The organism is Nonomuraea sp. NPDC051941, from assembly GCF_044593615.1.
The window spans coordinates 56,614-99,293 of the sequence record NZ_JBIUCF010000052.1; the positions used below are offsets into that span (position 1 = coordinate 56,614).

Here is a 42,680-nt window from a genome sequence, read left to right on the forward strand (position 1 = left end):
CAGGGGTTGAGCATGACCTCGTCGATCCTCATCCAGGCGCTGAACACCCCTGAGGCGGTCGCCAAGGTCGGCGCGCCGATCGGCGGCGACGTCACGCTCAAGATCACCAGCGGTGGCACCAACCCCGAGATGATGCCGGCGACCCCCTTCATCGTCATCACCTGCGAGGCGCCGAGCGCCGAGCTGGCCCACGGCATCGTCGTGAAGGTCACCGAGCTGGCCCAGCAGGAGCTGCGCGCCCGGCAGCAGCAGGTCAAGGCGCCGCCCACCACCTACGTGAGCGCCACCGTCGTGGTGCCGCCCACCCAGCCCGACGAGAAGAAGGGCAGCCGGATGCGCAGCGCGGTGGTCACCGGGGCGCTGGCGTTCTTCATGAGCCTGTTCGCCGCCTTCGCGGCCGAGAGCTTCGCCCGCCATCGCCGGGCGCGCCGCCGCCCGACGCCGCCCGAGCTCGGACTCTACGAGCCCGTCGCGAGCAACGGAACGCGGTCGCTGGCTGGACGCGAAGGATGACCGGGGCCAACCTGGCCCAGCGGCCGCTCCGGCGCGCCGACGGCGCCACGCTGGTCTGCTTCTTCGTCGTGGTCCTGCTGATGCTGCCGGCCCGCCTGGCGGTGGCCGGGCTTCCGCTGTCGCTCACGCCCGCCGAGATCATGGCTCTGGTGCTGGGCGTGGTCTGGGTGTGCGCGCAGATGATCAGTACGACCGGCGTGGCCAAGGGCGGCAACCCGGTCCGCACCTCGATCTTCGTGTACGGCATGCTCCTGCTGGCGATCTACGGGTACACGACCTACCTGTACCTGCCGTCCGACGAGCTCAATCTCTCCGACCACACGTTCGTGCTCTACGCGGGCTACGTGAGCCTGCTGCTGATGGTCTGCGACGGCATCGACAGCCGCGAGCGCCTCGACTTCGTGCTCAAGGCGGTCGTGATCGGCGGCACGTTCGCGGCGATCGTCGCCCTGCTGCAGTTCAGGCTCGACTTCGACCTCACCAAGTACATGCAGATCCCCGGGCTGCGCCACTCCTCCGTCGAGGAGGTGCCGACCGTGATCTCCCGGTCGGACCTGCGCCGCGTCGCCGGCACGCTCGGGCACCCGATCGAATTCGGCGCGGTGTCGGCGATGCTGCTGCCGCTGGCCGCGCATCTCGGCTTCCAGGCGCGCAGCCGCGGCGAGGCCGCGACCCGCTGGTGGATCTGCGCCGTCATCATCGCGGCCGGCCTGATGTTCTCGGTCTCCAGGACCGCCGTGCTCGGCCTGGCGGGGGCGGGGCTGATCCTCCTGCTCGGCTGGTCCAACCGGCGCCGGATCGTCACCATCGGCGCGTTCGTGGTGTTCCTGGGCTTCATGAAGGTCCTGGCGCCGGGCCTGATCGGAACGTTCTACAACCTGTTCGCCGGCGCGGGCGAGGACAGCAGCATCATCTACCGCACCCACGACTACCCGTTCGCGATGCGGGAGTTCGACAAGAGCCCGGTCTTCGGCCGCGGGCTCGGCACCTGGTACCCGTTCAAGCATCAGGTGTTCGACAACCAGTACCTGCTGTCACTGGTCGAGACCGGGGTGCTCGGCGTGCTGGGGTTCGTCGGCGTGATCGGGTGCGGGATCGTCGTGGCCCTCTGGGTCCGCCGGTTGAGCTCCGATCCGAACGTACGCAACCTGGGCCTGACCATCGCCGCCTGCCTGGTGATCCCGCTGCTGGGGGCGGCCACCTTCGACCTGCTCTCCTTCCCCGGCATCACCAGCGTGATGTTCCTGCTGGTCGGCGCGGCGGGGGCGTTGCTGCGGTTCGAGCGGCGGGATCAGGCGGACAAGATGGTCCTGAGCTCCTTCCAGGAGCCCGCCGACCTGTCGCGCTCGCTGATCGCGGTGACCGGCAACGGCCAGGGCAGCGCGAGGTCGGGGTCGTCGTAGCGGACGGCCAGGTCCTCGGCGGGGTCGTGCTCCCTGTCGATGCGGTAGCAGACGTCGGCGTGCTCGGTCAGCGCCTGGTAGCCGTGCAGGATGCCCGGCGGCACGTAGAGGTGCGCGAACGACACGTCGTCGAGCCGGACGGTGATGTGGGAGCCGAACGTCGGCGACGCCGGCCGCGCGTCCACCAGGATGTCGAGCACCGCGCCGTGCGCGGCCCGTACCAGCTTGGCCTCGCCCCGGCCCGAGCGGCCGTGCATCCCTCTGATCGTGCCCAGGCGCGAGCGCGACTGGCTGTCCTGGACGAACGCGGTGTGGTCCAGCCCGTGCTCGGCGGCGATCACGGCGTCGAAGGTCCTGGTGAAGAAGCCCCGATCGTCGTGGCTGGGCGCCGGCACGAACAGCAGCACGCCTTCGAGCTCCAGGTGCTCGACTCTCATGGTTTTCCTCTCATCCAGGTAGGGTCCGCAACCGGCGGGAGGGCCGCAGGAGGGCCACGACCGACGCTCTGGCCGTGCGGCGGCCCGCTGCGGCCCGCATGGCCTCGCCGAGCAGGACCGCGAGATAGAAGCCCGTGCTCGCGACCCTGCCCCGGCGCTGCCGGAACAGCCGCACGCGGTTGACCGTGAGCAGCGCGGCCAGCATCGGGCTTGTCTTCGCCTCGCCGCCGATGTGCTCGACCACGGCGGCGGGCTCGTACCAGAGGCTCCAGCCTCCGTCCGCGGCCCGCAGCGCGTACTCGGTCTCCTCGCTGTACAGCAGGAAGGATTCGTCCCACGGGCCGACCTCGGTGAGCGCCGCGACGGAGATGAGCATGGCGGCCCCGGTGGCCCAGTCGGCAGGGCCCGGTCGCTCGTAGCGGCCGGGGTCGACGATCATCTCGCCCAGCGCGCCGACGCGGCCCGCCAGGTGCCCGCCGAGCACCGCCTCGGCCAGCGCGCGGCGTACGGCCGGCGTGCGGCGGAGCGAGTGGTGGAGCACGCCCTCGGTGCTGATCAGCCGGGGGACGGCGATGCCGGTGCCCGGACGCCCGAGGGCCTCGCTCAGCACGGCCAGCGCACCGGGGCGAAGGCGGCAGTCGGGGTTCATCACGAAGATCGCGTCGAGCTCGTGGAGGTCGAGCGCTGCGATTCCGGCGTTGATCGCCGCCGCGTACCCGGCGTTCCTGCCCACTGGCAGAGGACACATGGGCAGGCCGACGGCCTGTTCGGCGATGCGGAGCGAGTCGTCCTTGGAGGCGTTGTCCGCCACGACGACGGCGGCGAGATCCACCCCATCGGTGCCCTCGGGCAGAGAGGCCAGGCAACCGCCGAGGACCGGAGCGCTGTTGTAGGTCACGATCACGATCGCGACTCGGGGGCAGCCGGGCTTCACATGTCCCCATCGCACCCCAGCAATGGAGCGTTACAGGTAACAGATGACACGGCTGAGGCGATGACGAGGTAGGGGCCGCGGTGTCGTAGAGACGGAGACACATTTCATGCAGGATCTGCAGGCTTTCACCTTCCGCCGGGATGACCTCTTCCCGCTGGCGGACAAGTATTCCGAGCAGTTCCGTACGGCCTCGCCGTTCCGCCACGTGGTCATCGACGACTTCCTGCCGCCCGAGGTGCTGGAGCCCGTCCTCGACGAGTTCCCCGAGCCGCGGGACGCCACCTGGCAGCGGTTCGACACCGCGCGCGAGGTGAAGCTGGCGCTGGCCGACACCGAGCGCATGGGGCCGGCCACCCGGCACCTGCTGGCGGAGTTCAACAGTGGGGTGTTCGTCCAGTTCCTCGAGCGGCTGACCGGCATCACGCAACTCGTCTCCGACCCGCACTTCGAGGGCGGCGGCCTGCACCAGATCCGGCCGGGCGGCTTCCTCAAGGTGCACGCCGACTTCAACAAGAGCCGGAAGCTCAACCTCGACCGCCGGCTCAACGGCCTGCTCTACCTCAACAAGGACTGGGAGGAGAGCTACGGCGGGCACCTGCAGCTGTGGAACAAGGACATGACCGAGTGCGAAGGCAAGATCCTCCCGCTCTTCAACCGGTTCGTGGTGTTCGCCACGACCGACGACGCCAACCACGGGCACCCGGACCCGCTGACCTGTCCGCCGGACCGGGCGCGGCGTTCGATGGCGCTGTACTACTACTCCAACGGCCGGCCCGAGGAAGAGGCCACCGACGAGCACACCACGCTGTTCAAGCAGCGGCCCGGAGAGGCGTGGAAGAGCAACCTGCGCCAGGTCGCCAAGCGCTGGACGCCACCGGCGCTGGCCGACCTCGTCGGCGGCCGGAAGCCCAACGCCTAGTGAGGTCGTCCGCCATAGGCTGGTGTCTCGGCCTGGGCCTGGTCGTGCTGCTGAGCGGGTGCCAGAACGGCGGCGCCCAGGACAAGCCGCTCGCCACCCAGTCGCTCGCCACGACCCCGACCACGTCGGCCCCGCCGCTGAACCCGGCCGAGCGGAGCTGGCCGGGACCGGACAACACGGGTGTGCCCAGCGGCGTGCCGCTGCGCGAATCCGGGTCCATCCGGGTGACCAAGAACGGCACGGTCATCGACGGCGTCGAGGTGACCGGCTACATCACGGTCGAGGCCGACGACGTGACCATCCGCAACACGCGCGTCCGCGGCACCAAGGGCTGGTGGGGGATCCTCCAGCGCGAGGGGCGCACCGGGCTGAAGGTCGAGGACAGCGAGATCTTCGGCAACGGCAAGGAGCGGACCCAGTTCGGCATCCTCAACCAGGGCAAGATGATCACGGTGCGCCGCGTGGACATCCACACGATCTCCAACGGCATCCTGACCCAGCAGGGCCTGGTCGAGGACTCGTACGTGCACGACCCGAAGTACTACTCCGGCGACCACACCGACATGATCATGTCGACCGGGCCGCCCGCCGCCGGGACCGAGCTGATCATCCGGCGCAACACCGTGATCAACACGCTGGACCAGACGGGCGCGATCGCGCTGTTCCAGGACTTCGGCGTGGTCAAGAACGTGACGGTGGAGGGCAACCTGCTGGCCGGGGGCGGCTGGTCGCTGTACGCGGGCGCCGGGGCCAAGGGCACCTCGTCGAACATCAAGGTGATCGGCAACGTCTTCAGCCGCAGGGTGTGGCCGAAGGGCGGGTCTGCCGGGCCGGTTTCTTATTGGGATAAGGACGGGCCCGGAAATACGTGGCACAGTAACACCTGGGAAAACGGTGGGGCGGTAAGTCCGGGATAACGTGCTTTTTGATCATCATTGAGAAAGCTGAGCTTTCTGGGAATTGAGGGGTAAAGGAGTCCTTTTTCGGCAAAAAGCCCCTCTTAGTGCTTCCGGCATGGCTACTCTCTCCCCTTGGGGACTCGATATGGCCGTGATCGGAAGGAGTCACCTGTGTCAAGGCATCGGCGGAGTACGCGAAGTAAGAGGCGGACCGGGTGGTTATCCCTGGCCGGTGTCTCCGCCGTGGCGGTGCTGGCGGGCGGATACGGCGTCATCGCCTCTGATGTGCTGAAGCCTCAGGCGGCCCTGACGGACGCGAGCGGGGGAGCACGGGCTTCGGTCTCACCGCGGGCTGCCGCCGGTCAGAAGTCCCGGCCGCGACCCACCACGGAGAGCCCGCGGCCACGGAAGACCAAGGGTCATTGGTGGTGGCCCCGGTGGCCTACCAAGAAGCCGACCTCGCGGCCGACGCGCAGGCCGACGGAGACGCCGGAGCCCGGCGATTCCGCGACTCCGACCAAGACGCCCATCAAGACGCCGACCCTGATCTCCTCGCCGACGCCTCAGCCGACGAGGACGCCTACTCCTCCTCCTGTGACGCCCACGCCGACCTCGACGCCGACCTCGACGCCGACCTCGACGCCGACGGTGACGTCGACCCGGACGCCGACCCCAACTCCGACGGTGACGCCGACCCCGACCCGGACCCCCACCCCGACCCGGACCCCGACTCCCACCAGGACGCCGACGCCGACGCCGACAGCGACTCCCACCAGGACGCTTCCCGGCACTCCCACGCAGACGCCCCCTAGTACTCCCACTCCCACTCCGACGAAGACGCCGACGACCGCACCGCCGCCGAGCGGTGGCTGGCCCGGGCCCGGGAACACGGGCGTCCCCGAGGGCACCGAGCTGGTCCGCAAGACCGGCTCGATCGTCATCAGGGAGGACGGCAAGGTCATCGACGGCTGGGACATCACCGGTGACATCACGGTCGAGGCCGACAACGTGACCATCCGCAACACCCGGGTGCGCGGGCAGACCGACTACTGGGGCATCCTCCAGCGCGAGGGCTTCTCGGGCCTCAAGGTCGAGGACAGCGAGATCTTCGGCAACGGCAAGCAGCGCACCCAGTTCGGCATCCTCAACCAGGGCAAGATGATCACTGTGCGCCGGGTGGACATCCACACGATCTCCAACGGCATCCTCACCGACCAGGGCCTGGTCGAGGACTCGTACGTGCACGACCCGAAGTACTACTCCGGCGACCACACCGACATGATCATGTCAACGGGCACCGCCGCCGCCGGCACCGAGCTGATCATCCGGCGCAACACCGTGATCAACACGCTCGACCAGACGGGCGCGATCGCGCTCTTCCAGGACTTCGGCGTGACCCGCAACGTCACCGTGCAGGGCAACCTGCTGGCCGGGGGCGGCTGGTCGCTCTACGCGGGCGCCGGCCGGAAGGGCCTGTCCTCGAACATCAAGGTGATCGACAACGTCTTCAGCCGCAAGGTGTGGCCGAAGGGCGGCTCCGCCGGCCCGGTGTCGTACTGGGACTCCAACGGGCCGGGCAACGTCTGGAAGGGCAACACCTGGGAGAGCGGCGGCGCGAGCGTGCTGGCCGCGGACTAGGCGCGGATCGCGATGACCGACTTCACCAGCCCGGCCAGCCGCTCGAAGCGGATCTGGGACTTGGGGAAGTAGTGCCGCATCTCGGTCACGCTGAGCAGCTCGACCTCCATGGCGATCATCCGGGCGGCGTCGCGGTCGGAGGTCGGGGTGTGGACGAGCGGCCAGCGGCGCAGGATCGTCGTCCGCGCGGCGAGCGGCAGGAACTGGAACCCCGGGAACAGGAAGTGCGGCTCGACCGGGAAATAGCGGTAGGGCGTCTGCACCCAGTGCCGGTCGGCCATCTCGTGCACGGTGTCGGCGAACCGCTGCCGGCGCTGGTGCCCGCCGACGTGTTCGATGACCGCGTTGGAGAAGACGAGGTCGTAGCGCGTGCCACGGATCGCGGCCGGTAGGTCGCAGGCGTCGGCGACATCGGCCCGCAGCCATCCCGGCAGGTCGGCGGGCGGCTGCTCGAGGTTGACGATGTGGACGTGGGCCGGCCTGACCGGGGCGCGCATCCAGGCCCCGGCCGTGCCGCCGAGGTCGAGCACGTTCATCTGGTCGAGGTCGGGGAACCGGTCGGCGAACCACTGCCACCTGCGCGCCCGTGCCTTGGCCCCCAGCGAGTCCGGAGCGTCCACGAAACGGCTGCGCAGGGCATTAAGACGGCTCATAAAGGCGCTCCTCCGGCCAGACAAGTACCTCTATGCTCCCAGAATTATCCCGGGCCCGGCTGAGCGTGTGATTCTTTGTGACATTCTTGCGACGCATACCAATCGACAGTTCGGCGCAACCCTTCGTCCAATTCCGTGACAGGACGCCAGCCGAGCCGGTCCGCGGCCGGTGCTATGTCACCGACCTGCATAATATCGTGCGGGCGATCGGGAGTGGCGCCGAATTCGGGTCGCGTGCTCGTGCCGGTGATCCGATAAATCCGTTCGACGACCTCGTGAGCCGGGGTCTTGACGCCGGTGCCGATATCCAGCGTGTGTCCGATGGCTTTGTCTGATTCGCCCGCCAGGACGAACGCGTCGACGACATCGTCGACATAGATCCAGTCGGCGAGCTTGGTGGCCTTGGTGAGCCGGGGGTGCTGGCCCCGCAGGAGGCAGAGCGTTACGTACGGCACGAGCTTGGTGGTGTCGGGCTGGGCGGGCCCGTAGACCATGCTGGGGCGCAGGACGGTGACGGGCAGGTCCCAGAGCCGGTGGTAGAGCTGCGCGTAGCCGGTGGCGGCCCATTTGGACATCGCGTACGCCGACGACGGCGGCGCCTGGTCGTTGCCCGGGCGCGGCTCCTCGATGGAGCCGGTGAAGACGGTCCTGATGCCGCGTTCGTGCGCGGCGGCCAGCACGTTGACCCCGCCGATGACGTTGCTCTCCAGGGTGGCGCGCAGGACCTCGTCACCTCTCGATCCGGTGACCTCACCGGCGAGGTGGAACAGGAGCGTAGGCCGTACCGACCGGAAGAGCCGCGTCGTCGCGTCGGCGTCGCTCAGGCTCGCCACGTGCCAGGTCTCGCCATGGCGAGCCTGCTGGGGGCGGCGGCTGACGGCGTGCACCTGAGCGCCGAGCGCTCGTAAGCGCGTCACCAGATGTGAGCCGATGAATCCGGCCGCCCCTGTCACCAGCACCACGGTCTCCGGCCAATACGACATCGTGGATTGACCTCCGTGGAAGATGGAGCCGTTCGGGCCGACGGCTCCATCTAATCATCAACTAGCCGATGCGCCAGGTGTCTCCACCAAGGAGCAGGTCGCTCAGGTCGCCGGGGCCCTTCTGCGCCACGGCCTCCTCGAGCTGCTCGGCCATCAGCACGTCGTACGCCGGCCGGTCGATCTGCCGGAAGATGCCGATCGGCACGTGCTCGAACGCCGGCTCGTCCAGCCTGCTGAGCGCGAAGGCCACCGACGGGTCGGGAGCGTGCGCGTCGTGCACGAGGATCTGGTCCTCGCTCACGCCATCGCGCGCCACCACCTCGATGCCGCCGTTGGCCGCCCGCACGACGGCCTTGGAGGAGCTCACGATCGGCTGACCGTGCTCCAGGCGCAGCGTGATGTCGTCGCGGACCTCGGGGTCCTTGAGCTGCTCGAAGGCGTTGTCGTTGAAGATGTTGCAGTTCTGGTAGATCTCCACCAGCGACGTGCCGCGGTGTGCGGTGGCCTCGCGCAGCACCGACTGCAGGTGCTTGCGGTCGGAGTCGATGGTGCGGGCCACGAACGACGCCTCGGCGCCGAGGGCCAGCGAGATCGGGTTGAACGGCTTGTCCAGCGAGCCCATCGGCGTCGACTTGGTGATCTTGCCGACCTCGGAGGTGGGCGAGTACTGGCCCTTGGTCAGCCCGTAGATCCGGTTGTTGAACAGCAGGATGTTCAGGTTGACGTTGCGGCGCAGCGCGTGGATCAGGTGGTTGCCGCCGATCGACAGCGCGTCACCGTCACCGGTGATCACCCACACCGACAGGTCGGGCCGGGAGGCGGCCAGCCCTGTCGCGATGGCGGGCGCGCGACCGTGGATCGAGTGGAAACCGTACGTGTTGAGATAGTACGGGAACCGCGACGAGCAGCCGATGCCCGACACGAACACGATGTTCTCGCGCTTGAGCCCCAGTTCCGGCAGGAAGCTCTGCACCGCGGCCAGGATGGCGTAGTCGCCGCAGCCGGGGCACCAGCGGACCTCCTGGTCGGACTTGAAGTCCTTCAGGGTCTGCTTGACGTCGGTCTTGGGGATGAGCGACAGGCCCTTCCCGTTAACGAGCTCAGTCACTGTCGATCACGTCCTGGATGACTCCGGCCAGCTCCTCGGCCTTGAACGGGAGCCCGCGCACACGGTTGTAGCTGATCACGTCGACGAGGTAGCGAGCCCGCAGCAGCAGCGCGAGCTGGCCGAGGTTGATCTCGGGCAGCAGCACCTTGTCGTAGCTCTTGAGCACCTCGCCGGTGTTGGCCGGCAGCGGGTTGAGGTGGCGCAGGTGGGCCTGGGCGACCTTGCCGCCGTTCCTCCTGATCCGGCGGACGGCCGCGGCGATCGGCCCGTACGTCGAGCCCCAGCCGATGACCAGCACCTTCGCGTCGCCGTCGGGGTCGTCGACCGCCAGCTCCGGCACGTCGATGCCGGCGATCTTCGCGGCACGCGTGCGGACCATCAGGTCGTGGTTGTTCGGGTCGTACGAGATGTTGCCGGTGCCGTCGGCCTTCTCGATGCCGCCGATGCGGTGCTCGAGGCCGGCCGTGCCGGGGATGGCCCACGGGCGGGCCAGCGTCTCGGTGTCACGCTTGTACGGCAGGAACTCGCCGTCGGCGCCGTTGGGGGCCTCGGTGAAGGGCTGCGAAATGTCCGGCAAGTCGGAAACTTCGGGCAGTCGCCAGGGCTCCGAGCCGTTGGCCAGGTAGCCGTCCGAGAGCAGCATGACCGGGGTGCGGTACTTGACCGCGATCCTGGTGGCCTCGATGGCGGCGTCGAAGCAGTCGCTCGGCGACATCGGCGCCACGATCGGCACCGGGGACTCGCCGTTGCGGCCGAACATGGCCATGAGCAGGTCGGTCTGCTCGGTCTTGGTCGGCATGCCGGTGCTCGGCCCCGCGCGCTGCACGTCCACGATGATCAGCGGCAGCTCCGTGGTGACCGCCAGGCCGACGGTCTCGGCCTTCAGCGCCACACCCGGACCGGACGTGGTGGTCACGCCGAGCGCCCCGCCGAACGCGGCCCCGAGCGCCGCGCCGACGCCCGCGATCTCGTCCTCCGCCTGGAAGGTGCGGATGCCGAACCGCTTGTGCTTGCTCAGCTCGTGCAGGATGTCGCTGGCCGGGGTGATCGGGTAGGAGCCCAGGAACAGCGGGAGCTTGGACTGCACGCTGGCGGCGATCAGGCCGTACGCGAGGGCCTGGTTGCCGGAGATGTTGCGATAGACACCGGGAGCGAGCTGGGCGGGCTTGACCTCGTACGAGACGGAGAAGGACTCGGTGGTCTCGCCGTAGTTCCAGCCCGCCTGGAAGGCGGCGATGTTGGCCTTGGCGATGTCCGGCTTCTTCGCGAACTTCTGCTCGAGGAACTTGATGGTGTGCTCGGTCGGCCGGTGGTAGAGCCAGCTGAGCAGGCCCAGCGCGAACATGTTCTTCGACCGCTCGGCGTCCTTCTTGGACAGCTCGAAGCCTTCGAGGGCCTTGACGGTGAGCGAGGTCAGCGGCACCGCGTGCACGCGCCACTCGCTGAGCGAGTCGTCCTCCAGCGGGTTGGCGTCGTAGCCGACCTTCTGCAGGTTGCGCTTGGTGAACTCGTCGATGTTGGCGATGATGTCCGCGCCTCTGGGCAGGTCGCCCAGGTTGGCCTTGAGAGCGGCCGGGTTCATGGCCACGAGCACGTTCGGCGCGTCGCCGGGCGTGAGAATGTCGTGGTCGGCGAAGTGGAGCTGGAAGCTCGACACACCCGGCAAGGTGCCTGCGGGTGCACGGATCTCGGCGGGGAAGTTGGGGAGCGTCGACAGGTCGTTGCCGAACTCCGCCGTGCCCGCGGTGAAGCGGTCGCCGGTGAGCTGCATGCCGTCGCCGGAGTCTCCGGCGAATCTGATGATCACGCGGTCGAGTTGCTGGACCTGCTTGTTCACAGCGCCTCCCTCGTCAGTGCTGTGAACGAAACTCGACTGTGCTCATCGTTTGTGCCCTCGCTGCGCTGGGTCACGGCTCAGTCCTCCTCGACGCCCGAGGCGCGGTTGCCCGGGGCGCGTTCTCTGTATCCATGCTAGATCCTCGGAAGGTCACGCGTTTGCATCCCGCGCATAGCGGGTAAACGTGGTCGAAGTCAGGGTGAGGTGGGAGAACGACGACACAGCCCGGACGCGAGCCTGCAGAGGTCCACATGCAGGCGGGCGTACAGAACGGTTCGGGTCACGAGCGCCAACTATACGTCCCCCCAATACGTGTCCTACGTCAGGGGGCGCTTACCCGGCAGCTCGCTCCCCGACCGGTACAGGTGTCCGGCCTGCATCCCTGCCGAGCCGTACAACTCAGGAACGGTGACGAAGCTGTAACCCTTCCCGCGCAGCCGTTTGAGGATGTCCGGAACCGCGTCAACCGTTTCCCGGTGGATGTCGTGCATGAGAATGATCGCACCTGGATGCGCCTTGCGCACGGCAAGGTCCGCGATGTCGCCCGCTTTATCTGCGAACAGATCCTTGACGTCGATGTCCCAGTCGACCAGGGCCAGCCCCAGTTCAGCCGCGACGTCGCGCACGGCCTGGCTCGCGGTCCCGTACGGCGTGCGCGCGAGCGCCGGCCGCTGCCCGATGGCGGTCGAGACGGCATCTTCAGTGCGCGCGAGCGAGTCGGTGATCCGGCTCGTCGCCTGTTTCGAGAGGTCCTTGTGGTCCCACGTGTGGTTGCCGACGAGGTGCCCTTCGGCGCTCATCCTCTTGACGAGCGCGGGCTGGGCGGCGGCGTTGGAGCCGACCACGAAGAACGTCGCCCTCGCCTGGCCTTTCCGCAAGATGTCCAGCAATTTGGCGGTATAGGGCCCGGGGCCGTCGTCGAACGTCAGCGCCACGCACTTGGCCTTGGCGCAGTCCACGGTTCCCGCCCGGTTGCTGGCGGCCCGCGGGCTCTCCGTGGGCGCCGTTTCGGGCCGCCGGATCGGAGCCCTCCTGGCCGCCTCCCGCACGCTGTCCTGCGCCCGCCGCCCGAACTCGGACAGCAGCGGACGTACCCGCTCCGCCGGGATCGCCACGGCGAGCCGCCCCAGCGAGCACGGCCCGATCTGGCAGTCGTCGAACTCGACCACCAGGTCCCCGCCCCGGTTGAACGCCATCGAGTCGAACCGGTCGCCTCCGGCGCTGACCTCTTCCCGCTCGACCTGTGACCCGCGCCCCTTGAACTGCTCCCGCACCAGCTGGGCGAGCTGCCGCAGGGCGTGCTCGCCGTCGAGTAGCCCGGCCGACTCCGCCACCTTGCCGCTGCGCCGGTCGAACCAGTACGTACGCGTGGAGTAGGCCCAGCCCGCGCCCTGGAACTCGCCCGTCCGCAGCCGTACGGCGATCGCCTGGGGGGAGGCGGCGGCGAGCTGCCAGTCCACGTTCAGCTCGGGCCGCGAGGAGGCGGCGCAGCCTTTGGTCCGCCCGCCGAAGTCCCGCCACTTCCGCTCGGCCTCGGCGTGCAGGGCGCGGTTGAGCGCGGGGGCGTTCTGGAACTCGGGGTAGCTGATGTGCACATATCGGCTGCCGGTGTAGTGGTCGTCGGTGAGCGTCCTGGTGGACAGGCCGGCAACGGCCGCCGGGTCGACAAAGTCGATCATCGTCGGCTCTGCCGGGACCACGACGTCCCTCTCGGGGGTGGCGGCCGCCAGATCGCAGGCGGTCGCCGAGAGGGCCAGCAGAGCGATTCCGGAAAGGAATCGCAATTTGTGCATGAATGTCAGGGTATGTTGCTGATCTTACTATTTACCCCGTCTTGACGTGATCACCACCGAGCCTTTGACCGGCGCGGGTACCTGGCGGACGCTGATGCCTTCTGGGCCGGGGTTTGTGGCGGATTCCTGAGCTTTGACCAGGTTCGTGATGGGGATTCCGGGTTACGATCTCACTCATGGAGGGCTACTTCGGGTCCTACGTGCTCGTCGCCGCACTGCTCGCCATCGGCGTCGCCATCGTGGCCGGCGCCCTGATGGCCAACCGCCTCCTCCGCCCGACCCGCCCGACTCCGGAGAAACTGACCACGTATGAGTGCGGGGTCGACCCGGTCGGGGAGGGGTGGGCGCAGTCGCAGGTCCGCTACTACGTCTTCACTTACCTGTATGTGGTGTTCGCGGTGGACGCCGTCTTCCTGTTCCCCTGGGCCACGGTCTTCGACACGCCTGGCTATGGGGTGACGACGCTCGTGGAGATGTTCGTCTTCCTGGGCTTCATCGCCCTCGGCATCCTGTACGCCTGGCGCAAACGCGTACTCACCTGGACCTAACCCACCCCGCCTACGCCTTCACTTGCACCGCATCTTCACCTTCACCTGTACCTTCGTCTGCGCCCGCACCTGCACCTGCACCTGCACCTGCACCTGAACCGTGCCTTCACCTGCACCCTCAGCTTCGCCTCCACTCTCGCCTTCGCCACACCCTCACCTTCACCCCCGACTCGCCTGCACCTCGCTTTCGCCTGCACCTCGCCTTCGCCCTCACCCTCAGCTTCGCCGTTGCCCCCGCTGAGTTCCCACCTGCGCCTGAGTTCCTGCCTGCGCCCCGCTCGCCCCGCCCCGCTCGCCCCGCCCCGCTCGCCCCGCCTCGCCCCGCCCCGCTCGCCGCGCCTCCTCTCACCGCTTGCCGATGCCAAGAAGTCCCCAACCACCCCCCAACCGAAGATTCCTTTGCCTGACCTGCGATCCGCGCAAGAATGGTCAACATGGCAGCAACAGACCTCCCGATGCCCACCGTGGGCCCGATCTCCAGGTTGGCGCCCAAGCCGATGCGCTTCGTGCTCAACTGGGGCCGGCGCTACTCACTGTGGGTGTTCAACTTCGGGCTGGCCTGCTGCGCCATCGAGTTCATCGCGACCTCGATGAGCAGGCACGACTTCATCAGGTTCGGCGTGATCCCGTTCGCGAACGGCCCGCGCCAGGCCGACCTGATGATCGTCTCCGGCACGGTCACCGACAAGATGGCCCCGGCCGTCAAGCGGCTCTACGAGCAGATGCCCGACCCCAAATACGTGATCTCGTTCGGCGCCTGCTCCAACTCCGGCGGCCCCTACTGGGACTCCTACTGCGTGACCAACGGCGTGGACCAGATCATCCCCGTCGACGTGTACGTCCCCGGCTGCCCGCCCCGCCCTGAGGCTCTCCTGTACGGGATCATGAAGCTCCAAGAGAAGATCGCCGACGAGAAGCTCAGCGACCGGTACGTGTGGTCCCGCTCCCACGGGGAGGACGCGTGACCACCGAGGGAACCCCGGACCGACCGGACAACACCCCCGACCCCTCGAACGCCTCCAACCCCCACGACCAGCAGCCACCCGAGCGGCCCGAAACCCGCCCACCCACACAGCCGTCCGAGGGGCCTGGAACTCGCCCATCCGAGCAGCCCGGGACGCGCCCACCTGCACAGCCGCCCGAGCGGCCCGGGACTCTTCCATCCGCACAACCGTCCGAGGGGCCCGAAACTCGCCCGCCCACACAACCGTCCGAGGGGCCCGAGACTCGCCCGTCCAAACAGCCAAGGACTCGTCCGCCCGCACAGCCATCCGAGCGGCCCGAAGCCCGCCCGTCCACCCAACCGACGGACGACGGCACCCAGCAGTCGACACCGCATCAACCCCCCGACACCACTGGCCTCCCTGGCGGTCTCACCCAGGTGGAGGCCCGGTTCGGGGACCGTGCCGAGATCTCCGAGTCCTACGGCGACACCACGATCGACGTGACCCCCGCCGACTGGATCGAGCTCCTGACGTTCGTCCGAGACGACCTCGGCTACGCGTTCTTCGACTGGCTGACCGGCGTGGACGACCCGCCGGAGGCCTTCCTCGTCGTGGCCCACGTCTACAACCTGACTGCCGGAGCACGCCTGCTCCTCCGCACCCGCATACCCCGCGAAGACCCCCACCTCCCCACCGCGGTAGGCGTCTACCGGGGCGCGAACTGGCACGAGCGCGAGACGTACGAGATGTTCGGCGTGATCTTCGACGATCACCCCTACCTCGTGCCCCTCCTCCTGCCCGACGGGTTCGAGGGCCACCCGCTCCGCAAGGATTTCATTCTCGCCGCTCGCGTGGCCAAGCCGTGGCCCGGCGCCAAGGAGCCCGGCGAATCGGGGCATGGCGCACCGAGCCGCCGCAAGACACTTCCGCCAGGAGTTCCAGCCGACTGGGGGCCGCCCGATGCTTGAAGTGGTGCTGAGCTTCGCCGTCATCCTCATCGTGTTCCTGGTTCTGCCGCTGATCGTCGGCCAGACCGAGCACAAGGTCATGGCTCACATGCAGTCGCGGTTGGGCCCCATGTACGCGGGTCGTTTCCACGGTTGGGCGCAGCTCATCGCCGACGGGGTGAAGTTCGCGCAGAAGGAGGACGTCATCCCGGCCGCGGCCGACCGCCGCATTTTCATGATCGCCCCCGGCGTGGCGCTCGTCCCGTACCTCGTCGTACTGATCGCCATCCCCATCGACCGGGGCCGCGTGGCCGTGAACCTCGACCTCGGCCTCTTCTTCGTCCTCGCCGTCATGGGCATCGGTGTCCTCGGCTCGATCATGGCCGGGTGGGCCTCGGCCAACAAATACTCGGTGCTCGGCGGGATGCGTTCGGCCGCCCAGCTCATGTCGTACGAGCTGCCGCTGGTCCTGGCGGCCTCCTCCGTCGCCATGGCCGCGGGCACGCTGTCGATCCCCGGCATCGTCGAGGCGTGGCAATGGTGGTGGCTGCCGTGGCAGGCCGTCGGCGGCGTCGTCTTCTTCCTGGCGGGGCTCGCCGAACTGCGCCGCCCCCCGTTCGACATGCCGATCGCCGAGTCCGAGATCATCATGGGCCCGATGACCGAGTACACAGGCATGCGCTTCGCGCTGTTCATGCTCTCCGAGTACGTCGGGATCGTGGTCCTGTCGTTCCTGACCACCGTTCTGTTCCTGGGCGGCTGGCACGGCCCGTTCCTCCCCGGCTGGCTGTGGACTCTGATCAAGGTCTTCGCGCTGTCGTTCGTGGTGATCTGGCTGCGCGTCACGTTCCCCCGGCTGCGCGAGGACCAGCTGCAAAAGCTCGCCTGGGCCATCCTGGTCCCCCTGGCCCTTGGTCAACTGGCCCTGACCGGCATCATCAAGGTTCTCGTCTAGAGCAGAAACTTTAGGTTCGCTTTATTCGTCGTACCTGAGCAGGGGGCCTTTGGGGGTATGACTATGGACCATCTCGTCCCGATCTCAGGCGCGACAAAGGGCGAACTCCGTCCGGAAACCGTTCTGACATCACACGACCGAACCTTGGTCGTCACCGACGTTGCTTCAGACCATTCCGTACGCGTGACACCTGCGAGCCTCTACCACTACAACTGCGAGCAGATCGCCACCAAAACCGGCAAGCTCCAACCCGTGCAAGGCATAGCGGCCCTGGACGCGGACGGCCTGGTCCTGCTCGACCTGCCGGGCGAGTGGCACAAGCCCGACCTGGAGCTTTTCGCGCACAGGGCAGGCATCCCATTGCTGGACGCCCGCTCCTACCCTCCGGCCCGTGTACGCGCGGTCCTGGCAAGCCGCGCCCCCGGCTGGCAACGTTTACGCGGCCTCCGACCGTTATTCCCGCGCAAATGGCACAAGCCGGTGGCCATTTGCGCGGGAATCGCAGGCCTGGCCGTCATGGCTTACCTCGCGTCTCTGGGAATGTGGGCCGCCTGGCGCGCTGTCTCGTCAATGGGCCGGTTCCTCCTGGAAATGTTCGAATCCAAATGGCTGATGGTCGCCTTCAGCCCCGCGCTGCTGGTGTTACGCCCTGTCTTCGGACGAATAACCCGCTGGCGGGCGCGCAGAGGCACCCTCCTGCCCTCAGCGGGCCGCGGACCGGACCTCAAAGCAAACTCCTCCGGAACGCTCCAGATCTTCCATGGCACGGAGGTCACGGCCACCCGGCGAATCGGCGCATCCCCGCGCGAAGCCTTCAGTCTGCTCCTCTATCAGTACGACAGCCTCACCGGCCTCTTCATCCTCGACGTAACCGGCAGCCCCCTCCACCACCTCCCGGGCCGCTGGCTCCCCGAACACGCCCACGCCTTCACCAAGCGCCACAACCTCTCCCTTGCCGTACACCGCATCTCACGCGAGGAGTACCTCAACCTCACCAGAGCCACCAAAGAAGCCACCCCCTGACAACCCCGGAACAGCCGCAACAAGAACAGCAGCAACCACCCGCACGCCCGAACCAACTCCCGTTGGCGGACACCCGCGATCAGCCACCCACACTGACAACACGCCCGGAGCCCAACCGGTTGAACGGCCTGCCCGGTTGAGGAACCGTCCGGTTCGGCGGCGCCCAACCAGCCTGAGTGCTAATCACCATCAACGACGTCAACAACAGCGCCAACACCCCCCGGACCAGCAGCGCCTGCCCATGTCGAAGGCGCGCCGGGCGATCAACGACGCCAACACCCCCGGGCCAGAGGCGGTAGCGGCCAACGGCGCCGAGAACACCAGCAGATCAACCCCAACTGCTCACCCCGCACGCCCGCCCAAGCCGCCAAGCGCGTCACACCGCAACCATCCCTCCCACCACCAGGAGGCCGCCCTGGGCGGCAACAACTCAGTGCACGATCGCCAGCATCACATCAGACGCCGAAGGCCGATCCTCAGGCCGCTTGTTAAGACAAGACCCCACAACTCCCCGTAAAGCAGGCGACAGCGGCGACAGGTCCGGATGCAGCGTGAGCACCCGGTTGAACACAGCAGGCACGGTGTCCTCCCCGAAGGCAGGCCGCCCCGTAGCCGCGAACATGATCGTCACAGCCCAGCTGAACACATCGGAAGCCGGCCCCACAGCCTCCCCGGTCAGCTGCTCAGGCGACATGTACGGCGGCGTCCCGACCATCTTCCCCGACGTCATCGTCACCTGATCCAGTGCCCGGGCGATCCCGAAGTCGATCACCCGAGGCCCGTCGTTCCCGATCAGCACATTGCTCGGCTTGAAGTCACGATGCACGATCCCCGCCTTGTGGATAGCCGCCAACGCTCCGGCTGTGGATAACGCCAGCCTGGTCAGACTGTCCTCATCACGCGGCCCGTGTTTCTTGACGAGCTGCTCCAGCGAGGGCCCCTCCACGTATTCGCTGACAATGTAAGCGTGCTGCCCGGAGATGTTCACGTCGAGCACACGGGCTGTGGAAAACGTCGCCACCCGCCGCGCCGCGTCGACCTCCCGCGCGAACCTGGCCCGCGCCGTCTCATCGACGAGATCGTGCAGCACCTTCACGGCCACCCGCGTCCCGTTGGGCGCGGTGGCCAGGTAAACCGCTCCCTGCCCACCGCGCCCGAGCGACTGGAGCACCCGATAGTGCCCGATCCACTCAGGCTCTCCGGGGCGCCGCGGGCGCGACTCGGGCTCGGTCGTACGCCGCCGGTAGTTCTCGCCACGTCCGGGACGTGGCGGATGGGTGTCGGCGGAGTCGGTACGCCGCTGGTACGTCTCGGCCGAGGCGGGACGCGGCCGGTGCGCCTCAGCAGGGCCGGGACGCCGCTGATAGGGGCCGGGCTCCCGATGCCCATGCTGATGGGAGGGAGAGGTCGTCCTCTGGTGCAGATTCGTGTGCGTCGGATGCACCGGCCCCCGGAGCCGCGCCCGCACCATGGTCGGCACCAGGATTCCCGAGTGAATGGCCCCGCCGAGCCAGCTGACGAACAGCCCCAACGAGACCAGCACGGACAGCGGCTGCGGAATGTCTTCGAAAGTTTCGTACGCCAGCGCCGAGATCACGAACGACCCGATGCAGACCAGGTAGGCGGACGCCGCGAAGACCTGCCAGATGCTCCGCAGCCAGAACGCGGCGAACCCGATGGTGAACGGGGTCGCCAGCCCGCACGTGAACAGGGGCAGGCAGGCCCAGACGACGGCGGCCGCCCACGCCCCGCCACCGGGACGGACCTGATGGCTCTGCTGCATGGCCGAGAGACTATCGCCCCGGCACGGTTCATACCGGGCATGCACACAGCTTGTGGATAACTCCCCGTCAACCTGTGGACGGCTGTGGAAAACCGGGGACCCTGTCCCCACTCATTTGCCTGCGGGACCAATTGCGTCATGATATTGAAGCATGGGGCGGATACCAGGAGTCGGACTGGCAAAGGGGCTGTCCATCACCCTTCGCCACATGCTGCGCAAATCGGTGACGCAGCAGTATCCCGAGGTCAAGCCTGCCCTCCCGCCCCGCAGCCGCGGCGTGATCGCCCTGGTCGAGGAGAACTGCACCTCTTGCATGCTCTGTGCCCGAGAGTGCCCCGACTGGTGTATCTACATCGACTCCCACAAGGAGACGATCCCGGCCCCCGAGGGCGGCCGCCCTCGCCAGCGGAACGTCCTCGACCGCTTCGCCATCGACTTCAGCCTGTGCATGTACTGCGGGATATGCATCGAGGTCTGCCCGTTCGACGCTCTCTTCTGGTCTCCGGAGTTCGAGTACGCGGAAGGCGACATCCGCAACCTCATCCATGAGAAGGACAAGCTGGCCGCCTGGACCCAGACCGTCCCCCCGCCTCCGGCCCACGACCCGGGCGCCGAGCCCCCGAAGGAACTCACGGCCGCCCCCCGCCGCCCCGCCGCCCGTACGGCACGCACAGCGGAACCACCCCAGCGCAGAGGTACGGCAGCCAGCCCTTCCCCGGACGCACCGAAGACCCGGCCGGCAGCGGGAGTAAGCGCGACGCGCCCCACCTCCGAAGCACCGGACGCAGGGCCCACAACCGCAGCAAAAAGCCCGCAGCCCACACCCAGAGCAGAGCGCCCAGCAGGCGCCCCCGGAACAACATCCGAAGCAAGCCTGCCCGGAACAACGTCCGAGGCAAGCGCCTCCAGAACAGCGCCCGAAGCCGACGTTTCCGGAGCAACGCCTGAAATCGTCCCATCCGGGACGATGCCCGGAACTGGCGCATCCGGGACGATTCCCGAATCCAGCACCCCAGGCACGGCCCCCGACACCTCAGCGACGACGCCCACGCCCGACGCCCAGGACGGGGAGCCCACTGCGGGCGCGCCCGGATCAGGCCCGGCGACCGCTCCGTCACGCACGCCAGGCGGACGCCCACGCCGACCCATCCAGAACGTACGGGGGATCCGTCCTCCAGGCGCCCTCCCATCCCGCGCTCAGGACGACACCTCTGAGCCGAATGCCGACGTGCCGCGCTCCGCCCTCCCCCCGGAAGAGGGCCAGACGACCGCATCCCGCCCCGCAGGAGAAGGCGAGACGGCCGCAGCCCCCGCAACGAAGGACGACGACCCGACGACCAGCGCGCCCTCCCCAACGGCGGCCACTACCTCGCCCCCCACGGAAGACGGCGAGGCTGGTCCCTCCGCGGAGGAGCCACCCCAGGGACAGGCTTCATCCACAGGGCAGTCGTCCTCAGAAAAGTTGTCCACAGCCTCGGGCGTCCCGCAACCGAAGCCCGAGCCGGAGGAGCAAACTTCTGCCGCGAGCCCCCGCAGGCGCAGGATGGCCGATCCACGGTCCATCCGACCGCCCGGGAGGCTCGGTCCTGACGAGACAAGGGAGTCCGAGGAGGAGTCGTGACCGAAGCGGTGCCCTCCTACCTGTCACCCACCGGGCAAGAGATCGTCTTCTTGCTGCTGGGCGCGGTAGCGGTTGGATCGGCGCTGCTTGTCGTCACGACCAAACAACTCGTCCACGCCGCCCTCTGGCTCGTGGTGTCCTTCGGCGCCCTGGCGGGCTGTTATCTCGTGCTGACCGCCGAGTTCGTGGCCTGGGTCCAGGTGCTGATCTACGTGGGCGCGGTGGTCGTGCTGCTGCTGTTCGGCATCATGCTCACCCGGGCCCCCATCGGCCGCTCCACAGACCTGGACAGCGGCAACCGCCTGGTCGCAGCCCTGGTGGCGGTGGCGACCGCGGCCGTTCTCGTCACGGTGGTGATCGACGGATTCCACACCGCCTACACACCGTTGACCCCAGGCCAGGGAGCCGCGAAGGAACTGGGCGCCAGTGTGTTCGCCACCTGGGTGCTGCCGTTCGAGGCGCTGTCCGTGCTCCTGCTCGCCGCCCTGATCGGCGCCATCGTCCTGTCCCGTACGGACATCCCCGGCGGCGCGCCATCCGCTCATACCGGGAGCAACACCCCACCCGACGAGACGCGCGCCGCAAGCTCGCCGACGGAAAGGGGCTCAGCACCTCGGCGGGTCGGAGGTCACCCAGCCGGGGAGGATGCGCATACGGGGGATAGGTCGCCATCCACTCGGAGCGGGGAAAGCTCGCCCGCCCGGCCGGAGACCAGCCCGTCACCCCCCGACACCCGGGACAACTCGGTGCCCGACCGGACCGGGGGTAATCAGCCGCCCGATCAGACCGGGGGTCATTAGTGCACATCGTCTACCCGGCCGTGGTCTCCGCGCTCCTGTTCTCCATCGGCGTCTATGGCGTGCTCGTCCGCCGCAACACGATCCTCGTGCTGATGTCGGTCGAGCTGATGCTCAACGCCGTCAATCTCAACCTGGTGGCGTTCGACGTGTGGCTGGCCGACCGCCTGCACAGCGGCCAGGTCCTCACCCTGTTCGTCATCGTCATTGCGGCCGCCGAGGTGGGCCTGGGCCTCGCGATCGTGCTGGCGCTGTACCGCAACCGTCGCACCGTCGACATCGACCACCTCCGCGACCTCGCCGAACCCCCCGACGAGCCCACAGAGACGCCGGCGATCGCGGGCACTCCCGACCAGCCCGCCGCCGCCGCGCGCTCAGCAACGACACCAGTACGAGGCCACGCCATCGCCCCGGAACACACACCTGACCCCGCCGCGTCCGATCCGACCGCCTCCGATCCCGCCACGCCCGCCAACACGGTTGAGCCCACCGAAGGCCGTCCGCCCGCCACCGCCGAGCCCAACGAGCACCGCCACACCCAGCCGGCTCAGGCACTCCAAGCAGCCTCAGACCACTCGGACGGGACAAGCGAGGCAGATCGGTCAGGGAAGGCGGAGACCGAAGGCGGTCGTGGGGACGAGCAGCCCGCCAAGCGAGGTGGCACGCTGTGACGACATTCCCGCTCATCGCCGTGCTCCTGCCCTTCGTCGCCGCCGCGGCAGGGCTCCTGCTCTCCCGCTGGCCCCACCAGCGCTTCACCGCCCCCTCCAGCACAAGAGGGCCCAAGACACCCAGCCCAGGCGCCCCAGCCGGCGACCTCGGGACGACGACACCCGCCTCCAAAACCACGACATCCACCCCAAAGGCCACAACCCCGGCCCTCGAAACCGCGACCTCCGCGATAGAGGCCACAACGCCCGAGCGCGAAGCCAAGACAGCCGAGACAGCTGCGGCAACCAGAGCGGCGGCCCAGCGAGCCAACACCCGGGCAGCCTGGATCGCGATCCTCCCGACCACGCTCTCAGCGATCCTGGCGGGCTGGCTCGCCTGGGGCCCGGGCGTCGCCTACCTGCACGGCGCGACCACCTCCCCACCCACAGGCCAGACGTACGGCACCATCGTCACCGGCGGCGTCCCGATCACGCTCGCCCTCCAGGCCGACAACCTGTCGAGCATCCTCGGCGTCCTGGTCACCCTCGTCGCCCTGGCCGTACAGGTCTACTCCGTCGGCTACCTCAAGGACGACCCGCGCTACCCCTCCTACAGCGCGTTCATCAGCCTGTTCACCAGCGCCATGCTCCTGGTGATCTACGCGGGCGACCTCCTGGTCCTCTACGTGGGCTGGGAGATCATGGGCCTCTGCTCGTACCTCCTCATCGGCCACTGGTGGGAAGACCGGAGCAATTCCCGCGCGGCGGTCAAGGCGTTTCTCGTCACCCGCCTGGGCGACGTCGGCTTCCTCTTCGGCATCTTCGTGCTCGGTCTCGCGGCGGGAAGTTTCCGCATCAGCGACGTGCTGGGCAAAGTGCCGGAGATGTCCGCGGCCACGCTCGTGACCGCCACGATGCTCCTGCTGGCCGGTGTGGCGGGCAAGAGCGCCCAGGTCCCGCTGCACACGTGGCTCCCTGACGCCATGGCGGGCCCCACGCCGATCAGCGCCCTGATCCACGCCGCCACCATGGTCGCCGCCGGGATCTTCATCGTGGCCAGGCTGTTCCCCGCGTTCCTCGCGGCCCGGCCCACGCTCGACGTGCTGGCCGTCGTCGCGGCCCTGGGCATGCTGGGTTCGGCGCTGGCCGCGTTGGCCCAGGACGACCTGAAACGCGTGCTCGCCTACTCCACGATCAGCCAGCTCGCGTACATGGCAGGCGGCCTGGCCGCGGGCTCCGACACGGCGGCCATCTTCCACCTGCTGACTCACGGCGCGTTCAAGGCCCTGCTGTTCCTGTGCGCGGGTGCGGTGATCCACCACGTCGGCTCCAACCTGATGACCCAGATGGGCGGCCTGCGGCGCGAACTGCCGGTGACGTTCGTGACGATGACAATAGGTTTCGCCGCCTTGATGGGCATCCCTCCGGCCAGCGGCTTCTTCAGCAAGGACGGCATCCTGCTGGCCATGGACCGCGCAGTGTCCACCGGTGGCCTGACGGACGCGGCCGCGCTCCTCCTGTACGGCTGCGCGCTCGCGACCGTGGCCGTCACCGGCGCGTACGCCACCAGAGCCTGGCTACGCACATTCTTCGGCCAGGCGCGGGCCGTGGCGCTCCCCGAGCCGGAGCCGGGCACGGCCCACGTCGTGGACGTCACCGAGGCCCCCCGCACGATGCTCGTTCCTGTCGTCGTCCTCGCCGTCCCTGCCCTCCTACTGGGGTTCGCCGGGGAGCTGCACCTGGACCTCGGCATGGCCGCCGTCAGCGTCGTGCTGGCCGCACTCGGCGCCGGGACGGTGTACGCGTTCTGGCGCATCGATCCCATCGCCGACCCCGCCCGCCTGCTGGGGCCGTTGCGGGGGCCGTGCGAGCGGGCGTTCTCCGTGGACGGCCTCTACGCCGCGCTGTTCGTACGCCCGGTCCTGGCCCTGGCCAGGCTGGTGGTGCGGACGGACGACGTGGTCGTGGACGGGGCGGTGCGCGCGTCCGGCAGGTCGGCGCGCGGATTGTCCGGACTGCTGCGACTGGCCCAGAACGGCAATGTCCAGCTCTACGTGAGCGGCGTGCTGGCCGGTGTCCTGCTGATCGCGGTGGGGGCGGTGGTGTTCGCATGACGGCCCGGTATCGCCTCGGCGCAGAGGCGGAGGTGCTCGCATGATGGCCTGGCTCTCCGTCGCGCTGCTGGCCGTGCCGCTGCTCGGCGCCCTCCTGCTCCTCCTCGCGCCGCACCGGCTCCGGCCGTTGCTGCACACGTACGGACTGACCCTGTCCGGCCTGACGCTGGCACTGGCCGTGCTGATGGCCGCGACGTTCGACTACTCACGGGGCGCGCGGCCGCAGTTCGAGGTCGATCAGGCGTGGATCCCCGGGCTGGGACTCCGCTTCCACCTCGGCGTCGACGGGATCTCGCTGCCGCTGATCGTGCTGACGGCGCTGCTGACGTTCCTGTGCTTCGTCTACCTGTGCTGGGGCGCCGCGCGGAGGGGGTTCGTGGGGGCGCGGCCGAGGGCACTGGTGTTCACGCTGCTGGTGCTCGAAGTGGGCATGATCGGTACGTTCCTCGCTCTCGACCTGCTGCTCTTCTTCGTGTTCTTCGAGATCGTCCTCATCCCGATGTACTTCTTGATCGGCATCTGGGGCGGAGAGGGCCGCCGGGCGGCGTCGGTCAAGTTCATCCTGTACACGCTGCTCGGCTCGGTCGTGATGCTGCTCGGCCTGCTGCTCGTATGGGCGCAGACCGGCACGCTCGACATCGAGGCCCTGAGCGCGGCCCACGGTGCCGGTATAGCGAGGTCTGTGCAGATCGTGGCGTTCGTGGCGATCGGCATCGGCCTGGCGGTGAAGACCCCCATGTGGCCTTTGCACACCTGGCTGCCCGACGCCCACACCGAGGCTCCCACCGTTGGCTCGGTGCTGCTCGCCGGGGTGCTGCTGAAGATGGGCACGTACGGCTTCGCCAGGATCGCCATCCCCATCCTTCCCGAGGGCGCGATGGCGGTGGCTCCGTGGCTCGGTACGTTCGCCGTGGTGGGCATCATTTATGGCGCTCTGGCCTGCCTCGCCCAGCGTGACCTCAAACGCATGATCGCCTACTCGTCCGTCGGCCACATGGGCTTCGTCCTGCTGGGATTCGCCACGCTGACCCCGGTCGGCATCAACGGCGCCCTCTTCGCGAACGTCGCCCACGGCCTCATCACCGGCCTGCTGTTCTTCCTGGCCGGGGCGATCAAGGACCGTTACCACACCGCCGACATGCCTTCCCTGGGCGGCGGCATGCTGGCGACGCTGCCGAGGCTGGGCTCGGTGCTCACCTTCGCGTCGATCGCCTCACTGGGGCTGCCGGGGCTGGCCGGATTCTGGGGGGAGATGCTGGCGCTGTTCGGGGCCTTCCAGCCGGCGAACGGGCTGCCCCGCGCGCTGTTCGTGACGTACATGGCGATCGGAGGGCTGGGGGCGGTCCTGACGGCCGCGTACTTCCTGGTCATGTTGTCCCGCGTGACCCACGGTCGCCCCCGGATGGACGAGCGGGAAGGCGTCACACCGGACGAGCGTCCCGTCGTGCCTCTCGGCTCGACGGCAAGACGTTCGGCGACGGCCACCCTGGAGCCGCCCCCGAGACCGGAGCCCTACAGCGGCCAGAACAAGCCTCCGAGCGCCACCGAACCCAGCACGCCTCCGGACCATGCCGCACCGTCCGGTGACGACGCGTACCTGGAAGATGCCGGACCCTTGAGCGGCGGCATGCCCTCAGACCACGTCCGACCGTCCAGCGGTGACGCGCGCCTGGAAGATGCCGGAGCCGTGAGCGGCGGCCCTCTCCCGGGCGGCGCTCAGCGGGTTACCGGCGCGCCCGGGCAGCAGGCGCCAGATGACATCAGGAGTTACGAACTGCTGGCATGGACACCGCTGGTGGCTCTGATCCTGCTCTTCGGGCTCTGGCCCGGCCTCCTCCTGTCGCTCACCACACCGGCCGTGCAGACCCTGCTGGGAGCCGTCTCATGATCCAGCAGATCGACTACTTCGTGATCGCGCCCCCGCTGGCGCTGGCCCTGGTGGCCGGTCTGGTGCTGCTGCTGGACGCCTTCCTCCCGGCCCGCCCCCGTACGAAGCCCGTGTTGGGGCTCGTCACGCTGGCAGGCGTCCTGGTCGCGCTGGCCTTCGTCGTCGCCCAGGCGATCAGGGGCGGCCCGCCGCGATCGACCTTCTGCGTCCCGGCCGACCTCGCCGGTCCCACCCGGCTGTGCTCCTTCGTGGCGGACGGCTTCACGCTGGTCTTCGCGGGCATGGTGCTGGTCGCGGCCGTGGTGGTCGTGCTGATGTCGATGACCGAGCTGGCGGCCGGCGGCATCCCGGTGGGTGAGTGGTACTTCCTCCTCCTTTGCACCCTCGTCGGCGCGGTGACCCTGCCCGCCTCCCGAGACCTGATCATGCTCGTGGTGGCGCTCGAGCTGGTCTCGCTCCCGGTCTTCGCCCTCACCGCCATGAAGCGCTACGACGGCCGAGCCTCCGAGGCCGCCGTGAAGCTCTTCGTGGTTTCGGTGGTGTCGACGGCCGTCATGCTGTTCGGCGTCTCGCTTCTGTACGGCATCGCGGGCACGGTCTACCTGTCCCGCCTCGCGGCCGTGTTCAGCGGTCAGGCCCCGGCGCCGGGGTTGGCGGAGACCACGACCCTCGCGACGGCCCAGGGTCTGCCCGCCGTCGTCTCGGTCGGAGTCGTGCTCGTCGTGGCGGGGTTCGCCTTCAAGATCGCCGCGGTGCCGTTCCACTCCTGGGCGGCCGACGTCTATCAGGGCGCCCCGGTCCCCGTGGCCGCGCTGCTCTCGGTGATCTCCAAGGCGGCCGGGTTCGCCGGGTTGATCCTCGTACTGGTCGCCGGACTGTCCGGGCAGGCCGCCACCTGGGCGCCCATTGTCGGGATCATCGCCGCGCTGACCATGACCGCGGGCAACCTGCTCGCCATGCGCCAACGCTCCGCCGTACGCCTGCTGGCCTGGTCCTCCGTCGCGCAGTCCGGCTACATCCTGGCGCCGCTGGCGGTGGCGGCCCAGGGCATTACCCCTCGGCTCGCCGGGGGACCCGGCACATACCCAGCCGGAACCGGGGTCGGCGCGGTCGGCACTTCCATGGCGTACCTGGTCATCTACGCCGCCATGAACCTCGGCGCGTTCGCGGTGGTCCTGCTCGTCTCCAGGACCGCCACCCGCAACGAGCTCGACGACTACCGGGGCCTGGCGTTCCGGCGCCCCGCGGCGGGGCTCGCGCTGGCGTTCTGCCTGGTCTGCCTGGCCGGCCTGCCACCGGGCCTGGCCGGGCTCTTCGCCAAGGTGTTCGTCTTCCGCGAGATCGTGGAGGGTGGCTCGGGCTGGCTTGCCCTGATCATGGCCGTCAACACCGTGATCGGCCTCTACTACTACGCCGTCTGGACCGCGCGCCTCTTCACCCCTCCCACGGCACCGGTCCTCGTCCGGCACCGCCCGACGCCCACGACGTGGCTGGCCATCGGCCTCGCTCTGGCAGCGGCCGTGCTGTTCTCGATCGCCCCCCAACTGGTCCTGGACATGACCGCGCTGTCCGCCTTCGGTTGAGAGACAGGCCGTGGGTAAGAAGAAAGTCGCGCTCCGCCCGCAGCTGAGCACGCCGAGGAGCGGCTGGGGAACGAAGCACCGGGTCGTGGTCGTTGGAGGAGGTGAACCCAGACCACGAAGGGGGGAAACCTTGCACCACAACGGTCTGCGCACGGCCATCCTGCTGGGCGGCCTGTCGGCGCTGATTGTCGCTGTGGGCGCGTGGTTGGGCGGCGGCGCCGGTGTGCAGATCGCGCTCGTGCTCGCCCTGGCGAGCAACGGAGTCGCCTATTTCTTCTCCGACCGCATCGCCCTGTCGGCCATGCGTGCCAGGCCGGTCAGCGAGGTGGAGCAGCCCACGCTCTACCGGATCGTGCGAGAGCTCTCCACCGAGGCTCGCCAGCCGATGCCGCGCCTGTACATCTCGCCGACGGTGCAGCCGAACGCGTTCGCGACCGGCAGAAGCCCTCGCCAGGCCGCGGTGTGCGTGACGTACGGCCTGACCAAGCTGCTCGACGAGGCCGAGCTGCGCGGAGTGATCGGGCACGAGCTGTCACACGTGTACAACCGGGACATCCTCATCTCCTCCGTCGCCGGCGCGCTGGCCACGATGATCACCTGGATCAGTTACGTGGCCGTGTTCTTCGGTGGCTCGGACGATGACGAGGGGCCGGGCTTCGTGGGCGCGCTGCTGATGATGGTGCTCGGACCGGTGGCGGCCGGGATGGTGCAGATGGCGATCTCCCGGACGAGAGAGTTCCAGGCCGACGAATCGGGTGCCAGGCTCACGGGCGACCCGCTCGCCCTGGCCTCGGCGCTCCGCAAGATCGAGATGGGTGCCCGCAGGCTTCCGCTCCCCGAGAACAGCCGCCTCACCTCGGCCTCCCACATGATGATCGCGAACCCGTTCAGCGGCTCGGGCTTCGGCCGGCTGTTCTCCACGCATCCGCCCACGTCCGAGCGGGTCGCCCGCCTCGAGCGGATGGCCGGCTACCGCCGCTGACCCATGGGCCGATTAACCAAGGCGGAGCGGAGGCTCTGGAACGCGTTCCCCACCGGCCAGACCGTCGAGCTGGGCCCGTTCAAGATCGGTCCGTTCCGTACGGCTGGCGCGAACGCCCCCACGGTCGGCCACACGTGGGGGCCCGAACGCTCGATCAGAGCCGAAGTGATCGCCCAGTTGCTCCTCGGCGCCCGCGACACCGGCACCGGCTCGGTCCCGGCGGTACGTCTGCGCGGCGCCCGGATCACCGGCCGGCTCACGATCATCGGCGGCACGATCCCGTACGAACTCAGCCTGATCGGCTGCCATCTGGATGAACCCATCCGCTTCACCGACTCCAACACCCGCACCGTACGCCTGACCGACTGCCGCCTCCCGGGCCTCAGCGGCGGAGGCCTGCGGGTGGCCGGGCACCTCAGCCTGTCCGGCTCGAACATCACCGGCACCGTCCGCCTGAACCGGGCCCAGTTCGAGAGCGGGCTGTGGCTGGGTGGGACCAAGATGACGGCCGACGACGACGAGGGATGGGCGCTCTACGCGAACGCCGTCGTCGTGGACTCCGGCACGTACCTGCGCAACGCCGACTTCACCGGAGCAATCGGTCTGGTCGGCGCCCGCCTCAACGGCGGACTCTTCCTGGACGGCGCAACCCTCCGCAATCCCGGCAATCAGGCCCTCATCGCCGACAACATGGTCGTCGAGGACACCATGCGCTGCACCGACGGATTCCTGGCACTGGGCTGCGTACGATTACGCGGAGCGCGAATCAACGGGACACTCTCGCTCAACGGGATCATCCGAAGCCCGGACACCCGCTACGCCCTCCACGCAAGCCACATGGAGCTCCGCGAGCTCTACCTGAAGCCCGCAAAGCCCATCGAAGGCGTCGTCACCCTCGCACACACCACCGTCGGCACGCTGCACGACAATCCAGACACCTGGCCCGAGAAATTACGCCTGAACGGCCTGACCTACGACCGCCTGCGCGGCTCCGGCGTAACCCGCCGAATCGACTGGGTGACCCGGGATCCGGAGGGGTTCAGGCCGCAGCCGTACGAGCAACTCGCCGCGTGGTTCCTCAGCGACGGCAACGACGCGCTCGCCCGACGCACCCAACTCGCCAAACTTCGAGCCCGCCGGCAGACGCAGGGCCTCGGTAGCCGAGCATGGGGGCGACTGCTCGACATCGCGGTCGGGTACGGCTACCGCCCCTGGCTGGCGGGCATATGGTTCGCCCTGCTGCTGGCGATCGGGACGGTCGTCTTCGCCATCAGCCCCCCAAGAGCGCTCAAACCCTCCGAGAGCCCCGATTTCAACGCCTTCGCCTACACCTTCGACCTCCTGCTCCCGATCCCCGCATTCGGGCAACGAGAGCTGTTCGACCCGGGTGGGTGGACGCAGTGGCTCGCGTACGGACTGATCGTCTCCGGCTGGATCCTGGCCACGGCGCTGATCGCCGGCGCTACGCGGATCCTCCGCCCTCAGTGACCTGGCGCAGGATGGACGCGAGATCCGTCGGGAAGAAGGTCTCCTCCGTGCTCTCGAGTTCCTCCGCGCTCCACCACCGGTAAGCCATCGTCGTGTCCTTCTCGGTCTGCTCCATGTGATCGAACGACACGACCGCACCGGCCCCCACCCAGATCGCGAAGAACGTCTGATCCTGCGTGACGGCGTACTCGGACCAGTTGAACTCGATCACGCTGTTCCCGTACGGCCCGCTGAGCTCGTCCGCATTCGCCCGGATCCCGACCTCCTCGAACAACTCCCGCGCCGCCGCCTCCTGCAACGTCTCGCCATCCTCCGCCGCCCCGCCGATCGTGAACCAGAACGGCTCATCGGGCCTGGCCGGATCGAAGCCGTGGAGCAGGAGGACCCGATCTTGATCATCAATGGGCAGGGCACGCGCCGTAAAGCGGCGCAGGGGGATCTTCGTCACGTTTACCGAGCTTACGATCGAGCCCCGACATACTCATCCACGTTCACATCACGCAGGTCAAAGATCAAGCGGGGCGCTGGGCTCAGCCTGAGCCGCCGCGAGCATATCGGCGGCTTCGGCTGAGCCTTTGACTATCTAGGGATCGATGAGCTCGGGTTAGAGGGACCCCGGCTGGAGCTGAACCTTGCATTGGATGGAACTGAGGTACTCGTTCAAGTGCCGCCGAAGCCCGGCCATCTCGTCGCCGAGAGCTGCGAGATCTTGTCTGACCTCAATACGGAACTCGGCGATGTCGGCCTTTATCTGGTCGACTTCGGCCGTTGTGGCCTTGCCGGCGCCGCTGCTGGGCACGCCCGCTTCGAGTGCCCGCATCCGTGACATCAGGTCGAGAAGGCGTCCTTCTATGTCCGCTGTTCCACCTTTGCGGCAGAGGGAGTACTCCCTTGTGGTTGACTTCATCCATGGTCCCATTGAGTGAGGACTCAGTGACGGACGGTTCCCCAACCTGCCGATGGGCGCCCGTAGTCAGGCAGTGGTTCTTTCGCACCGGCGCCTAGATTTCTTTTCCCCGGGAGGAGGATCGAGCTCCCATGGTGCGCGTCGGCGAAGAACTCCGCCAGCGAAAACGGGTCAAGGCGGCGGATCGGAAAGACCGGGTGCCGCGTCGACGATCGACACAAGCACGAGATCTTGGATAGATGGTTCAACGAGCCAAGAAGACCATCAAACGCGGAGACTTCGCCAGCACCTTATTGGTGGCGGTGCCGGAGCCGTCCCTGCCCGCCGGCCGCGCCGGAGCGCTCGCCGATCTGGACGAAAGGGCAGCTGATTGAAGGCTCCGGTGCGGATGCGGGTGAGAGCGTTTAGTGGAACTTCCCGGAGCGGTATGGGTGCTGGCAGGCGATCTACGGGCCGAGCGCCGGGCTCGGTGGCGTGCGGAAGAAGCCGGTCGATCATGCAAGCAGCGCCACCTGTGGGACACGGCATCAACCGGCTCAAACCTCATCGGGCCGTGACCACCTCGCTTCGGCACGCTCGCCATCCGCTACAAGGTCGCTATGAACTCACTTCCGAAATGTGGCCTCTAGGCCGTGCATATGGGCGTTGGCGGTCCGCGGTGGGTGCCCCCGCCTCTGACTGGCCTACATCACCCACGGAGCCATGTGGCCGATCCGCAAGGGCACCTCGACCAAGGCTGTGTAGCCCGCTCTCAGCCACTCCACCGAGGATACGTACATGTGGGGGAGCGGCCCGAGGCACAGGAGAAGACGCGTGCCCTCGTGGACAGCGCGCTCGACCGTGTGCCCCGGATGTGCCCTCCGAGCCCTGCGGAACGCTGGAACGCCAGTTCAAAGGCCTGAAGTAGGCCTCCGCTAGCGGTAGTTCACGAACTGGAGGGCGATGTCCAGATCCTTGCCCTTCAGAAGGGAGATGACGTCCTGAAGGTCGTCCTTCTTCTTCGAGCTGACCCGAAGCTCCTCGCCCTGAATCTGCGCCTTGATCCCCTTCGGCCCCTCGTCGCGAATCAGCTTGGAGATCTTCTTCGCGTTCTCCTGGTCGATGCCCTCCTTCAGGCTGACCAGCATCCGGTACTCCTTGCCCGACAGCTTGGGCTCACCCGCGTCGAGGATCTTCAGCGAGAGGCCCCGCTTGACCACCTTCTCCTTGAACACGTCGAGAGCGGCATTCGCCCGCTCCTCGCTGTTCGCCTTGATCTCGATGTTGTCCTGCCCTGACCAGCTGATCGCGGCCCCCGTACCCTTGAAGTCGAAGCGGTGCCCGATCTCCTTGACCGTCTGGTTCAGAGCGTTGTCGACCTCCTGACGGTCGATCTTGCTCACGATGTCGAAAGACGAATCGGCCAAAACACTCATCCTCTCAGCGGCGAAAGCACTACCCGGATCCTGCTTCCCCGGCGTACGCGAAAACGCGCGGACCCAGCGCACGAGCCTAGCCAGCATCGGCCCGCCGCGCAGGACACCGCTCCCCGTACGAAGAACCGTCCAGATTCCGGCTCCCCTCCACCCGTTTCGGCGCGGTGCCCAACGGAGATCCGGCGCACACCCAACCGTTGTCACGTACACCTCGGAAGTCCGCTATCCTTCTATCTGTCGCCGCGAGAGCGGATGGCACGGCAGGTTGCCCGAGTGGCCAAAGGGAGCGGTCTGTAAAACCGTCGGCTCAGCCTACGCAAGTTCGAACCTTGCACCTGCCACACCAGCGGGAAGAGGCCCGTCACCAGCGGAAACGCGGTGACGGGCCTCTCGCGTTATGTCCGGCCGTCTACGGCGGACACTGGCGGGCTACGGTTGATCGTTCCCAATACGTTCCCAAAGGATCAAGCCCAAAGGATCAAGGCCAGCGGATCATGACTGCCCAAGCGGCACTCACGGGGAGCACTGAGTGAACCTCTTGGAGGGTTCCGATCGCACTCATGCCGTACCGGTGGTGGACGCGCGAGGGTCATGGCCCAGCACGGTATGTACCGGGTCAACGACCTGATCCCACACCTGACCGAGCGCAGCATCGCCCTGCCCACCTTCCCCGCAAGCGGCGCCACCCCGATACATTGAACGGCCCGCCAGCGTGCACCGCTGGCGGGCCGTTCCGCGTTGCCTGAGAAGGGCCTGAACGGGCCCAGAGCCGCCTTAGCAACGGATGCTGACATGGTCAGACTGAGCCATGGTCGTGCCATTGATTCGGATCTGTGTGTAGTACTCGTTGTTGCCCTGCCAACACGTGCCCCTAGCCCTCAGTGTGCCGACGGCGTAGATGCGTTCGTGGGACGCGACAACCTCATCCCACCATCCATGTTCCCGGTAGACGACAGCGACCACGCTCACGTTGCCGCAGGTAGCTCCCTGTCGCCTGACCTCTCCGTTGATCGTGCCCGGCTGGGTAGGACCGGCCGTCCAGTAGGGCTTCCAAGCTGCGTTGTCGCAGGCTGCGGCGACGGCTGCCGTTGCTGATGTTGTCGCCGATGTTGTGAGCCCGACTGCTACCGCAGCCGCGAAGAGTACCGACGTGATACTTCTGGCGCGCATGTATTCTCCACCTCCGTGGAAGTGACGATCTGAGATGGCGCTGAGCTATCCACAACGCTTCACCGCTTGATGAACCTGAGCCAGGGCAACGACCGGACACTCGCCGGACAATTGCGTTTCGCCTGTACTGGCGCGCCATGAAGGTTTCAGGAGCTGGCTCTCGCAGGCAGTTCCCGATGGATGCCGAGCACTGTTCGCGTTGCTTGGCACTAGGCGTGGTGTTCGCAGCACGCCGAGCAGGAGGAGTGGCCGCCAGCCGCCGGGTGGTCGGAGTATGTGTGCCGTCGCTGCAGGACGCGTTCGGCGATCTCGCGGTGGAGAACGTCTTCCAGCCCCTGGTAGGCGGCGTTATCGGGTGTGGTCGGCGCGGTTCCACCAGAAGGCGGTCGTGATGCCTCCGGCCGAGCCGGTGGCTGCAACCAGCAGGAGACCGAGAAGGCCCGGCGGGTCCTGGTTCTCGCCGGCGATGCCGGCGAACAGGCCGGGCACTGACCACGGGAAGTAGGCTCCGTAGCCGATCGCGGCGATCACCTGGGCGCAGAACACGAGGCCGAACAGGGCGCCGACGGCGGCCAGGTAGCCGCGGCCGATGCTGGCGGCCAGGGCCAGGGGCGTGGTGGTCAGGGCGGCCAGCGCGGCCGCGGCCAGGATTCGCCCGATGCCTACGGCGGCGGTGGGGACCGACCAGTCGGGCAGGCCGAGCAGGGCGCCGATGAGCAGGCCGAGCCCGGCCAGCAGGATGGCCAGCAGCAGCGCCCAGACGGCGGCGACGGCGAACTTGGCGGCCGCGATGGCGGTGCGGGAGGTGGGCAGGGCGAGCAGGTCGGTGGCGGTGTGGTCGCTGAATTCGCGGCCGAACAGCCAGATGGCGATGAGCCCGTAGACGCCGCCTCCGCCGACCGCGCCGGCTTGGGCGAGCAGAGCGAGGTAGCCGGGCCAGTCGGCGCTGGCGCCCGACAGCTGGGCTTTGTCGCCGAGTAGCCCCAGCGCTCGGGCACGGGCGGGGTCGGCCAGGATGAACATGAACATGCCGCACACCAGCGCGGCGAGGGTGAAGGCCAGCGCGGTGATCCAGGGCAGGCGGCTACGCCGCACCTTGAGCAGTTCGGCCCACAGCGCCTCACGCATTCTGGGTCCCCTCCTCAGCGAACTGGCCGGGCTGTTCGGCGGGCGCTGTCTGTCCGATCGTGCGCAGGAAGTAGGCCTCCAGGTCTTCTTCCTTCAGCCGCAGCTCCGTAGGCGGAACTCCGCCGTGCACCAGCACGGCGGAAACCCGGTCCGGCCGTGAGAGGGCGCGCTCGTCGGTGAGCAGCAGCCCGTCCGGCGCGGCGGGGGCGGGGTGGTAGCCGTGCGCGCGCAGCACCGCTTGGGCGGTGGCGTCGTCGCGGGTGGCCAGGCGCAGGTGGCGGTGCCGGTGCTGGTCCAGTTGGTCGGCGTCGTGTTCGCCGATGAGGCGGCCGTGGTGGAGGATGCCGATGCGAGTGGCCAGGCGGGCGACCTCGGCCAGCAGGTGACTGGACAGGAACACGGTGGTGCCGTGCTGGTGGGCGAGGTCGGCGAGCAGGGCGCGGATCTCGGCGACGCCGGCGGGGTCCAGGCCGTTGACGGGTTCGTCGAGGATGAGCAGGTCGGGGGCATGGAGGAGGGCCCTGGCCAGGGCCAGGCGCTGAAGGTTGCCGAGCGAGAGTGTACGGGCGCGGCGCTCGGCGTAGGGGGCCAGCGCCAGGCGTTCGATGATGTCGTCAGCGGTGCCGGGCAGGCGGCGCAGCCGGCGGACCACCTCCAGGTTCTCGCGCACGGTCAACTCCGGATAGGCGGCGGCCGCCTCCACCAGATAGCCCACCTTCGCCCAGGCGGTGCGCTCGCCCGCGGAGACGTTGGCGCCCAGGACGCGCACCGTCCCAGCGGTGGGGGCGACCATGCCGAGCAGCATGCGGATGAGGGTCGTCTTGCCGGCGCCGTTGAGGCCCAGCAGGGCGTAGATCTGTCCCGCCTGCACGTGCAGGGTGACGTCGTCGACGGCCGTCACGTCGCGATAGTGCTTGCTCAGGTGGGCGATGTCGATGACCGGCGCGATCGCGCGGGTCGTGGGCGGGGGCGCAGGCTCAGATGTGGAGCCATCAGACGGTGGGGTTCGGGGGCGCACGGGCACATCCTTGTCTCGATGCGGACTGGACATGCCGACCAGGCTTCCCGGCTCACCTGGCGTCAGGTTATCCCTACCGGGACGTGCCGGATAGTGCGCTCCGGTCTTTCGGCATCGCTGGCATCGCTGTTCCGGTGATGTGGGCGCGGGCCTGGTGACGCCGGTGTGGTGAGGCATGCTCAGCGCGGTGGGTGTTTCTCTTCCCAGCGGCGCAGCAGGCCGGGCAGTTCACCCAGCAGGAACTCATAGAAGTCGCGCATCCGCGTCAGCCGTGCGTGGGCCAGGTCGCCGGAGGCGGTGGCGGCGATGCCGGTCTCGGCAGCCTGCAGCATGACGTTGACGACGGTGTTCTGGGTGGAGAACAGGGTGGCCCAGGCGTCGTCACGCAGCCGGTAGTGCTCGCGGCGGCTGCCGGGCGCGGGCAGGCGTTCGATGAGACCGACCGACAGCAGGGCCTTGACCGCGCCGGACACCGATCCCGCGCTGACGCCGAGCCGGTCGGCGATATCGCCCATGGTGACGGTCTCGGCGTCGGTGAACAGGAAGACCGCCAGGGCTCGCGCCGACATGCGTTGCAGGCCGCCCTCGGTCAGCACCAGTGCCAGCCGTTCGGCGGCCTGCCACCGTTCCTGATCGCTCACCCGGTCACCTCCTCCGGGCAGCATAGCGAAGCAATTCAGGCTTCAGAAATTTCCGAACTTTCGCTATATTACCGGTATCAACCTCCGTCAGGAGCGCGATGGAGTGCCGGGAAGTCTGGTCGGCGAACACCACTGCCAACCCTGGAAGGCGATCCCGATGACCCTTCTCAGCCGCTTGTTCGACGTCCGTCCCGAGCACCGGCATCCGGTACGGGTGCAGCGCGACCTGGTGATCCCCGCAGCCGACGGTGTGCGCCTGCTGGCCGACCGCCACTTCCCCGCCGACGTCGACCGGCCACCGCTGGTCCTGCTGCGCAGCCCGTACGGCCGAGGCAACGCCCTGGACCGCATGCCCGCGCTGCTGGCCGAGCGCGGCTACCAGGTGCTCTACCAGAGCCTGCGCGGCACCGCCGGATCAGCCGGACGCTTCGACGGCTTCACCATCGACCCCGCCGACGCCGACGGAACGCTCACCTGGCTGCGCGCCCAGCCCTGGTTCGGCGACCGGCTGGCCACCTGGGGAGCCAGCTACCTCGGCTACACGCAGTGGGAGCTGGCCGCCCGCGACATCCCCGAATGGAAGATCGCCCTCATCCAGGACGCCCCCGCGGAGTTCGCACACCGCTTCATGTACCCGGGCGGGGCCTTCGCGCTGGGCAACGCCCTGGGCTGGGTCCAGCTCGTGGACCGGATGTTCACCGGTGGCTACTCCACCATCCGCCAATTGCTGGCCATGGTCACCGCCACCCGTGACCTGAGGCGGGCCACCCTGACGCTCCCCCTGAACGAGGCCGACCTCGCGCTGACCGGACACGGCGTCCCCTGGTTCCGCGAGTGGATCGAGCACGGCCCGGACGACCCCTATTGGGCCCGCATGGACCACCGCGCGAACGTCGCCCGCATGCCGCCTGCCGTGCACCTGCAAGGCGGCTGGGACGACTTCTTCCTGCCCGGCATGCTCGCCGACCACGCCGCACTGCGGGCCGCAGGACGCCAGGTCCGGCTGCTGATCGGACCGTGGGGACACGGCAGGGGTCTCTACACCCGCCACGGCATGCGCGACGCGCTGGCCGCATTGGACGCGGCTCTGCTCGGCGAACAGCCGCCCTCAGGGGTGCGGTTGTACATGACGGGTGTGGGCCGCTGGGAGGACCTGCCCGGATGGCCGCCCCCGCATGAGCCGACCCCCTGGCACCTGCACCCCGGCGGGCGACTCAGCAACGAAGTCGCCACGGACGGCATGCCGCCGAGCCGCTACCGCTACGACCCCGGCGACCCCACCCCCACGATAGGCGGCACCGCAGTCGGCCTGTCCGCCGGCCGCAAGGACAACCGCCGCATCGAGGCCAGACGGGACGTCCTCACCTTCACCTCCGACCCGCTGCCACACGACATCGACGTCATCGGCCCGGTCAGAGCCCGCCTGCACGCCCGCTCATCCATCCCGCACGTCGACTACTTCACCCGCTTGTGCGATGTGTCACCCCGTGGCCGTTCGACCAACCTGTGCGACGGCATCGTCCGCCTCAGCGAGCCCGGCGACATCCGGATTGCTGACATCGAGCTGTGGCCGCTGGCTCACCGCTTCGCACGTGGCCACCGGATCCGGCTGCAGGTCTCCAGCGGCGCCCATCCCCGCTTCGGCCGCAACCCCGGCACCGACGACCCCCTCGCCACGGCACGCGATCTGCGCCCATCCAGCCACGAGATCTTCCACGACCCGGACCGCCCCTCAGCCATATGGCTTCCCGTCCTGCCAGGGACGTCATGAAGCTGCTCATCCTCGGCGCCACCCATCACGTCGGCCGCGCCGTCGTGGACGTCTCGCTTGAGCGTGGCGATGAGGTAGCCACGCTGAATCGCGGCCCGAGCCGCGCGCACGCGATCGGCGTGGCCGTACCTCCCCAGCCCCAGCGGCATCCCACCTCCGGCCCCCTGGCCACCGCCATCCGCCTGGCTGCCACTGGCATCAGGATGGCGACCACCACCGACCTGGAGTCGTTGTCATGACCATGAACCACCTCCGTGACCTACCTACCGCCGTCGACCGGGACGCGTTTCTGGCTGCTCTTGCCGCCGACGGCCCGGTCAGCCGGGGCGTGTATCTGGACGGCAGCCCCGTCTGGCTGGTCACCGGCCATGCCGAGAGCCTCCTCGTGCTGACCGACCCGCGCTTCAGCAGCGACCCGGCCAAACAGGCCACCTTCGACCTGGCCGCAACCGCCGGTCTGCCTGACGACGTGGCCCCGTACCTGCTCCGCACGCTCGGCGCCTACGACCCGCCGGACCACACCCGGCTGCGGCGGCTGGTGTCGCGGGCGTTCACCGCCCGCCGCATCGAGCGGCTGCGCCCGCGCATCCAGCAGATCGCCGACGAGTTGCTGGACGGCCTGCCGGAGCAATTCGACCTCATCAAGTGCTTCGCCTACCCACTGCCGATCCAGGTCATCTGCGAACTGCTCGGCGTGCCTGCGGAAGATCGCGACACCTGGCGGTCGTGGGCCGGCGACCTGACCGCCCCGGACCCGGCCCGGATCGCGGCCGGGGCACGCGGGCTTGTGGCGTACATGGCCCAGCTCATCGCCCACAAGACGGGCCAGGGCGGCGATGACCTGCTGTCGGCGCTCATCACCGTGCGGGACGAAGACGGCGACCGGCTCAGCGAGCACGAGCTGATCGCGTTGTCCGTCAGCATCCTGATCGCCGGCCACGAGACCACGGTCGGCCTCATCAGCCAGAGCGTCCACCTGATCCTCACCCGGTCGCCGAAACTCGGCGACGATGACATCGCTCGTGCGGTGGAGGAGTTCCTGCGCTACAGCGGACCCGCCGAGATCGCCGTCCTGCGCTACGCGCTCGAACCGGTCGAGCTCGGCGGCGTCACCATCGGCGCGGGTGAGGCCGTCCAGGTGGTGTACGCGGCGGCCAACCGCGACCCGGGCCGCTTCGACCGTCCGCACCAGCTCGACCCGCATCGCGCGGACAACGCCCATCTCGGTTTCGGCCACGGCATCCACTACTGCCTGGGCGCCGCACTGGCCCGCGCCGAGACCGAGATCGCCCTCAGCACCCTCCTGCGCCGCTTGCCGGGGCTGGAATTGGCCGTGCCCGCTGACCAGATCGGCTGGCGGCCCGGCCTGCAACGGGCGCTGGCCGCCCTGCCGGTACGCGTCCGGCCGAGCTGAGCATTGTCGCTCGACGGGCTGCAGGCCAGGAGTTTTCCAGCGGGTACAGGTCGGCCTGGCGGTAGACAGCCGGTGAGGTAGCGAAGCATCTCGGCGACGTTCTGCGGATCCGGCCGCAGCACGGCAGGTCACCGTCGCTACGGCCGACCCGACCGCCGGGATGCAGTCGCCGACGCACCTGCCACGACGCGCTGCTCAGATGAGCAGCACCAGGGCATAGACCACCAGCAGGACCACTGACCAGCCGCGGGCCAGCGGTGTCCCTATGGGAAGCAGCGCACAGATGAATCCGCTGATGCCGACCATGGCGACGTTGACGGTCGGGGTGATGGCGGGCGCTCCCGCGGCGGTGAGGGCGACGAGGGCACCACCGGCGAGGGCACCGGCCAGGCCGGCGAGCGTCCGCGCCACCTCCCACCACCAGGCGCGCCGGTCCGGCCGTCGTGAGGTAACGCGTGCTCTGCGCAGCCATCACGTCCTGCTGACTCGATCGGGTCACGACCACCAGCAGCGCCACCGCGCCGATCAGGGCCACGACCAGGGGGCGCTCGCCCCCCACGTCAGCCTGCCCAGCAACATCAGCGCGAAGATCGTGACCGCCGCGGTCGACAGCAGCGCCTGACGCGGCAGCAGCGCAGAGCTGATCCTCAGCTCGGCCACGAGTCCGCCGACGCCCAGGACCACCGTGAGGTTGACGATGTTCGCGCCGGCCAGACCGGCCGCCGCCAGTTCCTCATACCCCCTGAGACTGGCCAGCGAGGCCACGATCAGCGTTGAGACGGAGGCAGCAATGCCTGTGATCACCGCGCCCACCACGATCGGCCGCAGACCGAGCCGTGCGGCCAGCCTCCCGGCCCCGGACACCAGGAAATCACCCGCTACGGCCAGCAGGACCACCCCCAGCGCGAGGAGAGCGACGAGGTGAAGCACTCCACCGCCTCCCATCAGATCGCCTCACACGACGGGGCATACCAAGCTGACCAGTGGAAACACCGCGGTCGCGCCCACATCGACGGTATAACACTCCGAGATCGATCGAATGCTCAAAGTGGCCGCCTTTGGCAGGGGAGTTCAACCGGAGCACCTGGCCCGAAGCGCGCCGCATCGCCGACATCCTGCGCAAGGAAACGATTGGCGGGGCGCTGTTGCTGGCCGCCGCGCTCACAGCGCTGATCTGGGCCAACTCGCCGTGGGCGCAGACCTACCAGGACCTGCGCGCCATCGAGGCCGGCCCTGCCGCGCTGCACCTGAACCTCGACCTGGCCACTTGGGCCGCGGACGGGCTGCTGGCCATCTTCTTCTTCGTGGCCGGTCTGGAGCTCAAACGGGAGTTCGTCGCCGGCGATCTGCGTGACCTGCGCCGCGCCACTCTGGACGAAGGGCTGGCCTGGATCGACATGGCCGGGCTGGCCGTCCTGGCCGGCATCGGGTTCACCGTGTCGCTGCTGATCGGGGAGCTGGCGTTCGGGACGGGCGAGGCCGACGCGCGGTTCAAGATCGCGGTCCTGGCCGGTTCCCTGACCGCGGCCCTGCTGGCCACGGTGATCCTTCGGCTGCGTGCCCGCGTCTACCGGCGCATCCACCGGTCCGAGACCGCCGACTCCGACCACGATGGGATCCCCGATCTCTACCAGCAGCCCTAGCTCTTCGCCCGCGGCACCCTGGTTGCCGGTGAAGAGGGGAAAGCACCCCGTCCGCAACCCCGCCCGAACCGGTACCCCGGCCAGGCCCAGGGGAGGTTGCTGTCATGAATGCGTCTGCTGGGCGGGCGGATACAGGCCGGCCTGGCGGTAGACGGCAGTGAGGTAGCGCAGCATCTCGGCGGCGTCCGGCGGATCCGGCTGCAGCACGCGATAGGTCACCGCCCCGGCCATCATGTCGATCAGCACATCCAGGTCGGCGTCAGGTGCCACCATGCCGTCCAGCTGGGCACGCCGAAGCATCGCGGCGGCCAGCTCTCGGCGGGGCAGGATGTAGTGCCTCCAGTAGACGGCCATCAGCGAAGGATGGCTCACGGCGGAGCCCATGATGCGGGCGACCAGCGCGCGGAAGTCGGGGCTCGCAGCCATCTCGGCCGCTGCGGGAAGGATGTGTTCGACGATGGCCTGTGGCGGTAGGGCGGAGACGTCGGCGGCCGACGGTGTCACCTCGTCGCTGACCCACCGCTCGATGGCCTGGGCGAGCAGGTCCTCCTTGGTGCTCCAGCGGCGGTAGACGGTCAGTTTTCCCACCCCGGCGCGCTTGGCGATCTGCTCGATGCTGGTGCCCTCGACGCCGCGCTCGACGAACAGCTCCAGCGCGGCGTTCAGGATCGCGGTGTCGGTCTCGGGGTCGCGCGGGCGTCCGCGCCCTCGGGTGGCGGTCATCCGAGGGCTCCGTCCAGCCAGCGGGCGAGCTCGGCGGGGCCGCCCTTGCAGGCCAGGTGGGCGTCCGGGCGTACGAGCATGGCGAGCCCGCTCGCGGGCCCCGCGGCGCGGAGGCTGACCACCTGGTCGCCGAGCCGCTGCCGGGCCGCCTCGAAGGCGGCCTGATCGCCGAGCACGGCCCACTTCCCGCGCAGCTCGGCGTGCAAGCGGGTGCGGTTGCCGTCGGGGCGTTCGCAGGCCAGGTCGCCGATGCGGTCGCCGGGGCGGGGCTTGCGCCCGCGCCCACCGAGCGGGCCGCGCCGGTAGCTCACCCAGAGCTGGGAGGTCGTGTACGTGGTCCAGCGCTGGATCCATGCCTGGTTGAACACCCGCATCAGCACCTGGTCGCGCAGGAGGCGGCCGAGCGGGCT

40 protein-coding genes, 1 tRNA gene and 2 pseudogenes (1 of these 43 running past the window's edge) are annotated in these 42,680 nt (G+C 68.6%); 24 read left to right on the forward strand and 19 right to left on the reverse strand.

Annotated elements, in window-relative coordinates:
* Window positions 1–513, forward strand: partial view of a hypothetical protein gene (locus ACIHFD_RS54505; protein ID WP_350733538.1) — the 3' portion only. Its footprint begins 222 nt before the window's first position; the window shows 513 of its 735 coding nt (coding positions 223–735); its start codon lies off the left edge, out of view; its stop codon occupies window positions 511–513.
* Window positions 510–1,916, forward strand: coding sequence for an O-antigen ligase family protein (locus tag ACIHFD_RS54510; protein WP_350733540.1), 1,407 nt, complete (start codon window positions 510–512; stop codon window positions 1,914–1,916). Before ACIHFD_RS54505 ends, ACIHFD_RS54510 begins: the two co-directional genes overlap by 4 nt.
* On the opposite strand, the gene ACIHFD_RS54515 is transcribed toward ACIHFD_RS54510, so the two are convergent.
* Together ACIHFD_RS54515 and ACIHFD_RS54520 are read right to left on the reverse strand one after the other, a co-directional pair.
* Window positions 1,805–2,353 carry a dTDP-4-dehydrorhamnose 3,5-epimerase family protein gene (locus tag ACIHFD_RS54515; RefSeq protein ID WP_350733541.1) on the reverse strand — a complete coding sequence of 183 codons (549 nt, stop codon included), beginning with the start codon at window positions 2,351–2,353 and terminating at the stop codon, window positions 1,805–1,807. The two genes, ACIHFD_RS54510 and ACIHFD_RS54515, sit on opposite strands and share 112 nt — an antisense overlap.
* A 10-nt stretch (window positions 2,354–2,363) precedes the next feature.
* The gene (locus tag ACIHFD_RS54520; RefSeq protein ID WP_397373627.1) at window positions 2,364–3,302 is read right to left on the reverse strand and encodes a glycosyltransferase family 2 protein; all 939 of its coding nucleotides are present in this window, start codon (window positions 3,300–3,302) and stop codon (window positions 2,364–2,366) included.
* Between the two features lie 91 nt (window positions 3,303–3,393).
* Between ACIHFD_RS54520 and ACIHFD_RS54525 the strand changes: the two genes are divergently transcribed.
* The 3 genes from ACIHFD_RS54525 (at window position 3,394) to ACIHFD_RS54535 (ending at window position 6,743) form a co-directional block, all read left to right on the forward strand.
* A complete protein-coding gene (locus tag ACIHFD_RS54525; protein ID WP_363981227.1) occupies window positions 3,394–4,206 on the forward strand; it encodes a 2OG-Fe(II) oxygenase in 813 nt (270 codons plus the stop codon).
* On the forward strand, window positions 4,206–5,123 hold the full coding sequence (locus ACIHFD_RS54530) for a right-handed parallel beta-helix repeat-containing protein (RefSeq protein ID WP_355206686.1): 918 nt from the start codon (window positions 4,206–4,208) through the stop codon (window positions 5,121–5,123). The genes ACIHFD_RS54525 and ACIHFD_RS54530 overlap by 1 nt, the downstream gene beginning before the upstream one ends.
* A gap of 666 nt (window positions 5,124–5,789) precedes the next feature.
* Complete coding sequence (locus ACIHFD_RS54535) at window positions 5,790–6,743, forward strand: hypothetical protein (RefSeq protein WP_397373628.1); 954 nt, start codon at window positions 5,790–5,792, stop codon at window positions 6,741–6,743.
* Here the strand turns inward: ACIHFD_RS54535 and ACIHFD_RS54540 are convergent.
* From ACIHFD_RS54540 to ACIHFD_RS54565, 6 genes are all read right to left on the reverse strand, one after another.
* Entirely contained in the window at window positions 6,740–7,396 is a 657-nt protein-coding gene (locus tag ACIHFD_RS54540; protein WP_397373629.1) for a hypothetical protein, read from the reverse strand. The genes ACIHFD_RS54535 and ACIHFD_RS54540 overlap by 4 nt on opposite strands.
* Window positions 7,397–7,440: 44 nt before the next feature.
* The gene (locus tag ACIHFD_RS54545) at window positions 7,441–8,379 is read right to left on the reverse strand and encodes an NAD-dependent epimerase/dehydratase family protein (RefSeq protein WP_397373630.1); all 939 of its coding nucleotides are present in this window, start codon (window positions 8,377–8,379) and stop codon (window positions 7,441–7,443) included.
* A gap of 61 nt (window positions 8,380–8,440) precedes the next feature.
* Window positions 8,441–9,487 carry a 2-oxoacid:ferredoxin oxidoreductase subunit beta gene (locus ACIHFD_RS54550; RefSeq protein WP_397373631.1) on the reverse strand — a complete coding sequence of 349 codons (1,047 nt, stop codon included), beginning with the start codon at window positions 9,485–9,487 and terminating at the stop codon, window positions 8,441–8,443.
* Window positions 9,480–11,324 (reverse strand): 2-oxoacid:acceptor oxidoreductase subunit alpha, encoded by a 1,845-nt coding sequence (locus ACIHFD_RS54555; protein ID WP_355206698.1) that lies wholly within the window; start codon window positions 11,322–11,324, stop codon window positions 9,480–9,482. The genes ACIHFD_RS54550 and ACIHFD_RS54555 overlap by 8 nt, the downstream gene beginning before the upstream one ends.
* Window positions 11,325–11,518: 194 nt before the next feature.
* The gene (locus tag ACIHFD_RS54560) at window positions 11,519–11,608 is read right to left on the reverse strand and encodes a putative leader peptide (protein WP_350733556.1); all 90 of its coding nucleotides are present in this window, start codon (window positions 11,606–11,608) and stop codon (window positions 11,519–11,521) included.
* A gap of 33 nt (window positions 11,609–11,641) precedes the next feature.
* Entirely contained in the window at window positions 11,642–13,117 is a 1,476-nt protein-coding gene (locus ACIHFD_RS54565; RefSeq protein ID WP_397373632.1) for a polysaccharide deacetylase family protein, read from the reverse strand.
* Between the two features lie 176 nt (window positions 13,118–13,293).
* Between ACIHFD_RS54565 and ACIHFD_RS54570 the strand changes: the two genes are divergently transcribed.
* The 5 genes from ACIHFD_RS54570 to ACIHFD_RS54590 all read left to right on the forward strand — a co-directional run bounded on the left by ACIHFD_RS54570 (window position 13,294) and on the right by ACIHFD_RS54590 (window position 17,534).
* On the forward strand, window positions 13,294–13,665 hold the full coding sequence (locus tag ACIHFD_RS54570; protein WP_397373633.1) for an NADH-quinone oxidoreductase subunit A: 372 nt from the start codon (window positions 13,294–13,296) through the stop codon (window positions 13,663–13,665).
* A 455-nt stretch (window positions 13,666–14,120) separates the two neighbouring features.
* Window positions 14,121–14,630, forward strand: coding sequence for an NADH-quinone oxidoreductase subunit B family protein (locus ACIHFD_RS54575; RefSeq protein ID WP_318787639.1), 510 nt, complete (start codon window positions 14,121–14,123; stop codon window positions 14,628–14,630).
* Window positions 14,631–15,046: 416 nt separating this feature from the next.
* Window positions 15,047–15,577, forward strand: a complete 531-nt coding sequence (locus ACIHFD_RS54580) for an NADH-quinone oxidoreductase subunit C (RefSeq protein WP_397373634.1) — start codon at window positions 15,047–15,049, stop codon at window positions 15,575–15,577.
* A complete protein-coding gene (nuoH, locus tag ACIHFD_RS54585) occupies window positions 15,570–16,511 on the forward strand; it encodes an NADH-quinone oxidoreductase subunit NuoH (protein ID WP_397373635.1) in 942 nt (313 codons plus the stop codon). The genes ACIHFD_RS54580 and nuoH overlap by 8 nt, the downstream gene beginning before the upstream one ends.
* A 63-nt stretch (window positions 16,512–16,574) precedes the next feature.
* Entirely contained in the window at window positions 16,575–17,534 is a 960-nt protein-coding gene (locus ACIHFD_RS54590) for a hypothetical protein (protein WP_397373637.1), read from the forward strand.
* 430 nt (window positions 17,535–17,964) lie between these two features.
* Here ACIHFD_RS54590 and ACIHFD_RS54595 read toward each other — a convergent pair whose 3' ends face one another.
* Window positions 17,965–19,317 (reverse strand): protein kinase, encoded by a 1,353-nt coding sequence (locus ACIHFD_RS54595; RefSeq protein WP_397373638.1) that lies wholly within the window; start codon window positions 19,315–19,317, stop codon window positions 17,965–17,967.
* A 313-nt stretch (window positions 19,318–19,630) separates the two neighbouring features.
* Here ACIHFD_RS54595 and ACIHFD_RS54600 point away from each other — a divergent pair, with 313 nt between their 5' ends.
* The 8 genes and pseudogenes from ACIHFD_RS54600 to ACIHFD_RS54635 all read left to right on the forward strand — a co-directional run bounded on the left by ACIHFD_RS54600 (window position 19,631) and on the right by ACIHFD_RS54635 (window position 30,440).
* Entirely contained in the window at window positions 19,631–20,938 is a 1,308-nt protein-coding gene (locus ACIHFD_RS54600; protein ID WP_397373659.1) for a 4Fe-4S binding protein, read from the forward strand.
* A complete protein-coding gene (locus ACIHFD_RS54605) occupies window positions 20,935–21,738 on the forward strand; it encodes an NADH-quinone oxidoreductase subunit J (RefSeq protein ID WP_397373639.1) in 804 nt (267 codons plus the stop codon). Before ACIHFD_RS54600 ends, ACIHFD_RS54605 begins: the two co-directional genes overlap by 4 nt.
* Window positions 21,738–22,040, forward strand: a pseudogene (gene nuoK, locus ACIHFD_RS54610) (NADH-quinone oxidoreductase subunit NuoK); the annotation flags it as partial. The gene ACIHFD_RS54605 and the pseudogene nuoK, both read left to right, overlap by 1 nt.
* Window positions 22,041–22,402: 362 nt before the next feature.
* Window positions 22,403–24,499 carry an NADH-quinone oxidoreductase subunit L gene (locus ACIHFD_RS54615; RefSeq protein WP_397373640.1) on the forward strand — a complete coding sequence of 699 codons (2,097 nt, stop codon included), beginning with the start codon at window positions 22,403–22,405 and terminating at the stop codon, window positions 24,497–24,499.
* A 40-nt stretch (window positions 24,500–24,539) separates the two neighbouring features.
* The gene (locus tag ACIHFD_RS54620) at window positions 24,540–26,387 is read left to right on the forward strand and encodes an NADH-quinone oxidoreductase subunit M (protein WP_397373641.1); all 1,848 of its coding nucleotides are present in this window, start codon (window positions 24,540–24,542) and stop codon (window positions 26,385–26,387) included.
* On the forward strand, window positions 26,384–27,970 hold the full coding sequence (locus tag ACIHFD_RS54625) for an NADH-quinone oxidoreductase subunit N (RefSeq protein WP_397373642.1): 1,587 nt from the start codon (window positions 26,384–26,386) through the stop codon (window positions 27,968–27,970). The genes ACIHFD_RS54620 and ACIHFD_RS54625 overlap by 4 nt, the downstream gene beginning before the upstream one ends.
* A gap of 130 nt (window positions 27,971–28,100) precedes the next feature.
* Window positions 28,101–28,952, forward strand: a complete 852-nt coding sequence (gene htpX, locus ACIHFD_RS54630) for a zinc metalloprotease HtpX (protein ID WP_185070073.1) — start codon at window positions 28,101–28,103, stop codon at window positions 28,950–28,952.
* Between the two features lie 3 nt (window positions 28,953–28,955).
* Window positions 28,956–30,440, forward strand: a complete 1,485-nt coding sequence (locus tag ACIHFD_RS54635) for a hypothetical protein (RefSeq protein WP_397373643.1) — start codon at window positions 28,956–28,958, stop codon at window positions 30,438–30,440.
* On the opposite strand, the gene ACIHFD_RS54640 is transcribed toward ACIHFD_RS54635, so the two are convergent.
* Together ACIHFD_RS54640 and ACIHFD_RS54645 are read right to left on the reverse strand one after the other, a co-directional pair.
* Entirely contained in the window at window positions 30,415–30,888 is a 474-nt protein-coding gene (locus ACIHFD_RS54640; protein WP_397373644.1) for an NUDIX hydrolase, read from the reverse strand. The genes ACIHFD_RS54635 and ACIHFD_RS54640 overlap by 26 nt on opposite strands.
* Before the next feature lie 156 nt (window positions 30,889–31,044).
* Window positions 31,045–31,347, reverse strand: coding sequence for a hypothetical protein (locus ACIHFD_RS54645; RefSeq protein WP_397373645.1), 303 nt, complete (start codon window positions 31,345–31,347; stop codon window positions 31,045–31,047).
* 239 nt (window positions 31,348–31,586) lie between these two features.
* Here ACIHFD_RS54645 and ACIHFD_RS54650 point away from each other — a divergent pair, with 239 nt between their 5' ends.
* Window positions 31,587–31,721, forward strand: coding sequence for a hypothetical protein (locus ACIHFD_RS54650; protein ID WP_397373646.1), 135 nt, complete (start codon window positions 31,587–31,589; stop codon window positions 31,719–31,721).
* 540 nt (window positions 31,722–32,261) lie between these two features.
* On the opposite strand, the gene ACIHFD_RS54655 is transcribed toward ACIHFD_RS54650, so the two are convergent.
* Window positions 32,262–32,753, reverse strand: coding sequence for a YajQ family cyclic di-GMP-binding protein (locus ACIHFD_RS54655; RefSeq protein WP_397373647.1), 492 nt, complete (start codon window positions 32,751–32,753; stop codon window positions 32,262–32,264).
* A 268-nt stretch (window positions 32,754–33,021) separates the two neighbouring features.
* On the opposite strand from ACIHFD_RS54655, the gene ACIHFD_RS54660 reads away from it, so the two are divergent.
* Window positions 33,022–33,103 (forward strand) — tRNA-Tyr (locus ACIHFD_RS54660).
* A 1,177-nt stretch (window positions 33,104–34,280) separates the two neighbouring features.
* Here ACIHFD_RS54660 and ACIHFD_RS54665 read toward each other — a convergent pair.
* The 3 genes from ACIHFD_RS54665 to ACIHFD_RS54675 all read right to left on the reverse strand — a co-directional run bounded on the left by ACIHFD_RS54665 (window position 34,281) and on the right by ACIHFD_RS54675 (window position 36,719).
* Window positions 34,281–35,060: an ABC transporter permease gene (locus tag ACIHFD_RS54665; protein ID WP_397373648.1), complete on the reverse strand. Its 780-nt coding sequence runs from the start codon at window positions 35,058–35,060 to the stop codon at window positions 34,281–34,283.
* Window positions 35,053–36,078 (reverse strand): ABC transporter ATP-binding protein, encoded by a 1,026-nt coding sequence (locus ACIHFD_RS54670; RefSeq protein ID WP_397373649.1) that lies wholly within the window; start codon window positions 36,076–36,078, stop codon window positions 35,053–35,055. Before ACIHFD_RS54670 ends, ACIHFD_RS54665 begins: the two co-directional genes overlap by 8 nt.
* 179 nt (window positions 36,079–36,257) lie before the next feature.
* Window positions 36,258–36,719: a GbsR/MarR family transcriptional regulator gene (locus tag ACIHFD_RS54675; RefSeq protein WP_397373650.1), complete on the reverse strand. Its 462-nt coding sequence runs from the start codon at window positions 36,717–36,719 to the stop codon at window positions 36,258–36,260.
* 157 nt (window positions 36,720–36,876) lie between these two features.
* On the opposite strand from ACIHFD_RS54675, the gene ACIHFD_RS54680 reads away from it, so the two are divergent.
* From ACIHFD_RS54680 to ACIHFD_RS54690, 3 genes are read left to right on the forward strand one after another with little or no spacing between them, the layout of a single operon-like run.
* The gene (locus tag ACIHFD_RS54680; protein WP_397373651.1) at window positions 36,877–38,490 is read left to right on the forward strand and encodes a CocE/NonD family hydrolase; all 1,614 of its coding nucleotides are present in this window, start codon (window positions 36,877–36,879) and stop codon (window positions 38,488–38,490) included.
* Entirely contained in the window at window positions 38,487–38,729 is a 243-nt protein-coding gene (locus ACIHFD_RS54685; RefSeq protein WP_397373652.1) for a hypothetical protein, read from the forward strand. Before ACIHFD_RS54680 ends, ACIHFD_RS54685 begins: the two co-directional genes overlap by 4 nt.
* Complete coding sequence (locus tag ACIHFD_RS54690; protein ID WP_397373653.1) at window positions 38,726–39,904, forward strand: cytochrome P450; 1,179 nt, start codon at window positions 38,726–38,728, stop codon at window positions 39,902–39,904. Before ACIHFD_RS54685 ends, ACIHFD_RS54690 begins: the two co-directional genes overlap by 4 nt.
* A gap of 195 nt (window positions 39,905–40,099) precedes the next feature.
* Here ACIHFD_RS54690 and ACIHFD_RS54695 read toward each other — a convergent pair whose 3' ends face one another.
* Window positions 40,100–40,315: a hypothetical protein gene (locus ACIHFD_RS54695; protein ID WP_397373654.1), complete on the reverse strand. Its 216-nt coding sequence runs from the start codon at window positions 40,313–40,315 to the stop codon at window positions 40,100–40,102.
* A 114-nt stretch (window positions 40,316–40,429) separates the two neighbouring features.
* On the reverse strand, window positions 40,430–40,834 hold the full coding sequence (locus ACIHFD_RS54700; protein WP_397373655.1) for a hypothetical protein: 405 nt from the start codon (window positions 40,832–40,834) through the stop codon (window positions 40,430–40,432).
* A gap of 128 nt (window positions 40,835–40,962) precedes the next feature.
* Between ACIHFD_RS54700 and ACIHFD_RS54705 the strand changes: the two genes are divergently transcribed.
* A complete protein-coding gene (locus ACIHFD_RS54705) occupies window positions 40,963–41,547 on the forward strand; it encodes a Na+/H+ antiporter NhaA (protein WP_397373656.1) in 585 nt (194 codons plus the stop codon).
* 102 nt (window positions 41,548–41,649) lie between these two features.
* On the opposite strand, the gene ACIHFD_RS54710 is transcribed toward ACIHFD_RS54705, so the two are convergent.
* Window positions 41,650–42,270: a TetR/AcrR family transcriptional regulator gene (locus ACIHFD_RS54710; RefSeq protein WP_397373657.1), complete on the reverse strand. Its 621-nt coding sequence runs from the start codon at window positions 42,268–42,270 to the stop codon at window positions 41,650–41,652.
* A pseudogene (locus ACIHFD_RS54715) lies at window positions 42,267–42,680 on the reverse strand (oxygenase); the annotation flags it as partial. The gene ACIHFD_RS54710 and the pseudogene ACIHFD_RS54715, both read right to left, overlap by 4 nt.

Coding starts and splice junctions, on each gene's coding strand:
- ACIHFD_RS54575 (WP_318787639.1), top strand. CDS start 14,121: ATGCCCACCGTGGGCCCGATCTCCAGGTTGGCGCCCAAGCCGATGCGC.
- ACIHFD_RS54650 (WP_397373646.1), top strand. CDS start 31,587: ATGGTTCAACGAGCCAAGAAGACCATCAAACGCGGAGACTTCGCCAGC.
- ACIHFD_RS54540 (WP_397373629.1), bottom strand. CDS start 7,396: ATGAGCCGTCTTAATGCCCTGCGCAGCCGTTTCGTGGACGCTCCGGAC.
- ACIHFD_RS54590 (WP_397373637.1), top strand. CDS start 16,575: ATGGACCATCTCGTCCCGATCTCAGGCGCGACAAAGGGCGAACTCCGT.
- ACIHFD_RS54685 (WP_397373652.1), top strand. CDS start 38,487: ATGAAGCTGCTCATCCTCGGCGCCACCCATCACGTCGGCCGCGCCGTC.
- ACIHFD_RS54545 (WP_397373630.1), bottom strand. CDS start 8,379: ATGTCGTATTGGCCGGAGACCGTGGTGCTGGTGACAGGGGCGGCCGGA.
- ACIHFD_RS54515 (WP_350733541.1), bottom strand. CDS start 2,353: ATGAGAGTCGAGCACCTGGAGCTCGAAGGCGTGCTGCTGTTCGTGCCG.
- ACIHFD_RS54690 (WP_397373653.1), top strand. CDS start 38,726: ATGACCATGAACCACCTCCGTGACCTACCTACCGCCGTCGACCGGGAC.
- ACIHFD_RS54600 (WP_397373659.1), top strand. CDS start 19,631: ATGCTCTGTGCCCGAGAGTGCCCCGACTGGTGTATCTACATCGACTCC.
- ACIHFD_RS54680 (WP_397373651.1), top strand. CDS start 36,877: ATGACCCTTCTCAGCCGCTTGTTCGACGTCCGTCCCGAGCACCGGCAT.
- ACIHFD_RS54570 (WP_397373633.1), top strand. CDS start 13,294: ATGGAGGGCTACTTCGGGTCCTACGTGCTCGTCGCCGCACTGCTCGCC.
- ACIHFD_RS54710 (WP_397373657.1), bottom strand. CDS start 42,270: ATGACCGCCACCCGAGGGCGCGGACGCCCGCGCGACCCCGAGACCGAC.
- ACIHFD_RS54620 (WP_397373641.1), top strand. CDS start 24,540: ATGATGGCCTGGCTCTCCGTCGCGCTGCTGGCCGTGCCGCTGCTCGGC.
- ACIHFD_RS54565 (WP_397373632.1), bottom strand. CDS start 13,117: ATGCACAAATTGCGATTCCTTTCCGGAATCGCTCTGCTGGCCCTCTCG.
- ACIHFD_RS54645 (WP_397373645.1), bottom strand. CDS start 31,347: ATGAAGTCAACCACAAGGGAGTACTCCCTCTGCCGCAAAGGTGGAACA.
- nuoH (WP_397373635.1), top strand. CDS start 15,570: ATGCTTGAAGTGGTGCTGAGCTTCGCCGTCATCCTCATCGTGTTCCTG.
- ACIHFD_RS54525 (WP_363981227.1), top strand. CDS start 3,394: ATGCAGGATCTGCAGGCTTTCACCTTCCGCCGGGATGACCTCTTCCCG.
- ACIHFD_RS54625 (WP_397373642.1), top strand. CDS start 26,384: ATGATCCAGCAGATCGACTACTTCGTGATCGCGCCCCCGCTGGCGCTG.
- ACIHFD_RS54595 (WP_397373638.1), bottom strand. CDS start 19,317: ATGCAGCAGAGCCATCAGGTCCGTCCCGGTGGCGGGGCGTGGGCGGCC.
- ACIHFD_RS54510 (WP_350733540.1), top strand. CDS start 510: ATGACCGGGGCCAACCTGGCCCAGCGGCCGCTCCGGCGCGCCGACGGC.
- ACIHFD_RS54665 (WP_397373648.1), bottom strand. CDS start 35,060: ATGCGTGAGGCGCTGTGGGCCGAACTGCTCAAGGTGCGGCGTAGCCGC.
- ACIHFD_RS54635 (WP_397373643.1), top strand. CDS start 28,956: ATGGGCCGATTAACCAAGGCGGAGCGGAGGCTCTGGAACGCGTTCCCC.